This window comes from Paenibacillus curdlanolyticus YK9, from assembly GCF_000179615.1.
Classification (GTDB): domain Bacteria; phylum Bacillota; class Bacilli; order Paenibacillales; family Paenibacillaceae; genus Paenibacillus_T; species Paenibacillus_T curdlanolyticus.
This window is the reverse complement of sequence record NZ_AEDD01000002.1, coordinates 57672-115342: the sequence shown is the minus strand read 5'-3', so window position 1 is coordinate 115342 and position 57671 is coordinate 57672. Positions and strand designations below refer to the sequence as shown.

The 57671-nt window shown below is 52.2% G+C and carries 51 protein-coding genes and 1 pseudogene (2 of these 52 cut by a window edge); 5 read left to right on the top strand and 47 right to left on the bottom strand.

Annotation, left to right across the window (positions count from 1 at the left end; translation table 11 throughout):
* Both PAECUDRAFT_RS03905 and pdhA read right to left on the bottom strand, forming a co-directional pair.
* Window positions 1-435: the 5' end (the start) of an alpha-ketoacid dehydrogenase subunit beta gene (locus PAECUDRAFT_RS03905; protein ID WP_006036802.1), read on the bottom strand. The gene continues 543 nt to the left of window position 1, outside the view; the window shows 435 of its 978 coding nt (coding positions 1-435); the start codon lies at window positions 433-435; its stop codon lies off the left edge, out of view.
* A gap of 34 nt (window positions 436-469) precedes the next feature.
* Window positions 470-1552 carry a pyruvate dehydrogenase (acetyl-transferring) E1 component subunit alpha gene (gene pdhA, locus PAECUDRAFT_RS03900; RefSeq protein WP_006036801.1) on the bottom strand — a complete coding sequence of 361 codons (1083 nt, stop codon included), beginning with the start codon at window positions 1550-1552 and terminating at the stop codon, window positions 470-472.
* A 279-nt stretch (window positions 1553-1831) separates the two neighbouring features.
* Here pdhA and PAECUDRAFT_RS03895 point away from each other — a divergent pair, with 279 nt between their 5' ends.
* Complete coding sequence (locus PAECUDRAFT_RS03895; protein WP_040711481.1) at window positions 1832-2566, top strand: alpha/beta hydrolase; 735 nt, start codon at window positions 1832-1834, stop codon at window positions 2564-2566.
* 63 nt (window positions 2567-2629) lie between these two features.
* Here the strand turns inward: PAECUDRAFT_RS03895 and PAECUDRAFT_RS03890 are convergent, their stop codons facing one another.
* Window positions 2630-3106: a low molecular weight protein-tyrosine-phosphatase gene (locus tag PAECUDRAFT_RS03890; RefSeq protein WP_006036799.1), complete on the bottom strand. Its 477-nt coding sequence runs from the start codon at window positions 3104-3106 to the stop codon at window positions 2630-2632.
* 215 nt (window positions 3107-3321) lie between these two features.
* Window positions 3322-3933, bottom strand: a pseudogene (locus PAECUDRAFT_RS03885) (trimeric intracellular cation channel family protein); the annotation flags it as partial.
* 189 nt (window positions 3934-4122) lie between these two features.
* Here PAECUDRAFT_RS03885 and PAECUDRAFT_RS03880 point away from each other — a divergent pair.
* On the top strand, window positions 4123-4770 hold the full coding sequence (locus tag PAECUDRAFT_RS03880) for a thiamine diphosphokinase (RefSeq protein WP_006036797.1): 648 nt from the start codon (window positions 4123-4125) through the stop codon (window positions 4768-4770).
* A 90-nt stretch (window positions 4771-4860) separates the two neighbouring features.
* Here the strand turns inward: PAECUDRAFT_RS03880 and PAECUDRAFT_RS03875 are convergent, their stop codons facing one another.
* Window positions 4861-5637 (bottom strand): MBL fold metallo-hydrolase, encoded by a 777-nt coding sequence (locus tag PAECUDRAFT_RS03875; protein WP_006036796.1) that lies wholly within the window; start codon window positions 5635-5637, stop codon window positions 4861-4863.
* Between the two features lie 185 nt (window positions 5638-5822).
* On the opposite strand from PAECUDRAFT_RS03875, the gene PAECUDRAFT_RS03870 reads away from it, so the two are divergent.
* On the top strand, window positions 5823-6314 hold the full coding sequence (locus PAECUDRAFT_RS03870) for a C40 family peptidase (RefSeq protein WP_006036795.1): 492 nt from the start codon (window positions 5823-5825) through the stop codon (window positions 6312-6314).
* Window positions 6315-6442: 128 nt separating this feature from the next.
* Here the strand turns inward: PAECUDRAFT_RS03870 and PAECUDRAFT_RS03865 are convergent, their stop codons facing one another.
* From PAECUDRAFT_RS03865 to metH, 16 genes are all read right to left on the bottom strand, one after another.
* Entirely contained in the window at window positions 6443-7801 is a 1359-nt protein-coding gene (locus PAECUDRAFT_RS03865; RefSeq protein ID WP_006036794.1) for a HAMP domain-containing sensor histidine kinase, read from the bottom strand.
* On the bottom strand, window positions 7798-8496 hold the full coding sequence (locus PAECUDRAFT_RS03860; RefSeq protein WP_006036793.1) for a response regulator transcription factor: 699 nt from the start codon (window positions 8494-8496) through the stop codon (window positions 7798-7800). Before PAECUDRAFT_RS03860 ends, PAECUDRAFT_RS03865 begins: the two co-directional genes overlap by 4 nt.
* 137 nt (window positions 8497-8633) lie before the next feature.
* Complete coding sequence (locus tag PAECUDRAFT_RS03855; RefSeq protein WP_006036792.1) at window positions 8634-10187, bottom strand: ABC-F family ATP-binding cassette domain-containing protein; 1554 nt, start codon at window positions 10185-10187, stop codon at window positions 8634-8636.
* A 116-nt stretch (window positions 10188-10303) separates the two neighbouring features.
* Complete coding sequence (locus PAECUDRAFT_RS24410) at window positions 10304-11875, bottom strand: serine/threonine-protein kinase (RefSeq protein ID WP_006036791.1); 1572 nt, start codon at window positions 11873-11875, stop codon at window positions 10304-10306.
* 160 nt (window positions 11876-12035) lie between these two features.
* Entirely contained in the window at window positions 12036-13085 is a 1050-nt protein-coding gene (locus tag PAECUDRAFT_RS03845) for an SAM-dependent methyltransferase (protein ID WP_006036790.1), read from the bottom strand.
* Window positions 13082-13870, bottom strand: a complete 789-nt coding sequence (locus PAECUDRAFT_RS03840; RefSeq protein WP_006036789.1) for an ABC transporter ATP-binding protein — start codon at window positions 13868-13870, stop codon at window positions 13082-13084. Before PAECUDRAFT_RS03840 ends, PAECUDRAFT_RS03845 begins: the two co-directional genes overlap by 4 nt.
* A 53-nt stretch (window positions 13871-13923) precedes the next feature.
* Window positions 13924-14271 carry a cyclic-phosphate processing receiver domain-containing protein gene (locus tag PAECUDRAFT_RS03835; RefSeq protein ID WP_006036788.1) on the bottom strand — a complete coding sequence of 116 codons (348 nt, stop codon included), beginning with the start codon at window positions 14269-14271 and terminating at the stop codon, window positions 13924-13926.
* Window positions 14268-15104 carry a deoxyribonuclease IV gene (locus PAECUDRAFT_RS03830; RefSeq protein WP_006036787.1) on the bottom strand — a complete coding sequence of 279 codons (837 nt, stop codon included), beginning with the start codon at window positions 15102-15104 and terminating at the stop codon, window positions 14268-14270. Before PAECUDRAFT_RS03830 ends, PAECUDRAFT_RS03835 begins: the two co-directional genes overlap by 4 nt.
* Window positions 15105-15108: 4 nt before the next feature.
* Window positions 15109-15924, bottom strand: coding sequence for an Fpg/Nei family DNA glycosylase (locus tag PAECUDRAFT_RS03825; RefSeq protein WP_006036786.1), 816 nt, complete (start codon window positions 15922-15924; stop codon window positions 15109-15111).
* A gap of 36 nt (window positions 15925-15960) precedes the next feature.
* Window positions 15961-16770 (bottom strand): HAD-IIA family hydrolase, encoded by an 810-nt coding sequence (locus tag PAECUDRAFT_RS03820; protein ID WP_006036785.1) that lies wholly within the window; start codon window positions 16768-16770, stop codon window positions 15961-15963.
* Window positions 16767-17861: a Gfo/Idh/MocA family protein gene (locus tag PAECUDRAFT_RS03815; RefSeq protein ID WP_006036784.1), complete on the bottom strand. Its 1095-nt coding sequence runs from the start codon at window positions 17859-17861 to the stop codon at window positions 16767-16769. The genes PAECUDRAFT_RS03820 and PAECUDRAFT_RS03815 overlap by 4 nt, the downstream gene beginning before the upstream one ends.
* A 153-nt stretch (window positions 17862-18014) precedes the next feature.
* Complete coding sequence (locus tag PAECUDRAFT_RS03810; protein ID WP_006036783.1) at window positions 18015-19409, bottom strand: ribonuclease H-like domain-containing protein; 1395 nt, start codon at window positions 19407-19409, stop codon at window positions 18015-18017.
* Complete coding sequence (locus tag PAECUDRAFT_RS03805; protein ID WP_006036782.1) at window positions 19406-21691, bottom strand: DEAD/DEAH box helicase; 2286 nt, start codon at window positions 21689-21691, stop codon at window positions 19406-19408. Before PAECUDRAFT_RS03805 ends, PAECUDRAFT_RS03810 begins: the two co-directional genes overlap by 4 nt.
* Before the next feature lie 163 nt (window positions 21692-21854).
* Window positions 21855-22829 (bottom strand): metal-dependent hydrolase, encoded by a 975-nt coding sequence (locus PAECUDRAFT_RS03800; RefSeq protein ID WP_006036781.1) that lies wholly within the window; start codon window positions 22827-22829, stop codon window positions 21855-21857.
* Window positions 22830-22976: 147 nt separating this feature from the next.
* A complete protein-coding gene (gene rnz / locus PAECUDRAFT_RS03795; protein ID WP_006036780.1) occupies window positions 22977-23903 on the bottom strand; it encodes a ribonuclease Z in 927 nt (308 codons plus the stop codon).
* 93 nt (window positions 23904-23996) lie between these two features.
* Window positions 23997-27437 carry a methionine synthase gene (metH, locus tag PAECUDRAFT_RS03790; protein ID WP_040711476.1) on the bottom strand — a complete coding sequence of 1147 codons (3441 nt, stop codon included), beginning with the start codon at window positions 27435-27437 and terminating at the stop codon, window positions 23997-23999.
* Between the two features lie 161 nt (window positions 27438-27598).
* Here metH and PAECUDRAFT_RS03785 point away from each other — a divergent pair, with 161 nt between their 5' ends.
* Window positions 27599-28141: a 1,2-dihydroxy-3-keto-5-methylthiopentene dioxygenase gene (locus PAECUDRAFT_RS03785; RefSeq protein ID WP_006036778.1), complete on the top strand. Its 543-nt coding sequence runs from the start codon at window positions 27599-27601 to the stop codon at window positions 28139-28141.
* A 64-nt stretch (window positions 28142-28205) separates the two neighbouring features.
* Here the strand turns inward: PAECUDRAFT_RS03785 and PAECUDRAFT_RS03780 are convergent, their stop codons facing one another.
* The 5 genes from PAECUDRAFT_RS03780 to PAECUDRAFT_RS03760 form a co-directional block, all read right to left on the bottom strand.
* Complete coding sequence (locus PAECUDRAFT_RS03780; RefSeq protein WP_006036777.1) at window positions 28206-28991, bottom strand: HAD family hydrolase; 786 nt, start codon at window positions 28989-28991, stop codon at window positions 28206-28208.
* A 70-nt stretch (window positions 28992-29061) separates the two neighbouring features.
* Entirely contained in the window at window positions 29062-29565 is a 504-nt protein-coding gene (locus PAECUDRAFT_RS03775; protein ID WP_006036776.1) for a hypothetical protein, read from the bottom strand.
* Between the two features lie 26 nt (window positions 29566-29591).
* Window positions 29592-30584, bottom strand: a complete 993-nt coding sequence (locus PAECUDRAFT_RS03770) for an aldo/keto reductase (protein ID WP_006036775.1) — start codon at window positions 30582-30584, stop codon at window positions 29592-29594.
* A gap of 84 nt (window positions 30585-30668) precedes the next feature.
* Window positions 30669-30866 (bottom strand): DUF896 domain-containing protein, encoded by a 198-nt coding sequence (locus tag PAECUDRAFT_RS03765; protein WP_006036774.1) that lies wholly within the window; start codon window positions 30864-30866, stop codon window positions 30669-30671.
* A gap of 152 nt (window positions 30867-31018) precedes the next feature.
* On the bottom strand, window positions 31019-31297 hold the full coding sequence (locus tag PAECUDRAFT_RS03760; RefSeq protein ID WP_006036773.1) for a LysM peptidoglycan-binding domain-containing protein: 279 nt from the start codon (window positions 31295-31297) through the stop codon (window positions 31019-31021).
* 273 nt (window positions 31298-31570) lie between these two features.
* On the opposite strand from PAECUDRAFT_RS03760, the gene lexA reads away from it, so the two are divergent.
* Entirely contained in the window at window positions 31571-32194 is a 624-nt protein-coding gene (gene lexA, locus PAECUDRAFT_RS03755; protein ID WP_040711592.1) for a transcriptional repressor LexA, read from the top strand.
* A 146-nt stretch (window positions 32195-32340) separates the two neighbouring features.
* Here lexA and glnA read toward each other — a convergent pair whose 3' ends face one another.
* From glnA to PAECUDRAFT_RS03650, 21 genes are all read right to left on the bottom strand, one after another.
* A complete protein-coding gene (gene glnA / locus PAECUDRAFT_RS03750) occupies window positions 32341-33669 on the bottom strand; it encodes a type I glutamate--ammonia ligase (protein ID WP_006036771.1) in 1329 nt (442 codons plus the stop codon).
* An 88-nt stretch (window positions 33670-33757) separates the two neighbouring features.
* Window positions 33758-34168: a MerR family transcriptional regulator gene (locus PAECUDRAFT_RS03745; RefSeq protein ID WP_006036770.1), complete on the bottom strand. Its 411-nt coding sequence runs from the start codon at window positions 34166-34168 to the stop codon at window positions 33758-33760.
* 62 nt (window positions 34169-34230) lie between these two features.
* Window positions 34231-35514, bottom strand: coding sequence for a methionine gamma-lyase family protein (locus PAECUDRAFT_RS03740; RefSeq protein WP_006036769.1), 1284 nt, complete (start codon window positions 35512-35514; stop codon window positions 34231-34233).
* A gap of 18 nt (window positions 35515-35532) precedes the next feature.
* Entirely contained in the window at window positions 35533-36822 is a 1290-nt protein-coding gene (gene hflX / locus PAECUDRAFT_RS03735; protein WP_006036768.1) for a GTPase HflX, read from the bottom strand.
* Window positions 36823-36858: 36 nt separating this feature from the next.
* Window positions 36859-37935, bottom strand: a complete 1077-nt coding sequence (locus PAECUDRAFT_RS03730; protein WP_006036767.1) for an AAA family ATPase — start codon at window positions 37933-37935, stop codon at window positions 36859-36861.
* A gap of 77 nt (window positions 37936-38012) precedes the next feature.
* Complete coding sequence (locus tag PAECUDRAFT_RS03725; RefSeq protein ID WP_006036766.1) at window positions 38013-38705, bottom strand: YdcF family protein; 693 nt, start codon at window positions 38703-38705, stop codon at window positions 38013-38015.
* An 11-nt stretch (window positions 38706-38716) separates the two neighbouring features.
* A complete protein-coding gene (locus PAECUDRAFT_RS03720) occupies window positions 38717-39274 on the bottom strand; it encodes a DUF402 domain-containing protein (RefSeq protein ID WP_006036765.1) in 558 nt (185 codons plus the stop codon).
* Between the two features lie 213 nt (window positions 39275-39487).
* The gene (locus PAECUDRAFT_RS03715) at window positions 39488-40129 is read right to left on the bottom strand and encodes a peptidylprolyl isomerase (RefSeq protein ID WP_006036764.1); all 642 of its coding nucleotides are present in this window, start codon (window positions 40127-40129) and stop codon (window positions 39488-39490) included.
* A 74-nt stretch (window positions 40130-40203) separates the two neighbouring features.
* The gene (locus tag PAECUDRAFT_RS03710; protein WP_006036763.1) at window positions 40204-42882 is read right to left on the bottom strand and encodes a transglycosylase domain-containing protein; all 2679 of its coding nucleotides are present in this window, start codon (window positions 42880-42882) and stop codon (window positions 40204-40206) included.
* Window positions 42883-43039: 157 nt separating this feature from the next.
* Window positions 43040-43279: an RNA chaperone Hfq gene (hfq, locus tag PAECUDRAFT_RS03705; RefSeq protein WP_006036762.1), complete on the bottom strand. Its 240-nt coding sequence runs from the start codon at window positions 43277-43279 to the stop codon at window positions 43040-43042.
* Window positions 43276-44292 (bottom strand): tRNA (adenosine(37)-N6)-dimethylallyltransferase MiaA, encoded by a 1017-nt coding sequence (miaA, locus tag PAECUDRAFT_RS03700; RefSeq protein ID WP_050794277.1) that lies wholly within the window; start codon window positions 44290-44292, stop codon window positions 43276-43278. Before miaA ends, hfq begins: the two co-directional genes overlap by 4 nt.
* A 16-nt stretch (window positions 44293-44308) precedes the next feature.
* Window positions 44309-45103, bottom strand: a complete 795-nt coding sequence (locus PAECUDRAFT_RS03695; RefSeq protein ID WP_006036760.1) for a class I SAM-dependent methyltransferase — start codon at window positions 45101-45103, stop codon at window positions 44309-44311.
* On the bottom strand, window positions 45100-47154 hold the full coding sequence (gene mutL, locus PAECUDRAFT_RS03690; protein ID WP_006036759.1) for a DNA mismatch repair endonuclease MutL: 2055 nt from the start codon (window positions 47152-47154) through the stop codon (window positions 45100-45102). The genes PAECUDRAFT_RS03695 and mutL overlap by 4 nt, the downstream gene beginning before the upstream one ends.
* Before the next feature lie 56 nt (window positions 47155-47210).
* Complete coding sequence (gene mutS, locus PAECUDRAFT_RS03685; protein ID WP_006036758.1) at window positions 47211-49940, bottom strand: DNA mismatch repair protein MutS; 2730 nt, start codon at window positions 49938-49940, stop codon at window positions 47211-47213.
* Between the two features lie 109 nt (window positions 49941-50049).
* Complete coding sequence (locus tag PAECUDRAFT_RS03680) at window positions 50050-51582, bottom strand: putative amidoligase domain-containing protein (RefSeq protein WP_006036757.1); 1533 nt, start codon at window positions 51580-51582, stop codon at window positions 50050-50052.
* 127 nt (window positions 51583-51709) lie between these two features.
* The gene (locus tag PAECUDRAFT_RS03675; RefSeq protein WP_006036756.1) at window positions 51710-52276 is read right to left on the bottom strand and encodes an outer spore coat protein CotE; all 567 of its coding nucleotides are present in this window, start codon (window positions 52274-52276) and stop codon (window positions 51710-51712) included.
* Window positions 52277-52379: 103 nt separating this feature from the next.
* Window positions 52380-53354 carry an aromatic acid exporter family protein gene (locus tag PAECUDRAFT_RS03670; protein WP_006036755.1) on the bottom strand — a complete coding sequence of 325 codons (975 nt, stop codon included), beginning with the start codon at window positions 53352-53354 and terminating at the stop codon, window positions 52380-52382.
* 42 nt (window positions 53355-53396) lie between these two features.
* Window positions 53397-54251: an ABC transporter permease gene (locus PAECUDRAFT_RS03665; protein WP_040711580.1), complete on the bottom strand. Its 855-nt coding sequence runs from the start codon at window positions 54249-54251 to the stop codon at window positions 53397-53399.
* Window positions 54244-55059 (bottom strand): ABC transporter ATP-binding protein, encoded by an 816-nt coding sequence (locus PAECUDRAFT_RS03660; RefSeq protein WP_006036753.1) that lies wholly within the window; start codon window positions 55057-55059, stop codon window positions 54244-54246. The genes PAECUDRAFT_RS03665 and PAECUDRAFT_RS03660 overlap by 8 nt, the downstream gene beginning before the upstream one ends.
* 35 nt (window positions 55060-55094) lie before the next feature.
* A complete protein-coding gene (locus tag PAECUDRAFT_RS03655) occupies window positions 55095-56111 on the bottom strand; it encodes an ABC transporter substrate-binding protein (RefSeq protein ID WP_006036752.1) in 1017 nt (338 codons plus the stop codon).
* A gap of 626 nt (window positions 56112-56737) precedes the next feature.
* Window positions 56738-57671, bottom strand: partial view of a carboxypeptidase M32 gene (locus PAECUDRAFT_RS03650; RefSeq protein ID WP_006036751.1) — the 3' portion only. Its footprint extends 584 nt past the window's final position; the window shows 934 of its 1518 coding nt (coding positions 585-1518); its start codon lies beyond the right edge, outside the window; it ends in the stop codon at window positions 56738-56740.

Sequence of the window (57671 nt, the reverse complement as noted above, 5' to 3'; positions counted from 1 at the left end):
AACTTTGATGCCTGGTGTTTGTACTGCCAAGCCTTCGAGCGAGTCCGTATGAAGCTCTGCCGCTTTAACGCCGCCGCCGAAAGGCGTACGGAATACGATTGGCGAGTTGTAACGGCCGCCGGAGCGGTAACGCATACGAGCAGCTTGTACAAACATTTGGTCGAGCGCTTCATAGATGAAGCCTACGAACTGGATTTCAGCGATTGGACGGAAACCTTGCGTTCCCATACCAACTGCCATGCCTGCGATTGCGGATTCGGCGAGCGGCGTATCGAATACGCGCTCCTCGCCGAATTCCTCTTGCAATCCTTCCGTTACACGGAATACACCGCCGACCTTACCGACGTCCTCACCAAAAATAAGAACGTTCGGGTCCTGTTTCAATTCCACGCGCATCGCATCGCGGAGCGCCTCTAACATATTCATTTGAGCCATGATCGTTGGGATCCTCCTTCAGCGCAATTTGAAATTATTGAAAATCAGCCTTCTGTTCTTCCAGATGCTGTGGCGTTTTCTCGAACATCGTATCGATCAGACCGGAAACGGTCATTTTTTCGGTTTGTTCTGCTTTTTTGATATGCTCGTTTACCGTTGCTTTAGCCTCTTCTTTGACACGGTTCGTGTCTTCTTCCGTCCAAAGGCCTTTCGCTTCCAGGTACTTGCCGAAGCGTACGAGCGGATCGCGAGGAGCCCAATCGTTCTCCTCATCTTTCGTACGGTATTTCGTCGTGTCATCAGCCAACGAGTGCGGACGGTAGCGATAAGTGATCAGCTCGATCAGCGTTGCGCCTTCGCCATTGCGGCCGCGTTCTGCTGCTTCAGATACTGCTTTGTAGACCGCGAGCGGGTCCATGCCGTCAACTTGAACGCCTTTGATGCCAGCAGCTACAGCTTTATGCGCAACCGACAGCGCTGCCGTTTGCTTCGCGTAAGGAGTTGTAATTGCATAGCCATTATTTTGAACAACGAAAATCGCTGGGAGCTTGAATGCGCCCGCAAAGTTCAATGCTTCATAGAAGTCGCCCTCGGAGGAGCCGCCGTCACCTGTATAAGTGATTGCAACGTTCTTCTGGCCTTTCTTCTTGAATGCCATTGCGACGCCCATTGCGTGAAGCACTTGTGCGCCGATGATGATTTGTGGCATCAGAACGTTAACGTCCTGCGGAATTTGACCGCCATGCTGATGGCCGCGGGAGTACAGGAACGCTTGGTACAGCGGAAGGCCGTGCCATACGAGCTGCGGCATATCGCGGTAGCCAGGGCAGATGAAGTCTTCTTTATTCAGCGCATATTCGCTGCATACCATCGATGCTTCTTGGCCGGATACCGGCGCGTAGAAGCCCAGACGTCCTTGACGTCCGAGGTTAACAGCACGCTCATCCCATGTGCGGGTAAATACCATACGATACATGATTTCTTTCAGTTGGTCATCGGACAGGTTTGGTACCAGCTCCGGGTTGACGATCTCGCCTTCCGGCGACAAAATGGTCAACGGTTGAACAGGTTCGGACTGAACTTCATAAGACGGTTGTTTAGTCACCACTTTGCTCATCGTGAACGCTCACCTCGTAATAATATTTGAATATCGGTTGCCTCTGTTATAGAATTATTATAAACCTGTTTAAAGAAAATGGTCAAAGCAAAAAACATAAAACCCGCGGTTTTTTCATGTTTTGGGCGGATTTTTAAAGTTATTGTATATGTAACAGGGGATCGATCCTAGTAATACAGAATAGTACAACATTCCGTTTCTAGGTATACACAGCCTGTTCTTCCTCCCTATTGTTTACCCACGTTCAGAGGTTCTCATGCAATTCGAAAGGAGAAAGAAATGATGGAAGAGAAATATTTGAAGCGCACGATTAATAAAGAAGTCGTTTCAAGCCGGTATCTGCCCGAGGGAGAACGCAAACTTCGCGTATTCCTGCCGCCAGGCTACAATGAAGTGCTTAGCTACCCTGTCGTTTACTGCCAGGACGGCGAAGATTTTTTCAATTTCGGCCGCGTCGCTACCATCTCCAATCAATTGATTATTGATGAAGGGATCGAGCCTTTCATCGTCGTTGGCGTCGATGTCGACAAGAAAGTGCGTTCCGCCGAATATTCGCCCGATGGTGAACTGCATGCCAATTATGTGCGTTTTTTCGCGGAAGAGTTGATCCCATTCGTGGAATCCAAATATCCCGTTCGCCGCACCCCTGACGACCGGTTGTTAGCGGGCGATTCGCTTGGCGGCACCGTATCGGTCCATATCGCCTTAACATACCCGCATTTATTCAATCGCGTGCTATCGTTATCCGGCGCCTTCTATCCCGCTTCTCGCAACATCATCGCTTCGCAGGCTGATCTTGCATGGCTGGATCTGTACATGACGATCGGCTTGCAAGAAAATGCATTCGAGACCGATCGCGGAATCTATGACTTCGTCGCGTTGAATCGCAATGCGCGCAAGCTGTTCGAGGAACGCGGCGCTAAGGTCGTTTATCAGGAACGCGACGGTAAACATACTTGGGGCTTCTGGCAGAAGGATCTGCCTGCTTCGCTCGCTTATTTTCTTGATCGGTAATACCTTCAGCAGCAAAAAAGAGCTCGCCAGAGACTTGGTCTCCAGCGAGCTCTAATTATTTGCTTACGACTCTTGGCGAATGCGCTCCAGCAGCCGGTCGCAGCCAGTCGAAACAAGCTCGTACACCTCTTCGAAATTGCCGGTGTAGTACGGGTCCGGCACATCTAGCATGCCTGCTTCAGGCACTAAATCTAGCAGCTTAAACAGCTTCGCTTCCCCCGCCGTCTCGCCAATCGAACGGCGAATCTCGTCTACGTTCCGTTCATTGCTGGAATCCATGCAGACGATGTAGTCAAAGTCCGAGAAATCATCGTTGCGAACTTGTCGAGCACGCATTCCCTCGAACGAGATGCCGCGCTCAGTCAGCAGTTTGCGTGTTCCCTCATGCGGCGGCTTGCCGATATGCCAATCGCCCGTGCCCGCTGAGTCAATCGAGATGCTCGAAGCTAGCCCTGCTTCTTCTACCTTGCGCCGAAAGACAGCCTCTGCCATCGGCGAACGGCAAATGTTGCCTAAACAAACGAATAGAACGCGTTTCATCGATTCCACCAGCCTCTCTTTCTAGAACTGCCGGCTGACTCGCCAGCAGCTGCCGCCATTGTCGATACTCGCGCTTCCGGTACGCGAATTCTCGCTGCTTGATTTTGTACGGCTGAAGCGTGATATTCAGCTTCATCTTGGTCTTGGTCCTGCTGCTGCGCTTGCGCCATCGCATGCGCTTCCGGCAGCTCGTACACGGACTGCGAGAATGCATGCTTCAAGGAGCGTCTCGGCAACCGCCAGCGATAATGAACAGACAGCATACGCAGTACGATAATGATGACGAAGAGCAGCAACAGCTCGATTGTCGACTCAGACCATTTCCATGCGATACATAACCCAGCGGCCATTGCCCATACCGCATAAATCTCGTCCTGCAGCACGAGCGGCTTACGGCCTGCCAACACGTCGCGGATGATGCCGCCGCCGATTCCAGTCAGCATGGCTGCAACCAATACTGCGCTAAGCGGATGTCCCATATGAGTTGCATACAACGCGCCCTGGATGGCGAATGCCGATAAGCCGATCGCATCAAAAAACGCTTCGCTTCTCCGCCATCTTTTCAGCCATGAAACCGGTAAGAGGAATGCGATCGTCATTGCGATGAGTGCGATTTTGAGCAGCGTGCCCTGATTCCATAACGTAGTAACCGGCATGCCGATCAATAAGTTACGAATGACACCTCCTCCGAAAGCTGTCACAAGCCCAAGCACGAACACGCCTAAAATATCGTACTCCTCTTCCATTGCCACTATCGCGCCGCTGACTGCGAATGCAATGGTTCCAATAATGCTGAATACGCCAAAAATATCCACTCGCCTTCTCATTGCCTCCGATTCTGTTCGACCGACCCATCTGGCCGGTGTCGTCCAAAATTCATTGTAATGCCGACGACGCATATGCGCAAGACGACAAATTTCGCAAAAAAACGGGTCAGGTCTGGAGATTCAGCATCGTGCAAGGTATACTGTCCAGAGATCAATGTAATGGAAACGGGTAACTCGGGGGTTTTCTCTATGAAATCATCTTGCATCGCGATTGTAACCGGCGGATCGATCGGCGATTGGGCACATCCTTACTTAGCTGAAGCAGACTTTCGCATCGGAGCGGACAAAGGCGCCCAGTACATTTTGGAGCACGGCTTTAAGCTGGATCAGGCGCTTGGCGATTTTGACTCCATCGATTCCGATGTCATGCAGGATATCTCTTCCAGCGGCGCAATCGTTCAAACGTTCGATGCCATCGATAAAGACTATACGGACACTGAGCTTGCCGTTCGTTATGCGCTCCAACGCCAGCCAAAGCGAATCATCCTATTAGGCGCGCTCGGTACGCGGTTTGATCATATGCTTGCCAATGTCCACCTGCTGAAGCTGGCGATGGATGCCGGCGTCGAGGCTGTTATCGAGGATCGCTACAATACGATTCGGTTGCATCAGCCGGGAGCGCCGATGACGGTCAAGCGTAGCAGGCATAAGCAAGTATCTCTGCTGCCCCTGACGTCAGAGGTTCACGGAATTACGCTGAACGGGTTCCAATATCCGCTGACGAATGCTACGTTAACCATCGGCCAATCGCTTGGCATTAGCAACGTTCTCGATTCAAGCGAAGGAACCGTTCAGATCACACAAGGGCTGCTCCTTATTATTGAGAGCCATGACTAGCCACTCGCGAAACTCTCAAAACAGCAGCACGAATAATCGCCAATCGAAACGAGCAAATTGCTCTTACTTCGATTGGCGATTATTTTTGCGTCAAACCTCAATTTGCATGCCCGTTCTCGCGAACCTGATTTGACTTGGAAGCCCATAGCTGCGCCGAAGATCTATATCGTGCGACAGATGGGTAAAGCAGGTTTGAACTGGCCGCAGATCCTCTACGAGCGTCAACGCTTCCTTCACATCATATAGCGAGCGAGTCGAAAACTCGAAGGGCTCCTCGTAAAAGCTCGTGCCTAAAATAAGCAAGTCTAACCCTCGCAATGGCTTTATCTGATCTTCCGTCAAAGCAATTGCATCCGAGCAATAGGCCCACGCTTTACCTGTGCATTGCTGATCAAACCGAAAAGCATAGGAGTAGCCGTTTTTGCCATGGCATACTTTCCAAGCGAATACGGACCAATCGCCAATCGTTATTCCGTCATCTAAGGGATGAAAATCGATTTGATTGCCTAGCCAAGGGAACCGGTTCAAAATTTCAGCGATGACTTCATTCGGCGCATACGCCATCCCCCTTCGTCCAAGCCAGCGACAGGCATCCGCCCACTCCACCATACCGCCGATGTGATCAAAGTGAGCATGGGTGATGAGTATACGGTCAGGAAATCGCTGCCCTGCCGCTTCCATTTGTTTACCCCAATCTGGTCCGCAATCGATCCATGTACAGCCGAACGTCTGATCTTCTATTCGAAGCGATGAACGATACCGCCGATTCTCGCCGCTTTCACGCGCTTCTTGGCATACTTCGCAGTCACAATAGACACGCGGAACCCCCATGGAATCGCCTGTACCGGCGAAGGTTAATAAAGTCATTTAGGATTCCCCCTAGGTGTTCTCATTATTGTCATGTTACCATGAGAATTTTCTCACGCAACTCTCATAAAGCCGCGCGAGCCGTTGCACCGCCCAAGGTTACGCTTTCCGTGGGAAACTTTAGGAAATTTTTGCTGTGTTATAGTTATCCCATAAGATGCTGAAGATAACATTGGAGGGACATCATGAACATACAGACGAAACGATGGATGAAAAAAATAGTCGGCACGACGCTGTGCGCAGTGATCGGCCTTTCGGCGCTTACCTTCGGATCTGCCGGTCAAGCGTCAGCAGCAACTCCTGAAGCAGAAGAAATACTTTCGACTGGCAAGACATACTTAGGCGTTCCATATCGATTCGGCGCTCCTAGCGGCGTAACCTACGCATTCGATTGCTCATCCTTTACCCAATACATATTCAAGGAAAATGGCATTGCAATCCCGCGTACGACAACCGAGCAAGCTGAAGAAGGCACGAAAGTCGGCAAAGCCTATTTGAGCAAAGGCGATCTTATCTTCTTCGCCACCTCTGGCACCTCAAAAATCTCGCATGTCGCCATTTATGCAGGAAACCGTAAAATTTTGCACGCTTCAAGCAGCGCAGGCGTCACATTGTCGAACATCGATTCTTCGTATTGGAAGAAAAGCTACATTACTGCACGCCGTGTCATTAAGTAATCCTATCGGAACAGCACCATAACGGATCACCTCATGCGAGGTGTTCTTTTTTTTTGCCTTTAAAGAAAAGCTCATTCGTTCGTCATAGATCGTATGAAGGATCTAAGAACGTCGAATGAGCTTTTGCGCTATAACCGTCTAAAAGGGAACTGCAGCATAATGGTCGTACCGCGCTCCGGCTTGCTGATCACTTCAATCTGGCCGTCATGCAGATCGACGATTCGTTTCGCAATGGACAACCCTAAGCCCACGCCGCCAGTGGAACGGGCTCTCGCCCCATCTACACGGTAAAAACGTTCAAACAGGTAAGGGATCTCGTTTTCGGGTATCCCGATTCCTTTATCCGTCACATACAGCCGTACCGTTTGCTTAACGGAGCTAACTGTAACATCGATGGATTCCTTGCTGTACTTGATTGCATTATCGATCAAAATCACAAGCAGCTGGCGAATTTTATCACGGTCTCCATTCATCCTCACGCTGCCGCTAACCGCATTGACGCGAATGGTCCGTCCGAATGTGACATGCATCATCTCCGCAAGCTCGTCCACAATGGGAACAAGATCAAACGACTCGACTCTGAGCCAATCCTCTTGCTCGGCGTCCGCTAGGGTGAGCATTGATTTGGTCAGGTTTTGCAGTCGCTCCACTTCACGGGCAATCGATTCAATCGCTTCATCACGGACAGCCGCATCGTCGCGTCCCCACCGTTTTAGCATACCTGCGTAGCTGCCTATTACGGTCAAAGGCGTCTTCAGCTCATGGGAAGCATCCGCCACGAATTGCTTTTGGCGAGCGAAGGTGCGATCCAGGCGCTCGATCATTTGGTTAAACGCTCGCACCAACTGCTGCATTTCTGCCGAATCGTCCTCAGGCTTGGATTCGATTTTGCGCAGCTTGCCGCTGCGATCGATCTCCCTCATCGTCGAAACCATCTGCTGGATCGGCGAGGTAAGCCGCGAGGTGAACCAATACGTACCGAAGATCGCGAACAATATTGCGCCAGCACTTGTGACAGCGAGAGCAACGACGAGAATTTGCAAATACGTATCCAGCGAATTAAGTCTTCGCATAATTTCCAGGCTTCCGACAAGCTCTGGCCCATCATATAACGGGACACGCATATACAACACGCGTTTGCCCGCGATCGTCATCAGACCCGAGTCATGCGTACGGTAAAAGACAGGCTGCTGCGCTTTTAATTCCTCATCTGAGCCTTCCTCATTCAGGATTGCGCCAGAAGGCGCAACAATTCGAATCAGCTCGTTGACATTATAAAAATCATCTAGCAAGCTCGGGTTATCGTAAGATTCCACCTTCTGTGGATGCGTGTTCTCCAGCAGCAGCTTCACTTTATCCGTCAGCGACTGCTCTTCGCTGCGCGTCGTAATGTTGATGACGAACAGGTAGACGAAAATATTGAACAGCAAAAGGATGAAAATGATCCAAAATATCGTAAATAGCGTATACCTTTTACGAAGCGTCATCCGTTCGGCTCCTTCAGCATGTAGCCTACGCCGCGAACGGTATGAATCAGCTTATAACGGAACCCTTTGTCCAGCTTTTGGCGCAAGTAACGAATATACACATCGACCAAATTCGTTTCGCCGATGAAGTCATATCCCCATACTTCCGATAAAATATCTTCGCGCGACTTCTCCTCGTTCTTATGCTCTGCCAAATAAACGAGAAGCTCGAACTCGCGCGGCGTCAGATCGACAGCCAGCTCTTTGCGAAATACTTTACGCGTACGCAGCTCGACTGTCAGATCGCCGACTTTAATCAGGTCGGCGCCTTCGACTTCCTTCGTATGCTGTGCAAAAATACGCAGGATGTTTCGCACGCGGGCCAGCAATTCCTCCATCGCAAATGGTTTCGTGACATAGTCGCTTGCCCCATGCTCGAAGCCGCTCACTTTATCTGGAACCGTATCCCTTGCAGTCAATAAAATAACCGGGACGGTATTTCCGCCTTGCCGCAATCGTCGGAGCACCTCAATGCCGTTCAAACCAGGGAGCATGACATCGAGCAGCACCAAATCCCATTCACCCGATTGTGCCATTTCCAACCCTTTGCGCCCATCCTCGGCCACGCCTACCGTATAGCTTTCGTGCTCCAGCTCAAGCTGCAATACGCGAGAGATACCTTCCTCGTCTTCGATGACTAGAATTCGTTCGTTCAATGAAGTTTCACCTGCTTTCTGCTAGAAGAACGTTGCAACCCGCGGCCGCTGCGTTCACCGGATAACATTGCTTTTGCACCAATCGAATTACGCTCAGCAGAGCACCTTCCAATTAGTATGGGTATTTATTGCTGTAATTAGTTCATCTGCATGGACCAGGACTCAACATCCCATGTTTTCGTTACCCAGTCCTCATAGAAATCAGGTTCATGGGATACAAGAATAACAGTCCCTTTGAACTCTTTCAGCGCTCGTTTCAATTCTGCCTTCGCAACAACGTCCAAGTGGTTCGTCGGTTCGTCAAACAGAATCCAGTTGCTTTCGCGCATCATTAATTTACATAGACGAACTTTAGCCTGCTCGCCGCCGCTAAGCTGGTTCAAGGCACGCGTAATATGCTCGTTTTTCAGGCCGCAGCGGGCAAGCGCCGCACGAACCTCGTGCTGATTGAGGCTGGAGAACTCGTTCCAAACATCATCAAGCGGCGTCATCGTAGGGGCTTTCATTTCTTGGGCAAAATACGCTGGGTGAAGGAAATCTCCACGATACGTCTTGCCTTCCAGCGGCTCAATGACGCCAAGAATGGTCTTCAGCAGCGTCGATTTGCCGACGCCGTTGCAGCCGACAATTGCAACCTTGTCGCCACGTTCGATCAGAACGTCCATCTTCGGAAGAAGCGGACGATCATAGCCGATGCTGAGACCTTTTGCCTCAAACACCGTCTTGCCGCTCGTGCGAGCTTCTTTGAACTGGAAGGTAGGCTTCTGCGCTTCCTCAGGACGATCGATTCGCTCGATCCGATCAAGCTGTTTCTCGCGACTCTTCGCCCGGCCCGATGTCGAGTAACGTGCTTTATTGCGCTGGATGAAGTCTTCCTGCTTCTTAATAAACTCCTGCTGCTTTTCGTACGCATCAATATGCTGATTTTTATTAATGTCAGCCATTTGCAGAAATTTCTCATAGTTGCCCGTATAACGCGTCAGACGCGCGAACTCCAGATGGTAGACAACATCTACGACCTGATTCATGAAGCTCGTTTCATGGGAAATCAGAATAAAGGCGTACGGATACGATTTCAGGTATTCCGTCAGCCATGTAATATGCTCTTCGTCCAAATAGTTGGTAGGCTCGTCAAGGAGCAGTACCGTTGGCTTTTCAAGCAGCAGCTTGGCAAGCAATACTTTGGTCCGTTGTCCGCCGCTAAGCGCCGCAACGTCGCGATCCAGCCCGATTGCATTCAAGCCGAGACCATTCGCCATCTCTTCGACCTTCACGTCGAGCATGTAGAAGTCGCCGATCTCCAGCTCTTCTTGAATTTCGCCCATGCGCTCCAGCAGCTTCTCCAGCGTATCGGGATCAGCTTCTGCCATCTGGTTCGCAATATCGTTAAGCTCCTTCTCTGCTTCCAGCAAAGGCAGGTAAGCGTCCTTCAACACGTCACGAATCGTTTTGCCTGGCGTCAGCTTCGTGTGCTGATCCAAGTATCCGTAACGAACGCGAGGCGTCCACTCTACCTTGCCGCTATCCTTCAGGAGCGAGCCGGTTAAAATATTCATTAATGTCGATTTGCCCGTGCCATTCGCGCCAACAAGGCCAACATGCTCGCCGGCCAACAGGCGGAACGAGACGTTTTTGAACAGCGTGCGATCACCAAATGTATGCGATAACTCTTCAACAGTCAATAAACTCATGAAAATACTCCGTTCTGCTATTTAAGTGTAAGGCGGCGAATCCGATGTTCGCGCCGGAATTATTGTACCATAACCGAACAACGTTGTGGATAACCAAATGCCGCAACGTCCGACGTTTACCGTCGTTTTACGACAGAAATAACGTTCTTCAGCGCTTTTGCAAGTCCTCGGCCGTAAGCATGCACCTCCATTGGCCAGCTTCCATCCCATATCATTTGCAGCCATTCGCTTTGCGGAATTATGGGCACATATGCAGCAGGCGGCTCGGGAAACAAGGAAAGCCACTGATTTCGCCGCGAGAATGCAGCATCCTTATTCGCAATCCACAGCACTTCTGCGCCGCCCGATTTCGCTTCCTCCAGCAGCTTTTGCAGCTTACGCAATCGTACGGAAGACCATTTGGCTGGAATCGGATCTGTTACGACAATGATCGTTGAAGCTCTAGCCACCCAGCTTCGGCCATGACTTCCCATCCATCCGCATGATAAATCCAATAGCGTATTCCGTCCCGCGCCTTGCTCAACAAGCAATCGGAAGCCTTCGTCGCCATCAGCTCTCGGTTGCGCTTGCTCCGCATTTAAGCCGTACCAAGCGATTTGCTGCTGCTCCAGCCGAAAATATCGTCCATCCACAGCTTCACTCACTCGACCGCCGCGCCTCCCTCCATATTGCAGCCATGCGTGCCATTCCGGTTCTTGTTCTGCAAACTCGATAGCCGAAACGGTGCTTTCTGTGCTCCCGATTAAACTCGCCAGCGTCAGGGTGACAAACGTCGATCCTGCCCCTGGCGCGACAGACAACACCGTGGTAAGTCCGGTTATGCGCCCTCCTGACAATAAATCGCCCATCATCCGAATTACGGATCGCCCAACAGCAAAACCGTTTGAAATTGCATCCTCCACTTGACGCATATTCGCATACCGCATCGACGGATTTTCGTGCAGCATCCGGCCAATTATGGTCAAGAAGGACAATGGCACATCATAGTGAAGCCTGGTCGAATCGAGCGCGTGCAGATCTGACGACGCATAAGGCTTGCCTCCGCTAATAATGAAATACAAAAGTGCTCCAAGCCCATAAATATCGGTTCGTTCATCGCTCTGCAGCCCGCCTTCCTGCTCTGGCGCAGCAAAACCCGGCGTGCCCAGCTGGAGCGTATCTTGCTGCCGTCCTTCTTTATATAACCGCGCAATTCCAAAATCAATTAATCGCACATGCCCGCTCTCATCAATCATGACATTAGTCGGCTTTAAATCCCGATGAATGATCTGGGGCGATTGCTCATGCAAATAGCTAAGCGCATCGCATAGCTGAATGCCGATCGACAAAGCTTGTTCGAATGGCAAACGTCCCCCGCTTCGTTTCATACGGTCTGCTACCGTCATGCCTTGTACATAATCCATAATGACGATTTCAAGACCATCCTCATCAGGCGGAAAATAATCGATGATTTGCGGCAGGTTGGGGTGGCTTAACCGCATGAGAAGCCGCGCCTCCTCCGCACATTGCGCATAATCCTCATTCAGCCTCCAAGCTGCTTTCACCGCACGCAGCTTTCCCTGAAGCCGCATATCTTCCGCTGCATACACGGTTCCCATGCCCCCTTTGCCAATTTCGCCAGCGATCCGATACCTTCGGCCTACCATCATGCCCGACATCAATCGCTGTTCAGGCTGTTGCTCAGACATTTGAGATGTATACCTAATCAATGTGCTTTCCCCCTTGTGATGAAAACAAAAAATCCCGGCCGAAGACGCTTACGCGCCTCCAACCGGGATGCTTTCCCTGTCGATGCTTAATCATTACTTGCCTATAGTATAGCTGCTGTCCGCCCAATTGAAAAGAAGCTTATCGTTTGGTCATGAACAATGTGATTTCTTCTCGATTATGGAACAGCTGCTTCGCACGATGTACGATAAAGTCCGAGCTTAGCTTGGCCATGACGTCACGAATCGTTTGCAAAGGCTTCTTGTGCATAAGCTTGATCGTTACGATTGCAGTTGCTCCATGGCATAAGGTATCGGTCAAATCCATCACAAGCTTCACCATCTGCATCGGACTCCAGCTCATGTCGCATACGAGCAAATCAAATGAATTCGGCTTGAACTTCACTTCTGAAGCGTTGCGCTTCAAATAAGTGAGCTTGGGATGACGTACAATCGAAGGATGCAGCGCGGCAGGATCAATTGCCGTAACCGACACGCCACGCTCGAGCAGCAGCGAAGTCCATCCGCCCGGTGCAGCCCCGATATCCAAAGCGTCGCGATACTGCGTGTAATCGAGGCCAAAAGCACGCTCTGCCTCAACCAATTTGAATTTGGCACGCGAGATTTGTCCATCTTCCCGTTGGAACCGGATCGCTCCGCCAGGCCAATCGGACATCAGCTCATCAGGCGTTCCCATGCCAACGTATACGCGGTCCTTCACTGCGTATATCGAAACGATATACTGCGGCTCGCGCTGTTCCGGCTCTGCACCAACATCACGCAATACTGCATCTACAGCATGCTTCGTGTCGCTAATTGAGGAAACGAATGCGCAACCGTCCGTGCGGCGAACATGAACAGCAATGCGACGGCCACGAAGCCGCGATTCAGCTTGCAATACTTGCTCGGAAAGCCAAGCAAGCGCATCGACGGGCTGCTCTTCAGTAAGTACCAACATGCCGTCAACCGGTTGAATATGCCTCAGAAAAATAGGCGGGTTCGCCGAAATGAACTGAAGCGTCTCTTCGTGGGACAAAGGACTTTCAATCAGAAAGGTCTCGCCTGGGGCGAGCACCCTTACGACAGCTCCTTCAATCGTGCGACGAACTTCCTCCATCGCCAATGGCGCATAGCCTTGATTGGATGTTCCGATCCACTGCGTAAACGCAGGCAATTGTGTTTCTGCGCTCACAAGGATGCTCCTCTCTCCAACGGTTGAACTCGAATCCAAGGTCTTCCGTCATGCCAGTCTACCAGAATTGGCAAATCATAAGCTTGGCTCAGCACTTCTGGCTTCAGCACTTCTTCCTTCGTGCCTGCCGCAGCTATCGTTCCATTGTGAACTAGCGCAACATGCGTAAACAACGGTACGATTTCTTCAATGTGATGCGTAACGTAAATAACGGTTATATCGCGTTTGCGAAGCTGATCAAGGTCAACAAGCAGCTTCTCCCGCTCGAATAAATCAAGCCCTGCACAGGGCTCGTCCATAATTAAGAGCTTCGGGTCTTGCATTAATGCCCTCGCCAGCATGACCTTCTTGCGTTCGCCTTGCGAAAGCGTGGAAAGCGCCTGATTGGCTGTATGTAGCAGACCTACCTCGTCTAGCAAGCCAAGTGCTTTCGTCTTCACCTCAGCTGGAATGTCCTGATAAAAACGAAGGAACGCATACTCTCCCGTAGCGACCACTTCCCAAACCGGGTCACGCATTGTCAGCTTCTCAATAAGCGACTGCGAAATGTAGCCGATTTGTTTTCGAACCTCTCGGACATCAACGGTGCCATACCGATTTCCCAGTACATCAACCGTGCCTGAGGATGGGAATTGATAAGCAGTAATGAATTCCAGCAGCGTCGTCTTGCCCGAGCCGTTGCGCCCAAGAACAACCCACTGCTCGCCTTTTTGAATGTCTAAATTAACGCCGCTAAGTATGGTGCGCTCTTCGCGCTTAAATGTAATATCGCGTAAATGTATCAAACGAACTCCCCCATCTATAACCTGTGCGTTCTCGAAAATGATCGTTTCGAACGCTATCCACCTAGCTTCGCTTGTCTAGCCGCTTCCTCACGCACTTCATCCGGCATTGCTCCATAATGAAGCTGGACATGAGATGGCGCGTGCTGAGACAGCAAGCGATACATTTGCATACGACCCGCTTCGCTGGACGTGTGCAAATACACCTCTTGCGGAAAAACGCCATGTTCTGTCATATAGCGAACAATTTCCAATCCCGTTGGCTGATCATACCCCAGATCGTAATCCAAGGACAGGATGCCGATTTCCATATTTGCAATCAGCAGAATCGCTTCCTCCACATTGCGCGCCAGGAGAAAGCCCGATGGGCATGCGCGATAATCGTCAACGTATACGTGCCTCACTGTTGCTTCCCCCAATCCATCATAAGCTGCAGCTGTGGTTGATGCGAACCGACGCCGTCCGTAGGCGTCTCCAGGACAAAAGGCTTGTCTTCCAACTCTGGCACCTGCAATAGCCAGCGCAAGCCTTCAGTACTAATCATCCCTTTGCCGATCGCGGCATGGCGGTCTTTACGCGAGCCGGAAGGGTACAAGCAATCATTGTAATGCACGGCTGCAATATGGGGAAGCACGTCAGTAGCTCTGGCCGTTTCTAGCCATTGCGCGTCAGCTTCGCCCTTCCATACGCCGCTTGCGAAGAGATGGCATGAATCTAAGCAATAAGCGATGGATTCCGGCTTCTGGCATAGGGAACGAATCGTCGCCAGCTCCTCGAAGGTCGTCCCCATCGGAGCATGATCGCCTGCTTGGTTTTCAATCAGCAGCTTGGCTTGACCATTCCAACGTGCTGTAACCTCATCCAGACTAGCAATAATGTTGCGGTAGCCCACTAACGGATCAACGCCTTTATAAACGCCAAAATGGACAACAACGCCTATTGATCCACAGCTTTCCGCAATGTCGAGATCGTTCAGCAAAGATTCGACCGTCCGGCTCCGCTGCGCCAAATCGGCCGCAGCCAGGTTCGTCGGATAAGGCGTATGGGCAATGGATTGGAGATCATTCGCCGCGCAAAAAGCGGCACAACGCTCAGCGTCTGCATGATCGAACGGCTTGACTGACAATGACCGAGGATTTTTCGGAAAATATTGATAAGACCTTGCACCCATTGCCGCCGCTTTGGCAGCTGCCGCCCGATAACCGCCCCGCGTGCTCACATGACAGCCATGGCGCATCGTTTTATAGCTCCGGTTGGCAAGAAGGGCAGTAGAATACTTTCTTCGAAGATACTTCAGCTTGAACGATGGCAGTCCCGCATTGGGTACACGGCTCGCCTCCGCGATCGTAGACACGGCAAAGCGAGTTAAACCCGCCCGTCAGCGTATCGCCCTTGTAGAACGGATCTTCCATATAGCCGCCATTTGCTGTCGCTTCGCGAAGCACCGACTGCATCGCACGAAATAGTCGTTCCCACTCTTCATCCTTCAGCGCAGGAATCCGAGTGCTTGGGCGTATCGATGCAACAAAGCAGATTTCATCCGCGTAGCAGTTGCCGATTCCAGCGATCGTGTGCTGATCGACCAATGATGATTTCAGCGCGCCGCGCTTCCCTTTGAACAATAGCTTGAACTTATCGACAGTCAGTCGTGGATCTAGCGGCTCGGGTCCCAGTTCTTCAAAGCGCTCAATCGCTTCCTTGGCCGTCAGCAAATGGACATAGCCGAGGCGCAGTCCGATACCGAACAGCTTATGCGCGCCGAACGAAAGCTCCACTTGCACCGTACGATCCGGCCGGTCCTCTTCATCTCCATAATAAAGAGAACCGCCAAGCATCAGATGGATGACTATCCGGCGGCCATCATCGAGATGCAGCAGCAAATGCTTGCCCCGGCGCTCCACGAACCATACGACTCTGCCAATCAATGCTTGCACAAATTCATCTGGGTTCAAATTAACCGTTTTTTCGCGTGTTACGGAAGCTGCGGTAATCGTTCTACCGGCAATTCGTTCCGACAGCATGTTACGATAGGTTTCCATTTCCGGCAATTCCGGCATCCGTCCTCTTCCTTTCTGTCCATGCATTTCCTTCTCTTATTGCCCGTTTCGTTCCGATATATACGAGCTTAAAGCATCCAAATCCGCGCAGATGACATCCGGCCTGCAGCCCGTTTTTGCCGCATAGGATTCGAAGTTATCCGCCGTTGTAAGTCCCGTTAATACGAGTGCCGTGCCGCACCCGACCGCCTTGCCCGCTGCAATATCTGTAGCCAAACTATCGCCGACCATCCATGTCTGGGATGCACTGACTCCTAAGCTGTTCAACGCAAAATTCATCAGAATCGATGACGGCTTTCCAATTACGGTCGGCGTCTTGCCGCTCGCTGCTTGAATCATCGCGCCGATTGATCCGGCTCCCGGCTGAAGTCCATGTTCTGTGGGAATCAGAAGGTCCGGATTCGTCATGATCGATTCGGCGCCAGACAACAGTTGATCGACTGCTCTCGCGATTTTGTTGTAGGATAGGTCCCGATCTAGTCCCTGTACAACGAAGTCGGCACCTTCCTCGACGATCGTTAGTCCGGCTTCTTCCACGGCCTGCCGCAAGCCGCTCTCGCCTATAACGAATACGCGCGCGCGCGGTTTTACTTGCGCAATGTATGCAGCAGCCGCTTCCGCCGATGTACATACTTCCTTAGCCGTAGCAGCAATGCCCATCCCTTGCAAGCGATCGGCGAATGCACTTGGCGTCAATGAAGAATTATTCGTCACATATCGAAAAGGGATATTCGTTCGGATAAGCTGCTCGATCAATCGATCAGCTCCCGCGATCATGCGGGAACCGTGATAAAGCGTCCCGTCTAAATCCAACAGCAATCCTTTTATTGGCTGCGTATGTATCATAGCCGCCCCTCGCGAGATTGCGCGATTACGCGGTCAATCCACTTCTCCACGATAATGCCATCGCGCAGCGTCGGCACCAGCTCAGGCCACCGATCTTCTCCCGCAAGACGCAAAATAAAGTGATGCAGCGCACCAAAATGATTGTCGACAGAAAACCCCATCGTCGTTTTTTCATCCGGGATAAGCGCTAATGAAGACGGCTCTGGTAACGCTCCTGCTCGGCCTTGGACAAATTGAACAGCAGGGAAAGCGTCGCGTTCCAAGTCGCAGGTAATCGCCCCGCGAGCGCCTACGATCTGGATCTCGAATGCCTCTGCTCCCAGCGCAACCCTCGAAACCTCTGCTACGCCATTAACCCCTGATGCCGTGGTCAGCTGAATCATCGCCCAATCATCAACGTCGACATCTACGAGCTCTGCGCTCCCCGCTGATGCCGGACGGCGTTTCACGTGCGTATGTACGCGGCCGTTAGCCTCATCAATCTCACCAAACCAATAGCGGAACAGATCCAGCGCATGCACGCCCAAGTCACTGATCGCCCCGCCTCCGGACATGCTGCCCGACAGCCGCCAGCTAATCGGACGGTCCGCGTTCAAATAGCCCGAGCGCCGATACGAAATTTTGCATTGCAGGATTTCGCCGATAACCTCTTGACGTACAAGCTCACGGATACGCATCGACGCCGGATGGTAACGGAACGTAAAAGCTAATTGCTCTGTAAGGCCGGAAGCTTGCACTGCCTGCTGCAGCTTCTCCGAGGATTCGTATTGGTCTGTAACCGGCTTCTCGCAATAGATCGCTTTGCCGCCAGCGATAGCAGCTCTTGCATCGCTATCATGAAGATGGTTCGGCGTGCAAATATCGATCACATCCACCCGCTCATCCGATGCTGCTTCTGATACCGTCGACACGACGCTGCGGAAACCGATCGCCTCTGCTTGCGCGCGGTTTCGCTCTGGATCACGCGTAATTAATGTGTCTAATACAGGCAGCACGGGAACTCGCTTGACGATCGGAAGCGCCCGCAATGCCGTCATATGTGTTTTTGCTATATTTCCGAACCCGCTAAAAGCAAATCGGATCGTTTTCATAGGTTTTCCTCCACTTTAGCAGCCTGATTCGAGCCTCAAATGCAGGCTGGAGTAGACGTTCGCTTCTTTTGCTCATTCGCTTAGCCTTCTGCCACAATAACACAGCTTTAACCAAGTTGCCACCCTGATTGTCTATCATTCGACAAAGTCGCGTCACGATTTTGCAGCCTTACGTACAAGTCGGTCTATACGATGCCGCAGGGCGTCAATCTCCTTGCGGCGCTTGCTGTTCGCCCGACCGGACAATGGATGCTGCAAGGCAAGCTCCAATGCCGCACGCGCATATGCCAGCGCGAAGCTTATCTCTTTGGTACGATGCTCGAAGTACATCGATAGCTCGATATGCGCTTCCGTGCTCGGTATGCCTGTTTGCTCTGCAGCCGCTGCCGATTTTCGCCAAAGACTGACCGCTTCTTCCCATAGCCCCAACCTTTTATCACGTTCCGCTAGCCGGTTCCATACGGACGGAGGAGCGTGGTCAAGTCCCCGCACCGAATGAAGCAGTGGCTCCGCCGAAGCGACAGCGCCCATCTTCTCCAGCCACAATCCAGTACGGACAAGCTCCTCAGGCTCAGTCGGAACAGGTACTTCTTGGCCAATATGGCCCGCCAATAAATGGCCAAATCGAATCGCGAGCGCTGCAAGAGACAGCATATCGATTTCATTATGACGGAACACATCCGCTAGTGGCTCGGGATTCCCATCCGCCAAATAGGCAAAATATCGGCCCGGCGCTTCAGAGCCCGGAAGATCATCCTGCCGGAAAACGCCCAGCCGCTCTTCTTCGACACGACTTAGCTTGCAGGATACAAGCGTATTGCGCCAAATCGTCCTCGACGGATGAAGAAAATCCAAATGCAGCGGCTCCCATACTCGGCTGCCAAATCCATTCAAAATAAACCGGCTTTGAACGAGCGGCCAGTCGAAGGTACGTCCGTTGTAGGTCACCAAGTAACGGAATTGCGGCAATCGGTCCTTCAAATCCGCCAGCATTGCACGTTCCTCAGCCGGATGCCGAATGAGCGATTGGCGCACGACGTATTCATTTCCTTCAAAATAAGAGATCCCCAGCATAAACGGCACATTGCCTGCGCCAACGCCCAAGCCCGTCGTCTCCAGATCGAGAAACAGCACGTCGTGAGGCACTGGCGGGTTTTCCTGCATCTCATCAGCGCTGCATGGATCTGGTCCTATGACAAGCTCATCGCCATGAAATGCAGCCAGCGAAGGCGCTGCAGCTGTCCATTCCGTAAACGCATGAATGCCATGGCGATGCGTAATCGGAAATCGCGTTTCCTTTAGGAGAAACTCGCCAGCTTCATGACGAACGAGACGCACGCCGTAAGGCTCCCATTCCGGCAGCGCCGTTTGCTCAGGGACAGCGTGGTCTGACGTTGGCGGAGCTGCAGCTTCGGGCGCTTCCCCTGCAGGCGCTCCATCCAATATCTGCTCTGGCGTATGAATCTCGACCGCAGCCGGCACTGCTCCTTCCGCTTCCGCACCTACGCTGCCTCTAAGCCGGTTAAAACGATCGCGAAATGCGCTCATCGGCCAGCCCCCGCTTCTTCCAACAGCTTCAGCGCCTGCGTTTTGCCGAGCAGCCCTACTTCCTCGATCGGTCCGACGCATGCCGGGCATCCGCTTAAGCATGTACAATGTTGAATTAGCCGTTTTGCCCTGGTTAGCAGCTCGTCGTGCACCTCAAACAATCGTTCGCTTAACCCGATGCCTCCCGGATATCGATCATAAAAGTAAATCGTCGGCCGCTGCGTGTGAACGGCCTTCACTTGAGGCACGACGCGAATATCCAGTGGATCGCACATAAGATAGATTGGAGCGATGTGCACGAGTACGTTGGCAATGCCCAGCAGCGCGCATTGCATTTCGTTCGTCCCTTTGCCCGCCGCTGCTTCCTCGCTGAAAGCGAACCAATAGCCGCTCGTGTGCAGCTCTTCCTCTGGCAAATGAATGGGGCCTGAGCCAATGTTTTCGTGAGTACGAAGTCGAATTTTCTTAAAGATCGTCGCCTTAGCGTTGACGGTCACTTCGCCATACGTCCGAACGATCTCTCCGCTCACGCGCTCTTTATCCGCATGAAGCACCTTCAGCTCCACGGCAAGGTTCGCATCGGTGTAATAATCAACGTCGACTTCCCTTACGTATGCCTTTTTCTCGGCATAATCCAGCTTTTCTACTTGATACTGAACGCCCTCGTGAATATAGATCGCTTCCTCATGGATAAGCGTTGGCGCGCTGAATCGATCAACCTCGCCCAATACGCGGCTGCCTTCGGACAGATCAATGATAATAAAGTTCTCTTGCGCAGCGGAACGTAACGAAATGCCGTGAGCCGGGAACGATTGCTCCATCCAATACCAACGGCTGCCCGAGCGATGCAGCACCTTCTCCTCGACCAGAAACTCCAGCATGTCCTCTAGCGTCTCCGAACCGAACTGCTCGCCTGCTTGGAATGGCAGCTCATAGGCTGCGCATTTGACATGGTCAATAAGGATCAACAAATTATCGGGATGAATAAGCGCCCGCTCTGGCGGCCTGTTAAAGAAAAAGTCCGGATTCTGAATAATATATTGATCCAACGGATTGCTGCTGGCGACCATGAAGGTTACGGAGCTGGTCTGACGCCGCCCTGCACGACCGGACTGCTGCCATGTGCTGGCGACCGTTCCCGGGTAGCCATTCAGCACACATGCCTGCAATTGGCCGATATCGATGCCAAGCTCCAGCGCGTTCGTGCTGACTACGCCGCGAATTTCGCCATTGCGGAGTCCTCTTTCGATCTCACGGCGAAGCTTCGGCAAATAACCGCCGCGATAGCCGCGAATCGTTCGGTCGCCGATTTTATCCTTCACGAGTTCTTGCAAATAGGTTAAAAGCAGCTCCACGCGTACGCGGCTGCGCGCGAACACGATCGTCTGCACGCCCTGCTTCAGCAGCATGCCGGCCAGCTTCCTCGTCTCAAGCACGCTGCTCCGGCGAATGCCTAGCTGCTCGTTGACTACTGGCGGATTATAAAATACGAAATGCTTCTCGCCCATTGGCGCGCCATTATCGTTAACGAGCGCAACGGATTCGCCGATGAGACGCTCCGCATGCTCCTGCGGATTGTCGATCGTTGCAGACGCGCAAATAAATTGCGGCGAAGAGCCGTAAAATTTGCAAATCCGCTTCAGTCGGCGAATGACATTCGCCACATGGCTGCCGAAGACGCCGCGATAAGCATGAAGCTCGTCAATTACGATATAGCGGATGTTTTCGAACAGCTTCACCCATTTCGTATGATGCGGTAAAATAGCCGAATGCAGCATATCCGGATTCGTAACCACGATATGGCCTGCATTTCGGATCGCTTGCCGCACAGTAGGCGGCGTGTCGCCGTCGTAGGTATGCGTCTTTATCGGCGCGCCCATCAGATCGGCCAGCTTTTGCAGCTCGGCTACCTGATCCTGTGCCAATGCCTTCGTCGGAAACATGTAAAGCGCCCTGCCGTCATCGTTCTCCAACAGGGATTGCAATACCGGCAAGTTGTAGCACATCGTCTTGCCCGATGCGGTCGGCGTAACCGCAACCACATGCTTTCCTTCACGTACCGCACGGTATGCAAGGGATTGATGCACATACAATTCGTCCACGCCTCTCGAACGAAGGGCATCCGCAAGCTGCGGATCCAAATCCTCTGGAAGCGGCGCAGTGCGTGCCTCTCGAGGCGGAATCGTATGCCAGTGGGTGACATTGTCCATTAATTCCGGTTCTTGCTTCAATTCTTCCAGCCATTCGTCCAAATCAGATGCTCTGCCCGTCCATCGGTTCATGCTGTACCCTCCACTTCACCGTCGCCATTCTATCCATCCATTGTACAGAATGCATGTTCGGCTGGCAATGGTAACGATGGACATCTCGCATGCTCAAACAGCCCGCCAAGCGGGCAAATATCGCTGTGGCAGGCTGCTATATCAAGCGTATTACTCCGCTTCGCTAGACGTGGGGCGGCTCCCATGTTTTTTTGTCCCAACCGAGCTTGCTTTCGCGTACATTCATCTGTCGATCCAACGTCACCGCTGCATGGAAAGGCATCTTATGGTTATACCAGAACCTTACATCGCTCCACGTTACCTCATAACCATCAAGACGCTCCTGCACGCTGACATGCACCTTTTCCGCAAAATCCAAAAATGCCCGGACGCCGTCCGTAGCCATCGAGGCAAGCGCCGCATCCGGCAATTGGCCCGAAGGAGACTTGCGAAGCGTCGCTTCCACATGAACGCCCTTGCTGTTGACGGTGCCTGTCAAGTAAGCGTCTGTGCTTTCCGCTACGAATTGCCATGATCCCCCTCGCATGCTCGGCAGCAGCGTTATGCGCTTGCCTTCGCCCAGCTCAGACTTGACTTGTTTGAACCGCCTTCGATGCTCGAAGGAACGCCACCCGATATAGGCAAACGTCGCAGCGTATAGCATCGTAAATATAAGCCCCGGCTGCGGCAGCAGACCGCACAACCATAACAATGCACTGATGAAATGCGCTGCGAACATATACGGGTCAAATAAACATAACGTATCCAAATGCAGCCACCGGTTCGTAAATGGCCGCAAGCATTGTACGCCGTATCCGTTAAACAGGTCTAACGTAATGTGAAAAACGACCGCAAGCAGCGTCCACAAAAGCACGATCCAAACATGCTGCATCACCCCAAAACATGCTGCGCATGGCAGTCCGATCAGCAAGCTCCATACGAAAGGAGCAGGTAAGGAATGCGTAATCCCTCGGTGGTATCGCAGATAAGCCGCTTCGCTCTTCAGCCTGACAACCGCATCAAAATCTGGCGCATGGCTGCCGATCATCGACACCGCAACCATTGCATGTGCCAGCGATGGATGGTCAGCTACCCCCGGCATAACGAAAGCCGCCCCAGCAAGCGTTAAACCGAACAGCAAGTGACTTCCTGTATCCATAACGTTCTCACCTCATCAGACTAGGATCGCAATGACGCTTGCGTTGGCAATATCCTACCTGATGTCCGTTATCGGATTGTTCACGGATCGTAATGTTATTGTAAGGGCTGGAGCATGTTCAGCTTGGCAGGCTTATTCATTTACGCATCAGCATTGGCACGGGATATCAAAGACAGCGCCGTCGAAAGCCGCCTCTGTTTGCGGGAAAATCGCCCTTGCTTCATCCACTAGCTGAACTGCATCCTCCAACTCGTATCGCGAGCTGAAATGCGTCATAACGAGCTTGCGGGCGCCCGCTCGCTTGGCCGCTTCAGCGGCCTGTACCGTTGTAGAATGGCCATATAGCTCCGCCTTCTCTTCTAGTCCTGCTGCGAATGTTGCTTCGTGCACAAGCAAATCCGCATGTTCTGCAAGTCGAACCGCATTGGCACAAGGCTTCGTATCGCCCAATATCGTCACGATTCGGCCCGGGATACATGCCCCTGTAACATCCGACGATTTGATTTCCCTGCCGTCAGGCAATGTAATATCTTCGCCTGCCTTGAGCTTTCCATATAGAGGGCCAAATGGAACGCCAGCCTCCTTCAGCTTGCCAGCGTCCAGTCGTCCTGGACGAGGCGACTCGATCACCCTATAGCCAAAGCACGGAATCCGATGCTCCAATGCAGCAGCCTCAACGCGATAATTTCCATCGTCAAAAATAACGCCTTCGACTGCTTCCACATACTGAATGTCATAGCCAATGTAAGTCCCGCTAAGTTGGAACAAGCACTCAACCATCTGCTGCAGGCCAGCGGGTCCATAGATGGTAACCGGCCCAACGCCGCCATCATACGCCCGTGTGCTCAGCAACCCTGGCAGCCCAAATACATGATCACCATGAAGATGCGTAATGAAAATTCGATCGATTCGATTTAGCTTAATCGGTGTTTGAAGCAGCCGATGCTGCGTGCCCTCACCTGCGTCGAACAACCAAACGGACAGCGATGGCGCTGGCAACTTTAACGCGGCTGAGGTTACGTTTCGCAACCGGCTTGGCCTTCCGGCGCCGGTGCCTAGAAATGTAAGCTCCACTCCTGCAACATCCTTTCCTTGGGAAAAAACCTCCGGTCAGGCCGTCGATTGAGCGGCATACCGGAGGTTATTAGTCATATGAGATACACGTTATTAGGCTTTATCGACATTGAAATAGCGAGCCTCTGGATGCGAGAACACCATAGCGGATACGGAAGCTTCCGGCTCCATCATGAATTCCTCTGTCAGCTCGACGCCAATATCCTCTGGCTTCATGAGCTCGAACAACGGGCCTTGATCTTCCAAATTCGGGCAAGCCGGATAGCCGAACGATACCCGAATGCCTCTGTAGCGAGCGCCATGGCGCTGTGCCATTGTCATGTCGACAGGATCTGAGATGCCCCAAATGTCGCGCATGATGTGATGGACACGCTCTGCAAGTCCTTCAGCCAATTCTATCGCTGTCGCTTGGATAGCATGGGAGAGCAAGTAATCGCCATTGTCTTTATACGATTCCGCCCGCTCCCTTATGCCGTGCCCTGCCGTTACGACAAGGAACCCGACATAGTCCATCTCGCCGCTTTCAACCGAACGCAAGAAATCAGCAAGACAGAGGAAAGGCTCCACGTTTTGGCGAGGGAACGAGAAACGCTTCAGCACTTTCGTATGATCTGCCGGATCATACACGATAATATCGTTTCCTTCCGATTGCGCCGGGAAGAAGCGATACATCCCGTGCGCCTTAATCGAACCGTTCGCTGCTGCATCTTGGAAAATACCATCCACCGTATCCTTCAATTGCTGCGCTTTAGCATCACCATCTACAATGAGCTTGTCAAAATTGCCGCGAAGCCCGAGGTGGTGGCCAATCAGCGTTTGCATATTCACATATGGCACGACATGAGGGATAGGAATGTTGCGCATCACATGGCGTTCCAAATCCGGTGGAACTTGTACCGGAACATCGGTTGCCACATTCGAGCGAACCGCACGCGACAGCTCCGGCATCGGCTTTGCAGTTTCCGTAATGCCAAAGCCTGCTGCACGCAGCTCCTCATGCTCACTCTCGAGTCGCTCACGATGCACAGGATTAACAAGCTTGTTGGCAATATCCAGCCCATCCATCGCGTCCTTCGCGTAGAGAACGAGTCCGTCATACTCCGGCGAAATCCGCGTCTTCGTGAACTTGCGCGTAAGCGCAGCGCCGCCGACAAGAATTGGCGCATCGATGCCTGCGCTCCGCAAATCCTGCGCTGTAACAACCATCTGCTGCGCCGATTTGACCAGCAAGCCGGACAGGCCGATTGCGTCGGCTTTTTCTTTGCGATACGCTTCGATCAGCTGCTCTGGCGGTACTTTAATGCCGAGATTGATAATTTTGTAGCCGTTGTTCGACAAAATGATCTCAACCAGGTTTTTACCGATATCATGCACGTCGCCTTTTACGGTCGCGAGAATGATTTTCCCTTTAACCGACGACTCTTCTTTCTCCATAAACTGCTCAAGATGCGCCACAGAAGCTTTCATTACCTCGGCGCTTTGCAGCACCTCGGCTACGATCAGCTCGTTGCCGTTAAACAGTCGACCGACCTCTTCCATACCCGCCATCAACGGTCCGTTAATGATCGCGAGCGGCGCATAGGTTTTGAGCGCTTCGTCGAGATCCGGGATGAGTCCTTCCTTCGTGCCTTCGACAATATAGGAAGCAAGCCGCTCTTCCAATGTCAGCGTGGATGTCTTCTCTTTCTTCACAACCTTCTTCTCGCGGAAGGCTGCAACGAACAGCGCCAGCGTCTCGTCGTTCGTGTTGAAAATAAGGTCTTCTGCCAGCTTGCGCTCTTCAGCAGAAATCGATGCATACCGTTCCAGTTTTTCCGAGTTTACGATTGCGTAATCCAGACCCGCTTTCGTACATTCATACAAATATACGGAGTTCAACACTTCGCGGCCCGCTGGCGGCAAGCCGAACGAGATGTTGCTAAGGCCGAGAATCGTTTTGACGCGCGGATATTTTTGTTTAATGAGGCGAATGCCTTCAATCGTTTCAACGGCGGAGCCGATGTATTGCGGGTCACCTGAGCCGACCGGGAACATATTCGGATCAAAAATAATATCGTCCGGCGTTACGCCGTATTTATTGACTAGCAAATCATACGCTCTGTCCGCAACCTCAACCTTCGCTTCACGCGAGACCGCTTGGCCGCGCTCATCGATCAGAATACATACAACAGAAGCGCCGTATTGATGGATGAGCGGAATGATCTTCTCAAACTTCGACTCGCCGTCTTCCAGGTTGATCGAGTTAATGATCGCTTTGCCTTGCGAATATTTAAGCCCTAGCTCGATAATGTGGTCATAAGTCGAGTCCAGCATCAGCGGGGCTTTGATTTTTTTCACAACCTGAGGAATGAACTGATGAACGGCATACTCTTCATCCACATCCGTATCCTGCAAGTTAATATCGATGACCTGCGCGCCGTTCTTCACTTGCGACCGCGCGATTTCAGAAGCTTCATCGAATGAGCCTTCCTTGATCAGGCGTTTAAACTTTAGGGAACCCGAGATGTTTGTCCGTTCGCCAACCATTATCGGACGGTTTGCATCCTCAATATAAACGGTGTCGATGCCCGTTACCGCTGGCAAATGCTCGCCCATTTTGCGGCGCGGCTCAAAGCGTGCCATCACATCCGCCATCGCGCGGATATGGGCAGGCGTAGTTCCGCAGCAACCGCCAGCTACGTTCAGCCAGCCGCTCTCGGCAAATCCAGCCATTTTGGCAGCGAGGGAGTCCGGCGTTTCATGATATTGCCCGTTTTCATCCGGCAAGCCTGCATTCGGATAGCAGCTAATAGCCGATGCTGCGATTTCGCTCAACGTCCGAATATGGTCACGCATGAACTCTGGTCCAGTCGCGCAGTTCAATCCGATCGATACAGGCTTCAGGTGCTCCAGCGATAGATAGAACGATTCAATCGTCTGTCCCGCCAGCGTCGTTCCCATCGGCTCAATCGTACCGGAGATCATGATCGGTAGCTCTACGCCCGTCGTCTCGAATGCACGCTTGATCCCGATGCTGCCTGCTTTTACGTTCAGCGTGTCTTGGCTCGTCTCCAACAGAAGCGCATCGACCTTTCCTTCGATCAGCGCAACAGCCTGCTCATAATAGCTGTCAACCAGCTCGTCGAAGGTCACGCCGCCCGTAACCGACAGCGTCTTCGTCGTCGGTCCCATCGCGCCTGCAACGTAACGAGGCTTCTCGGGCGTCGAATATTTGATCGCGGCATCAACCGCCAGCTTCGCTGCTGCTAAATTCAGCTCGCGCGCTTTCTCTGGAATGTCATATTCCTGCAAAACCACGCTCGTCGATCCGAACGTATTGGTTTCGAGGATATCTGCACCCGCTTCAAGATATTGTTCATGTATGGATTGAATGACGTCAGGCCGTGTCAGCACAAGAATTTCGTTACAGCCGTCGAGATCATCGCCGCCAAAATCTGCCGCAGTCAAATCCGCTTGCTGAATCATTGTACCCATAGCGCCGTCCATAATTAGAATGCGTTCTTGCATTAGTTCCTTCAAGTTAGGTTTCGTCATGCGTTCACCACACCACTTTCGACAAAAATCATTAACATTTAGTCTAACAGAAAGGTTCTATTGTGAAAAGGACAATTGGTCGACAGGCACTTTTTTTTGTTCTATAATATAGGATATTACGCACTGAAAATTAATTCCTATTGGAAAAGAGGGAATGCCGCATGGCAGAAATACGCATTCGCAATACGAACGAGCGCATTCAAGGTGACGCTAACGTTAGTGAGTTCCTTAATAACCAGAACGTCATTTACGAAAAATGGGACATGGCTAAACTCCCTGCTAATCTGAAAGAAAAATTCACGCTTTCGGACGAGGAGAAAGCTGAAATCCTATCCGTCTATGATCCGGAAATTCGCGATCTTGCTGCTCGCCGCGGCTATCAGACATGGGATATCATCACGCTTTCCGAAGCAACGCCGAACCTCGATGAGCTGTTGAAAAAGTTCGAGGACGTGCATACGCACACGGAAGATGAAATCCGCGCAATCGTTGGCGGACGAGGCATTTTCATCATTAAAGGCTCCGACGATGTTGGCTATTTCGACGTTGAGCTCGAGCCAGGCGACATCATCTCGGTTCCAGAAAACGTTGCCCATTTCTTCACCCTGATGGACAATCGCCAAATCGTTGCGGTTCGCCTCTTTATCGAAAAAGACGGCTGGATTGCCTACCCTTACGCCGATCCATCCTTCCAAAAATCCTAATAGGCCAAAAGCCCGCAACCGATGGTTGCGGGCTTTGTTTATTCGCATTGAAAGCTTCTCTGCGCTATTCGATGATTGGCAGCAGCTGCTCCAAATGCGAAATTTCATACGATGGCACAATTTCATCCGTCCGCGTCGCGCCATGGCGGTTAATCCACACAGACGTCATTCCGATCGTATTTGCTCCAAGGATATCTGTCGTCAGCTTGTCGCCGACCATCACGCCATCTTCCGGCTCAATTCCCAGCTTGTCCAATGCAAAGCGGAAAAGCGATGCAGCCGGCTTTCCTTCACCGAATTGGCCTGAGATGACAATATGATCAAAATAAGGAATCAAGTCGGGTACGCCGTCCAGCTTCTCTTGCTGCAAATCAGGCGAACCATTCGTTAGAAGCAGCAGTTTATATTTCCCTTTCAAACGGTCAAGCAGACGGAACGTCTCTTCATAGACATGCGAGCGCGAACGGCGCTCAGCAGGGAACATTTCGCCAAGCTTTGCACCGAGCGCTTCGTCCTCTACGCCAAGAGCACGAAGTCCGCGCGTCCACGCTTCCTTACGATAGCTTGGAACGATTGCTTGCAGCTTGCGGAACGATTCCAGCTCGCCGCCTGTGAAATTGCCCCAGAGTCCTTCGAATGGGTTAATGCCGATCATTTTGGTGAATTCAAACGTTTCGTAGGTTGCATACAATTCGCGAGCTTCACGGCGGACAGCCTCTTCAAGCGCAGCTGCGTCTACGCCAGTCGCTTCTGCTGCATAAAGGCAAGTAGCGTCGAACGCCTCTTGCACGCTCCGGTCATCCCACAATAACGTATCATCCAAATCAAATAGTACGGCTTTCTTCGTCATAATCCACTGTCTCTCCCTGATTGTGTAATAAGTAGTGCGTTGATTGCTATCAAAAAAGGTACAGCAACGCTTACTTCACGTTGTACGGCACCTGATTTTGTTGTGCAAAAGATTTGAGTCGTTCGGCCATAAGTGTTGTCGGATAACGATTCGTGATGCGAGCAAACACCCAATTTCCGCCGCGGTGGCGCTCAATGACGATATAGCCATCTTGCACATTAATAGCTTTCATCTCGTCAGCCCTCAACCGCCTGTCGCCCGTAAACTTCCGCGTCTGGACATAGTCCTGCCCTACCTTCAGATATGGCCGGCGAATGAGCATAACAACGGCAAGCAAAATATAGCAGCCAATCGTCACCCAGTACAGATTGCTTTGCGAAGCTTGCGCAGTTCCGTCCAGCAAGGCATAGGCCGCGACGATGAGCAGAAGCAAAATCGGCCCGATAAAGCTTCTGCCTTTATAAATATCTGAGCGCTCTGCATTTGGCACGACCGCTTGTATCCCTTGTTTTTTACGTTGTTTGTTCAGTTGGTTCATGTTGTTTCGAACCTTGCGTTCCCATGAGCGTGACACGAGTGGTGTCCTCCTTCAGATGCGTGCTACTTCAGACCCCGACTAAATTTGTGAATGAATCGATTCGGATACTCAGAAGGCAGCGCGCTTACTTCATCAAGCTTATTCCACGACTCAGCCGACATCTCCCAGCCAATCGCTCCCATGTTGTCTTCGAACTGTTCCAATGTACGCGCCCCGAATATGGGAGAAATGATGCCTTCGCGTTGTATCAGCCAACGCAATGCCACTTGTGCTGTCGTGCGCTCCAATTCCTTGGCTGTTTGTCGCACAGCATCACGAATGGCCAAATTGCGTTCTGTTCCGCGAACAGCCCAAGAGCTCTCTCCGCCGTTCGGATTAGCCAATCGACCTTCCGTCGGCAGCTCATAACCATAACGATCGGTCAAGAAGCCCCCGCCGATTGGTGCCCATGGAATGACGCCGACATTTTCTTCAACACAAAGCTCAAGCAGCTCACGGTCCATCTCGCGGCTGACTAAGCTGTATTGCTGTTGTATTGCGACAAAGCGGACATAACGCTTCGCTTCACTTACCGCCAGCGACTTCATCAGATGCCATGCAAAAAAATTCGAGCAGCCGATATAACGGACCTTGCCGGACGTAACAAGATCATCGAGCGCTCGCAGCGTCTCTTCAATAGGCGTTGCTTTGTCCCATGTATGTACTTGATACAGGTCTATATAATCTGTACCGAGGCGCTTAAGGCTTGCTTCAACGCCATCCAGTATATGCTTACGGGATAAGCCTGCACCGTTCACATGGGATGCAGTAGGGAATCGGACTTTCGTAGCAAGGATGACTTCGGATCGTTTCGCTTGAATCGCTTTACCAACGATCTCTTCCGATCGTCCGCTCACATAAACGTCTGCTGTATCCAGAAAATTGCCGCCCGCATCGAGAAACTGGTCAATCATTCGATTGGATTGCTGCTCATCCGTCGTATTGCCGAATGTCATCGTGCCTAAGCACAGTTCTGATACAGCTAGTCCGCTTTGTCCGAGTAATCGATATTGCATAAATTCCCCTCCTCAAGGTATCCATGATCTCTCATCATCATACCTTATTTAGCCAATCCCGTTAAGCATAATATTCAGATCGGATTAATGTTTAATTGGAGGCGCGCCATCGTCGCCTTCGCCTTCCCATTTAATGCTGTCCAGCTGGTTTTTAAAGTTTCCTTTGAATACTTCCAAATATTTGCGGCGAAGCTGTGCGCGTTCTTCTGTCTCCGCTTCCGTCAAACCAACCGTTTTATGTTTACGAGACAATTCGTTAATCCTCGCAATTAGCTCTTCCATCTCCGTATTCTCCTCTCTATATACACCTCATGCGATATCCCTTCCTACTTTGACATTATCAACATTAGGTTGTCAAGGAGGACGAGACGAGAAAGAGGCCATCCCCCTCTACGGGACAGCCTCTTCTCACACTTCAATATATGCAATCATAATCAATTCGGAATGATGAGCATTTGCCCTGACTGCAGCTGTTCCGAATCCAAGCCGTTCCTAACCTTAATCTCATATACCATTTCACGAATGTCGCCATCATGTCCAGTCGCTGCAGAGGCGATCTGCCACAGCGTATCGCCAGGAGCTACGTAAACGACAGATTCGCCCTCCATTGGCGCAACAGGCTGTTCGCTTGACGCTTCCGTCATAACAAGAAGCGCGCCACAGAACAGAATAATAGCAAAGGCTAGTGCAAATCCCCATTTCAAAATGGACATCCAAGTCCCTTTCTGATCAACGGTACGCTCCTGAACCCGGCTCGACCTATTATAAGAAGTTGAAGAAATTCCGCTACTAATGTACATTTATCAGCACCCCAAACGTTTGTTCTTGTATGACCATAATATACCACGAACATCTGTTTGGGTCAAGCGTAATTCGGAACGTTTGTTCCTATTAATTTACGAACGAGTGTGCCCTCGAACTTATGTTTGTACGAACTCCGGTTCTGTGCTATAATTTGCTATAATCTTATCTTTGGAGTGATGATGGTGTCGAAGCTTTCCAACCGCCAACAGGCGATTCTTGAATTTATCAAGAACGAAGTTCGGGATAAAGGATATCCGCCTTCCGTACGCGAGATCGGTGAAGCGGTCGGACTAGCCTCCAGCTCTACTGTACACGGTCACTTAGACCGGCTGGAGAAGAAAGGCTTTATTCGTCGAGATCCTACGAAACCAAGAGCAATTGAAATATTAGACGACGATGCGGATACGGATTCCTCGTTCGCAATGTCATTTGCTAAAGTGCCGATTGTCGGCAAAGTAACAGCAGGCGTGCCGATCACTGCCACCGAGAATATTGAAGACTTCTTCCCGCTTCCTTCCCATATGGTTGGCGATCATGACGTATTCATCCTTAGCGTCATGGGTGAAAGTATGATTGAAGCAGGCATCCATGACGGCGACTATGTCATCGTTCGTCAACAACCAACGGCTTCGAACGGAGATATCGTCGTAGCGATGACCGAGGAAGACGAAGCAACCGTCAAAACCTTCTATAAAGAAAAGGACCATGTTCGTTTACAGCCTCAGAACCCAACAATGGAACCGATTCTTCTTAAGAACGTGACCATTCTAGGAAAAGTGATTGGATTATTCCGCGACATTCACTGATCCTCGTCATCTAATAGCTTAAACGACTTGCAGCCCCAGATCGGCAATGTGCCGATCTGGGGCTATTTCATGAATCAGCAGCTGCAATTAGTTCCCAACGAAACAACCCCCTCGACGTCTAGTCGAGGGGGTTGCCATCTTACATTTTAGTACAGCGTCAAATATTGATCGCGTTCCCATTGGTGAACTTGCGTGCGATACATATCCCACTCAATTTCTTTCAGTTCATAGAAGTGAGCCAGCGCATGCTCGCCGAGTGCATCGCATACAACGTCGCTGCGCAGCATTTCTTGCAGTGCTTCTGCAAGGTCGACTGGCAAGCTAGGAATGCCTTCCTCAACGCGCTCTTCTTCACTCATGATGTAGATGTTGCGGTCAACCGGAGCCGGCAGCGTCATTTTGTTTTTGATGCCATCCAAACCTGCCTTCAACATCACAGCGAGTGCAAGGTATGGGTTCGCTGCTGGATCCGGATTCCGAGCTTCAATGCGTGTGCTTAGGCCACGGGAAGCTGGAATACGAATCATTGGGCTGCGGTTGCTCGCCGACCATGCAACGTAGCACGGTGCTTCATAACCCGGAACAAGACGCTTGTACGAATTGACCGTAGGGTTTGTAATCGCAGCGAACGCACGTGCATGACGCAGGATGCCTGCCATATAATAACGAGCTGTTTGGCTCAAGCCGAGCTTATCACTCTCGTCATAGAACGCGTTCACGTCGCCTTGGAACAACGATTGGTGACAGTGCATGCCGGAACCGTTTACGCCGAACAAAGGCTTAGGCATGAACGATGCATGAAGGCCATGCTGTCTAGCAACGGTTTTCACGACGAGCTTAAACGTTTGAATTTGGTCAGCGGCTTTAATCGCATCCGCATATTTGAAGTCAATTTCATGCTGGCCAGGTGCAACCTCGTGGTGAGAAGCTTCGATTTCGAAGCCCATCTCTTCGAGCGTCAGAACGATTTCGCGACGGCAGTTCTCGCCAAGGTCCATCGGGGCAAGGTCAAAATATCCGCCTTGGTCATTCAACTCCGTTGTCGGATTGCCCTTCTCGTCCGTCTTGAACAAGAAAAATTCAGGCTCTGGACCAACGTTCATCGCTGTATAGCCCATTTCCTCCGCTTCTTGCAACGCGCGTTTCAAAATACCGCGCGGGTCGCCAGCGAACGGCGTGCCATCCGGCATATAGATATCGCAAATGAGACGTGCGACGCGATCTTCCGTTACCCATGGGAATACGACCCACGTGTCGAGATCAGGGTACAGGTACATATCGGATTCTTCAATCCGAACATAACCTTCGATCGACGATCCGTCGAACATCATTTTGTTATCGAGTGCTTTCTCCAGCTGGCTAACCGGGATTTCGACGTTCTTAATCGTGCCGAGCAGATCGGTGAACTGCAAACGGATAAATCTGACGTTCTCTTCTTTCGTAATACGCAGGATGTCCTCTTTTGTGTAGCTCACGAGATCATCTCCTTCAACGAATAATAATGGTTATAGGTAAGTCAGTGGTACGCATATGCAGTAGGCTTTTCCCAAAATGAGAGCGCTTTTAATGCTTGTTGTAGAATCGGGATAGCTGGCCTTGAATCATTGAAGCTTTGCCTGGACGCTTTTCCAGCAGCTGCTGCTTCAACAAACGATGTAGCTGAGCATCTGATAATTCGCGTCGTTTGACTTCTGATTGTTCGCTCATGACCGTCGCTTCTTCAGATTCCATGTTCAGTGGGTTCATAACTTGCTTGATACCGGCAATGTTGACGCCCTTCTCGATTAACGATTTGATCTCCAGCAGACGTTCTACGTCGTTAAACGAGAACAATCGCTGATTGCCCGCGGTACGAGCTGGCACGATCAACTCATGTTGCTCATAATAGCGAATTTGACGTGCGGTCAAGTCCGTGAGCTTCATGACGATCCCAATCGGGAACAGCGCCATATTTCTCCGTATTTCGTCACCCATTTTCGCATCAACCTTCCAGTAGCCGTGTTATGTTTTTATTGTAACGTTGCTAACATGACACGTCAAGTTGTGGAAGGGTTTATGTGCAATATTCCGCGCTCCGCCATCTGGCTTAACGCTGTGAGTATACCATATTTCACATGCGCATACGTGAGCCCGCCCTGCATATAAGCAATGTACGGTTCTCGTATCGGGGCATCGGCCGACAGCTCGAGGCTTCCCCCTTGAATGAACGTGCCAGCAGCCATAATAACGGGATGCTCATAGCCTGGCATATCCCATGGCTCGGGTACGACATGCGCATCGACAGCGGAAGATTTCTGGATACCCTGCACGAATGCGATCAGATGCTCCCTACTTCCGAATCGAATCGCTTGAATCAAGTCTGTTCGCGGCTCATGCCAAGCAGGTTTCGTTTCGAATCCGAGCATTTCAAACAGCGCAGCAGCCAACACAGACCCGCGCAATGCTTGTCCTACGATATGCGGCGCCAAATATAGCCCTTGGTACATGCCGCGCAATGTACCAAGCATCGCTCCGACTTCTCCCCCAATCCCTGGCGCTGTCAGACGATATGCAGCAGACTCAACAAGCGAGGCTTTGCCAGCAATATAACCGCCGGTCGCCGCAATGCCGCCGCCCGGGTTTTTGATAAGCGAACCTGCCATTAGATCCACGCCCACTTGCGTCGGTTCGGTTAGCTCTGTAAATTCGCCATAGCAGTTATCAACAAATACAATGACATCCGGTTTAATTGCCTTTAGCCGTTGGACCATCTCTTCAATCTGTGCGACCGTAAAGGACGAACGCCAATCATATCCCCGTGAGCGTTGAATGCCGACCACTTTGGTGCTGGCAGTCATGCGTTGTGCTACAGTATTCCAATCCACTGTTCCGTCCTGCAGCAGCTCTACCTCGCCATAGCCGATTCCCCAATCTTGCAAGGAGCCTGTTCCGTCCCCAGGTTTGCCGATTACTTTATGTAAGGTATCGTACGGTCTGCCCGTGACGTACAGAAGCTCATCGCCAGGCCGAAGCACGCCAAATAAAGCGGTTCCGATCGTATGCGTGCCCGAGACAAAATGCGGGCGTACGAGTGCAGCCTCCGCTCCGAAAACGTCTGCATATACGAGATCCAGCACTTCGCGTCCGCGATCGTTATAGCCGTAGCCCGTCGAACCATTAAAGTGAAAATCGCTTACCTTATGTTTCTGAAACGCTTGAATGACTTTCCATTGATTGCGCTCCGCCGTCTTGTCCAGCAGCGCAAAAGAAGCGGAAACGCGCCGTTCGGCCGCCTCCGCCCAACTCTCCAAGTTTGCCCACACGTTTGACTCTTGATGCATGATAACGCCAACTCTCCCTTATTCCGTAACCATATATGGTTCTAACGTTTTGATATGCTTTTCAAAATCGGCTTTATTTAGTTCAACCGTTAACAGCAGCTGCTCTTCCTCTACTTCTTGGGACTGTACCTCTCCCGTTCGATACACAAGCGCAATCAAATCTCCGCGATCCGCCGGCACGGCAAAGGTGCGCGTATCGCCTGTCAAATGATCCTGAATCGCCTGGCGAAGCCGGTCCAGATCAGAACGATCATATGCGCTGATGACCATCGAACCGCCGCCGTTAGGCAGCAGCTCCCGCTCCTCGGATGGACACAAATCTCTCTTGTTATAAACCGTAAGCGTCGGCTTCCCAGCAGCACCGAGCTGATCCAGCACTTCATCCACTACACGCATCTGATCCGCCCTCGTTGGCGAAGAGCTGTCCACGACATGCAGCACCAAATCCGCCTCACACACTTCTTCAAGCGTTGCACGAAAAGCAGCAACCAAATCATGCGGCAAGTTTTGAATAAACCCAACCGTATCGGTCAATACAATTTCTTTGCCGCTTGGCAGCTCCAGCAGACGGGAGGTTGGATCAAGTGTGGCAAATAACTGATTTTCTACGTACACTTCGGCATCGGTCATCTCGCGAAGCAGCGTCGATTTGCCAGCGTTCGTATAGCCAACCAATGCAACCTGCACGACGCCAGCCTTCTTACGGCGTTCGCGGTGAAGCTTGCGGTGGCGTACCACTTCTTCCAGCACACCCTTCAAATCCGATATTCGATCCCGGATATGGCGTCTGTCGGTTTCAAGCTTCGACTCACCCGGGCCACGCGTACCGATACCGCCACCCAACCGTGATAAGTTTTTGCCATGTCCAGACAACCGAGGCAGCAAGTAGCTCAACTGCGCCAATTCGACTTGGATAATCCCCTCTCGCGTCTTGGCACGCTGCGCGAAAATATCAAGAATAAGCTGCGTCCGATCGATAATTTTGAGATCCAGCGCCTCTTCCAGGTTACGCACCTGGGCGCCCGACAGCTCTTGATCAAATATCGCCGTAGTCGCTCCTAATTCCTCTGCAATAACGCGAAGCTCCTCGACCTTCCCTTTGCCAATAAACCATCGGCTATCTTTCGCTTCCTTGTTTTGCGTCATTGTAGCCAGTACTTCAACGCCAGCAGTTTCCGCGAGGTTTGCTAGCTCATCAAGCGAATGCTCGGGATTCATGCCGCCCCGTTTATCATCAGGCGTCACCAAACTAACCAGGATTGCACATTCAGCCAAGCCATGTTCTACATCGTGAGTAATGTTCCGCATCGTATGACGGTGCACTCCTTCCAAACCTGTTTACGCTTAAGTATATCCATTCTCGCGCCTGCCACCGCTGGTCGATTGCATTTCCAGCTTGACATCCTCTGGTCGGATTGCCATTAGCTCCTGCTTGCCGGGCGAGCTGTTCGCATACTGCGACAGCAATCGGACGGCTTGATGGCGAATCGACTTCTCGATCATATTACGTACATAGCGGGCGTTGCTGAACGAGAATACCGACATATGCTTTTCTTGCATCAGATGCTGGCGCATTTTGAATACGGTTTGCGGCAGCAAGGAATAATCCCGATCTCTGGCCATTAGTTCCGCAATTTGAATCAATTGATCGACCGTATAGTCCGGGAAATCAATCTGAATCGGAAAGCGAGACGGAAGCCCCGGGTTCGTCATGAGAAAATGCTCAATCTCCGCCGGATAGCCCGCTAAGATGAGCACGAATTGATTACGCATGTCTTCCATCGCTTTAACAAGCGTGTCGATCGCTTCCTTGCCGAAATCCTTCTCGCCGCCGCGCGCGAGGCTATACGCTTCATCGACGAACAGCACGCCTCCGACCGCTTTTCGCACGAGATCACGCGTTTTTTGCGCGGTATGGCCGATATATTCACCGACCAGATCAGCCCGCTCAACTTCGATAAGATGTCCTTTAGACAATACGCCCATCTTCTGAAGCAGCTTAGCAACGATCCGCGCAATCGTCGTTTTCCCCGTCCCAGGATTGCCTTTAAAAATCATGTGATACACATGAGCGCCGCCATTAAGCCCCGCTTCTGAGCGCATCTGGGCGATTTGCAGCATTGCATATATTTCATATACAAGCGATTTGACATTATCCAAGCCGACCATAACATCGAGTTCCTTCTGGATGTCGGCATAATGGTCCCCTGGAGGCAGCGGTTTGACGGCTGCAAGCGGCTCTTGATCAGCTATATGCGCAGCAGCGCCGCTCGAGCTCGAATCATGACTGCGAAGCACTACGTTGATTTGGCGGGATGGCCGAGTGCCGCTCTTCGCCCCAGACGCGATTTGGTCGTTCATTCGCTCGATCACCTGTCCCTTCGATCCCGTCGCTGCTAACAGCTGGCCTTGCATGGACATGCGCGGGCCTGCTATCGCTATATACAGCTTATTCCGGCATTCGGGCAAAAAGTATGGTTTTGATCGAGCACCTTGCTCTAATGATTAAAATACGCAATCTCCGGCACTTTCAATTTCCAGCCGAATCGCAGCGCAATCGCATCCGCTTTCCATTTGGTATACGCTAGCACTTCTCGCGATTGATTATATTTGATCTTCAGCACTTTGGACTTGAATGACGCCATAATAGGCTTATTGAATCCCACATACCGGGCTATTTCAGCTGCACGGGACGAGTGATAATCATGAGTGACGATGAGGACCTGCTTCATGCCGCCACGATCCGTTATTTGCTTGCTGAATAATAGATTCTCATAAGTGCTGGTCGCTTTATTCTCGATTAGCAATTTGTCATTCGGGATTCCACGCGCAGTCAAATAACGACGCATCCCTTCCGCTTCGGTTATCGTCGATCCGTTACCGTCTAAGCCGCCGGTTAGAATCAGCTTGTCCGCCTTGCCAAGCTTGTATAGACCAAACGCGTAATCCAGACGCTCCTTCAGCCCTGGGCTAGGCTTGTCGCTCCATAATGCTGCACCAAGCACGATTATTACATCCGCCTTAGGCAGCGAGCGCGGCAGGGGCCTCTTCACATCATTGATAAGCCAAAGTAAATAGCCGCACCAAAGGACGCCCAGTACGATCATCCAGGCGACGATTCGAAACAGCAAGAGCAGCGGCGAACGCTTTCGGCGTCGTCGAGCACCGCTGCCCATCTTTGATTTGTTCATCACAGCGCTCCTCATGATTCGCTAAGTTCTCCAGAACGCTCGGTTAAGCTTTTCCGATGCTTAAGGCTGAGCGTAAAGTAACGGAAGCGGCCATTGCGGATAGCAGATAACAGCCTTCCAGCTGTCTTGCGAGCCATTGCAGCATCCTTGCCCGTTACATCTCCTTGCCTGATTGCATCCTCCAGCTCGTCTTCATCGAGCAGGAATACTTCGCCGGTTGGCAAAACGACGATATCCAAATACAAATCGTCAAACCACGGGACCTGCTGGTCCGTCATCCCTTGCGTTTTACAAATATCGATGTACCATTGAACAACGCGCCCTTTGTCATCAAACATCGTCGTCACAACAAAATGCTCGCCGCGCGGAAAATGCTGCATCCACAAGTATCCGCGGTCTGCGAGGCAGTGCCGCCTTCCGTTATACTCTTTCCATAGCGGCTCCCGAAGCTCATGAATCCGATAAAAAGTGACGAGTCCTCGGAACTCGTCTCCGTCCATGGCAAGACACATATAGCTCTTACGCAAAATACGCCGCCAGTTAGCCCGGTCCGAAAATTTTCGTTTCATGCGGAACGTACCTTTCCGTTAAGATGCGAAAAAAGCCGCCAACCTTATGGCAAGCCCTTCCATTCCAACACGTCGCTTCCAACATTTTACCTTAAAAAAAGCTTACCACAATCTAGGTTCCATCACCAGCGTACGCTCAAAATAAACCAAGCTTTGTTGTCCATATGCAAAAGGAGGAGCGCATGAACGCCCCTCCCCTCACCTGTATGCCTATTATTTCTCTTTAATATCAATGCTGTCGATCGTAATTTTATCTTTCGGCTTGGAGTTTTCATAACCGTCTTCGATTACAGGCGACTTCGCGATTGCCGTTACCGTATCCATGCCTGCTGTCACTTGTCCAAATATGGTGTAGTTAGGCTGCAGATTCAAGTTTGCGCATTCCGGGCCTGTACAAATAAAGAACTGGCTTCCGCCCGAATCCGGCGATCCCGTATTGGCCATCGCTACAGTGCCTACATCATATTTGTGATCCGAACCGAGTTCATCGGGAATATTGTACCCTGGACCTCCGGATCCGCTACCGGTAGGATCACCGGTCTGGATCATGAAGCTTTCGATAATCCGATGGAAGATGACTCCGTCGTAAAACTTCTGCTTTGCCAAATAAATAAAATTGTTAACCGTAGTCGGCGCATCGCTCGCATACAGATCAATCGTAAAGTCGCCTTTGCTCGTATGAAACTCGGCGCTGTACGTCTTGTTCGGATCGATCTCCATCTCAGGCATCTTGTTCAGCTGCTTTACGCCCGCATTGGCATTCTTGCTGCCGCAGCCCGCTATGGCTAATGCCAACAGCAGAATCGACAGCAGCAGAACGCCCTTGTGTAAATGCTTGCCAGATAGCTTCTTCATTCGGTATACCTCGCCTCTCCAGTCATTCAGACTTGTATAATCAGCCGGAACCGGAACAGTCGAGCGCATTGCAGTTAAGGAGTTGTAACGACCGTATCCGGCACGAGCGGCGTAACAGCATCATCGTTGCTATTCGTCACTGGCGTATTGCCCCCGGATGTGCCGCCATTGCCTGCGTCAGTACCAGTACCCGCCGAACCTTCGTTTATTTCGCCGTTGGTTTCGCCCGCGGTTCCTCCTTGCTCGCTGTTAGTGCCGTTTCCTGCATTGTTACCATTGGTGCCTGAATTGCTGTTATTGCCATTGCTGCCTTGCCCATTGCCGCCACTGCTTCCGTTTCCTTGCCCATTGTTACCGTTGTTGTTGCCATTGTTATTTCCATTGCCGTTACCGTTGTTGCCGCCATTGTCCGGGTTCTGCGAACCGTCTGTATCTGTTCCACCGTTTTCTTCGCCCGGGTTCGGTTCGATTGGCGTAACAGGCAATTCAGGCTCCGTCGGTTCCAATTCTTCTGGCGGTACGACAAGGGCAACCGCTGCCGATGGCGTGCTCTCCGTGTCTGTAGTCGCATCATAAGCAGTCACATAATACTGGTACGACAACCCCGGCGATACGCCCATATCCTCAGCGGAAGTACCGGATGCTACATCCAGCAGGCGTGTAAAATCAGCTTCGCTTGCCTCTTTCCGATAAAGGCGATACACGATGTTCTCGCCCGCAACAGGCTGCCAGATCAATTTTGCCGTATGCGTGTTGGCATCATATTGCGCAGAAAAGCCGGATACTTGATTGAGCTCCTCTTTTGGCGGTTCAGGCTGTTCCTGCTCTACTTTGTGGAAGCTATCCCGAGGTACATCCTTCATCGCTTCGGACATGATTTTGCCGAATAAGGCTGCCGCTTGCCCACTGCTCTTCTTAAGCAAATGATCCTTATCCGTCTTATCGTAACCCATCCAGACGGCTGCTGTCCATTCAGGCGTATAGCCAACGAACCAAACATCGCGATTGGCGCTTGATTTGAGCCCTTTGACGCCATGCTGCGTCGTCCCTGTCTTGCCTGCAACCGGACGATCAAGCCGCGCTTTAGTTCCGGTGCCGCCCTGTTCCGTAACGCCTGACATAATTTCAGTGAGACCGGAAGCTGTCGACTCTTTAATGAGCTGCTTCGCCTTCGGAGCGCGATACGTGTAGACAGGATCATCATTTTTGTTGTCGATGCTCGTGACGGAATGCGGATCTACGCTCTTCCCTTCATTTGCAAAAACGCTATACGCGGTTGCCATTTGTTTCGGCGATACCCCATTGGTCAATCCGCCCAATGCAATGGCTAGATTGCGGTCCTGATCGCTCAGCTCGAACCCGAGCTTCTTCGCAAAATCGAGACCTTTGCTCACGCCAATCTGATTCAACAGCCATACAGCTGGCAGGTTGCGAGATTCCTTGATCGCTTGCTTCATGCTGACAGCGCCAATATATTTCACTTTATTGGAATCCGTCGGACAATAGTTGCCGAAGCACTGCTTATCGTCGCGCAACGTCGAACTTGGCGTAAACTCTCCTGATTCAAGCGCCGGACCATAAGAGGAGATCGGCTTGAAGGACGACCCTGGCTGCCTTGCTTTCGTGACGCGGTTCCACGTATTGTTCTCGTAATCCCGGCCGCCGGCGATCGCTTGGATCTCGCCATTGCGGTGATCCAGAATCATCATGGAGCCCTGTACTTTTATATCGTCAACGCTCGCTTCAAAGTTATCATCATCTGCAAATTCTTTTTCAACCACTTTCTGGGCTACCGGATTCAGCGTCGTATGAATTTTATATCCGCCGATCCGAAGCTCTTCCTCGCTGATTCCGCTCTTATCGACCGCTTCGTCGATAATATAATCTACGAATGCAGGATACAGCTGCGGGTTCGCCTGCTTGTTCATCATCGATGGCTTATAGTCCACTGCAGCCGCTTCGTCCTTCTCGGCCTGCGTAATATATCCTTGATCGAACATTAGCTTAAGCACAACGCCGCGGCGAGTTTTCGAAGCTTCCGGGTCATTAACCGGATTGTACCGGTTAGGCGCCTTCGGCATCCCTGCCAACGTCGCCATTTGCCAAATTTTCAAATCCTTCGGCTCGACCCCAAAATAATATTCAGAAGCCTGCTTAATGCCGTACATGCCTTTACCGAAATAAATACGGTTCAAATACATCTCAAGGATTTCGTCCTTGGTCTTATTGTTTTCAAGCGCAATCGCAATTGATGCTTCTGTCGCTTTGCGGAAGAATGTCTTGTCTGCTGACAAGAATATATTTTTCGCCAATTGCTGCGTAATCGTACTGCCGCCCTCAACCTTGCTTCTTGCGACGACGTCTTTTACAACCGCGCGGCCGATCGAGAAGAAATCGATACCCGAATGCTGATAAAACCGTTGGTCCTCCGTCGCAATAAACGCATTTTGCAGCGTCTTCGGAATATCGGTAAGGCTGATGTTCTCGCGCGCTTCATTCACGTTGTATAACGATGCAATCTCGTTATTATTCTTATCGTAAACATGCGACGCTTCGGGAAGAATCAGCTTTTCTTGATTTGCAGTCAGGATGCGCTCGCCGTTCAGAATAATAAATAAATAACCGATTATTCCGCATACGACAGCTAGTGCAGCTGTAAAGAACAAAATCAAAAACACTTTCTTCGATGATAGCCGCCGTTTTTTCCCTGGCTTCTTGGTTTTGCTTTGCCTACTTCGTGGTTGTTCCGTCATGGTGACGACTCCCTCCTATACAAATCTTTATCTATGCGTATCATTACCCGCAAATGAAAAGAACAACCCACTCTAAGAGCGGGTTGTTCATTCATGCCGCTATTCAGATAGACGAATTGGTCCGGATGAAGGTTTCATCTTGCGTGAACAGCTTCTATTAATGATCGTTGGAGTGATCCTGCATTAGTGAAACATTACGTTGTGGGGTAAACGTCGAGATCGCATGCTTGTAGACCATTTGTTGACGGCCTTCGCTATCGATGACGATCGTGAAATTATCGAACGCTTTGATGACGCCGCGAATCTGAAAGCCGTTCGTTAAATAGACCGTTACCGGGACGCTGTCCTTGCGCAGCTGGTTCAAAAACGTATCCTGAATGTTAATGGTTTTGTTCATTGGCCGTTACCCCCGTCTAAAAAAGATTGATTAGAAATATATTCAATTCGTACCCCGAACTTTCCTGCTATTATATCATGAACTGCCGTTATTTTGTTGTGAAAATTTTCATCCGACTCTACCCATACGATATCCTTCATATGACGGAACCACGACAGCTGGCGCTTGGCAAACCGCCTCGTATCGCGTTTCAGCAGTTCGACCGATTCCGACAGCGAGCATTCCCCTGCCAGATAAGGCAAAAACTCTTTATAGCCGAGGCCTTGCATCGAAACGGCGTCATGGGCGATGCCCGTTTCAATAATACGCGTTGCTTCAGCTTCAAGCCCCTGCTCCATCATCAAGTCGATACGAGCGTTAATGCGCTCATAAAGCTTTTGGCGATCCATATGCAACCCGATGATGCAAAGGTCATAAGGGGAGGTTTTGGTCTGACGCCCTAGCTGTTCGGACATTTTCTCGCCCGTCAGCCGAAAAATCTCCATCGCGCGAATAATTCGTCTGCGATCGTTCGGATGCAGCCGTTCAGCGGATACGGGATCGACCTCATCTAGCTTCGCATGGAGCGCTTCAGCGCCATAGTCGTCAGCGAATTGTTCAAGTTCGGCACGATAGGCAGGATCTGAGCCGCTCTCCGCAAACTCGAATCCATAACAGACCGACTCTACGTACAATCCTGTTCCGCCTACGATGAAAGGAAGCTTGCCGCGCGCCGTAATTTCCAAAATGAGCCGCTGGCATTCCGCCTGAAAATCAGCAGTGGAATACGGCTCGTCCGGCTCGCGAATGTCGATCAAATGATGGACGATCCCTTGCCGCTCATCGGGCATGATCTTTGCTGTTCCGATATCCATGCCGCGATACACCTGCATGGAGTCACCGGATATGATTTCGCAATTATAAGCCTTCGCGATATCAAGGCTTAATTGCGTTTTGCCAACCGCAGTAGGACCAATCAGCACAAGCAGCTTGGGCTTGCCCGCGCTTTTAACATCATGATTGTCCTGTTCGATGCGTGATGCGGCGGCGTTATTGTCCTGCGTCAACTCGAATCACTCCGTACGTAATTTTCGATGTTTTCTTTGTCTTGCAGCGCGTAAAGCCAAGCCGCTCGAACTCCGTGCAATCCTTCTGCTCCTTCAGCATGACGCATTTGCGTGCAACTCGTTTGGCTTGCTCCACAGCTTCACAAGATAAGGGATTGTAGTTCGCTAGAGCGCGAAGCGGACCAATCGCGCTCGATTCTTCGATCGCTTCTTGAAACATCGGATCAAAGTAGACGATATCTACGCTGTTATCCGGCAATGAAGACAAATATTCCGTGTGATTCGCGAGCTTCATCGCAATGCGCCGCATGGCCTCATTCGCTTCGGGAACGCCAGATTCGTAGCTCTGCAAACCTTCTCGAATGACGGTATACAGAACGGGCTCGCTCTCGAGCGCAGTGACAGAGCCCTGCGAGCCGACAGCAACCGAGAAAACAAGCGAATCCGCGCACATCCCCGCCGTACAATCCACAACGGAATCTCCTGGCTCGCAGCCGGACAGTTCAATTAAAGGGTCCGGCTCTCCGCGCAGCAATCGCTTTACGCGCACGAATGCCATGCTCGGATGGTAGTAAAGCGGCTGTTCGGACGTTGCCCCTTCGTAGAAACGAACCTCATTCTCCAATACGACTAACAGACGGCTTTCCTTGTTATCATCGATTAGCTGGCTCAACGTACGCCCCCGGCGAAGCAAAAACCGACCCGACAGCTCCTCTGCCAGCGCCCTCGCCTTCGCCAAAGACGTCTCTGATGGCTTGGCAGCCGTCGTAACGATCATGACATCACCCGTTTGAACATTTTTTCCAATTGGTAGGACGAAATATGCACGACGATCGGCCGTCCGTGCGGACAGGTGTAAGGCTGCCCGCATGCGCCAAGCCGATCCAGCAAAGCTTCGCCTTCTTCTCGCGTTAGACGCTGATTAGCTTTAATGGACGCTTTGCAAGAGCACATGATCGCCGTTTTTTCACGCAGCTTCTGGATATCGACGTTTCGCTTCTCTTGCAGCACCCATTCAATCATCTCTTCGATGATCGATTGCTCATCACCGGCTGGAAGCCATTCGGGATGCGCGCGCACGAGGAACGTGTTCGCGCCGAACGATTCGAGCTCCAAGCCGACCTCTGCGAGTAACTCGAGTTTATCATGAAGCTGTGCCGCTTCTCCAGCGGTCAGCTCCAGCGTAATAGGCACGAGCAGCTGCTGCGAGGCTTGCTGCGGCCTGCCAAACTTTTCTACGTAATATTCATAATGAATCCGTTCATGGGCAGCATGCTGATCGATCATATACAGCCCATCCTCGCTCTGCGCAATCAGGTAAGTCCCATGCAGCTGCCCAATCCATGAAAGCTCTGGAAACGGCGGCGTCTCCGGGTCACGCTCAACAGCAATCCTTGGCGGCAGCCCCGTTGATGCTCGCTGCTCCGATGCTGGCTGCGCCTGTTGTTCGGCTGGCGCTGGCGCATAAAAATCCGCGTCATCCATAGATGGTTCGCGCACAGCGTTCACTCGCTCATCAGCAGCTGGCGGTATGGCATAAAGCCGCTCTGTTGCATCCGGAGGAATACTCTCTCGCACGACATTCCTGCCTGGCACGCCAGTCGGCCAAGCCGAAGCATAGCTGCCTGATCCTGTACGCGGAGCAGCGCCAACGCTCGAACTGCTGCCGCTTGAGGCTGCCTTGCTTTGGGCTCCAAATCCGGCAAAGCTGCTTGCTGTTTCCCCTCCTCGAGCGGATGCAGGAAAGCTCGGCTCCGGGCGATGGAATGCAATTCGCTCCTGCACATACACAGGCTTCGAGCGCTCCTGGTCACCGCTTGCCGCCGGTTCCGGTATATATCGGTCGCGTCCCAACGTCTTTTTCACCGATTGCTCGATCAGTTCTCGGAGCTCCGTCTCTTTGCTGAACCGGACTTCCATCTTGGATGGATGAACATTCACGTCCAGCAAGGAGGGATGCATCGCAATCTCAAGCGTTACGAGCGGGAAGCGGTTAATCGGGAGCAAGGTATGATACCCCTGCAGCAGCGCTTGATTGACCAAAAAGCTGCGAATATATCGACCGTTCACGATAACCGTTATTGCATTGCGATTCGCGCGGGTCAGCTCAGGCTTCGAGACATATCCGGTCAAAACGTAATCCGGCGTTTCGCCCTCGACCGGCAGCATTGCCTTAGCCGTACTAGTGCCATATACAGCGGCAATTACCTGCAAGCGATCGCCTGTACCAGGCGTCCGCAGCAATTCGTTGCCGTTATGCTTCAACGAGAATGCAATGCCCGGATGCGCGAGCGCGATCCGATTCACATAATCGCTTATATGGCCAAGCTCCGTCTGAATCGACTTCATATACTTTAAACGCGCGGGCGTGTTGTAAAACAGGTCCCTAACGCTCATTTCCGTGCCTTGAGGAGCGCTGACTGGTCCTGATTGCTGGACGGTGCCGCCCTCAATGACCAACTGCTTGCCAAGTCCATCCTTCGTCGGGGAAGAAATGCATGTCACGCGCGATACAGCCGCAATACTCGGCAGCGCTTCGCCGCGAAAACCGAGGCTGGCTATGCGAAATAAATCCGCGCTGGACAGCAGCTTGCTCGTCGCATGCCGCTGGAATGCCGTTTCGATCTCGTCAGGCTCGATGCCTGCGCCGTTGTCGATGACTCGGATTAAGTTCAGCCCGCCTTCCTCAATCGTGAGGTCAATCGTCGTCGCCCCTGCATCCACTGCATTTTCGACTAGCTCCTTAACGACTGAAGCGGGACGCTCGACAACTTCGCCGGCTGCAATTTGGTTAGCCAGCTGTTCATCCAACACACGTATGTTTCCCATTACCGGACTCCTCCTCGCCCTGCCTACGGTTCAATCAAATGCGCTATCCGTTTTCCCTATACGTCAGTAAGCTTCATCTTCATCTCATTCAGCCATTGCAGCGCCTGCATCGGCGTCATATTCAACACGTCGAGCTTACGCAATCGCTCAGAGACAAGTTCAGCCTTCGGCGAAAGCTTCCGCTTTTGCGATTCCTGCTGCTCGACAAGCGCAGCCTTCACTGCAGGCGGTTCATCGCCGAATATCGAAAGCTGCACGATTGGGCCGTTGATCGGCTGTGCGACATCAGCCTCGACAGCTTTAGCGGATGAAATGCCCCCATCTTCTGCTGCTGGCGAACCGTCGTAAGCTGCGGCTGTTTCCTGCAGCGCAGCTTGTCCTGCCTGCGTTTCTGCACTTGCATCTTCCTCCAGCAACGAATAGGCTCTGCCAATGATGGAATCCGGCAGACCTGCAAGCCTTGCGCAATAGACGCCGTAGCTCGAGCTTGCTGCCCCAGGCACCAATTTCCGCAGGAACGTTACATTATCGCCGTCCTCGCGGACAGCCATGCATGCATTGGACAAGGAAGAGAGCGACTGCTCCAAATGCGATAATTCGTGAAAATGGGTGGAAACGAGCGCTTTGCAGCCGATTTCATCATGGACATATTCGATAACAGCTTGCGCGATTGCCATCCCTTCGTTCGTCGAGGTTCCCCGTCCCAGTTCATCAATGATGACCAGGCTTCGGTTGGACGCTTTCTCCGTCATGACTTGAATATCTTTCATCTCAACCATGAACGTGCTTTGCCCGCCGACAAGATCGTCCGCCGCGCCAATTCGGGTGAAAATCCGGTCTACAAGCGGCAGCGTTGCCGACTTCGCCGGTACGAAGCTGCCGATTTGCGCCATGACGCATAGTAAGGCAGCTTGTCTCATGTACGTGCTCTTCCCTGCCATGTTAGGTCCCGTAATGAGCAGCATGGATTGGCTTTCTTTCGAAAGCTCCGTCCCGTTGGCCATGTACGGAGCGCCGTCCATCACCGCTTCGACGACAGGGTGACGGCCATCCTCAACGAGCATATCGAACCCATCGGTTACTGTCGGACGAACAAACCGTCTCTCAGCGCTAATGGTTGCCAGCGATTGCAGCGCATCGAGCGAAGCAATCCGTTCCGCCAGCTTTTGCAGACGGCTCAGTTGGCCCGCAATCCGGTCACGAAGCTGAACAAACTGCTCGTACTCCAAATCAACCATCTTCTCTTCCGCTTCGAGAATGAGACGTTCCTTCTCCTTCAGCTCCGGCGTTACATAACGTTCGGCATTGGCAAGCGTCTGTTTACGCTCGTACCGGCCTTCAGGCAATCCGGCGATGTTCGCTTTGGACACTTCAAGATAGTAGCCAAACACCTTGTTGTATCCGATCTTCAGCGATTTGATGCCGGTCGCTTCGCGCTCCGACCGCTCGAGCTCTGCAAGCCAGCGTTTGCCATCTGTGCTCGCCTCGCGCAGCCGGTCCAAATAATCGTCCGTTCCAGACCGGATAAGACCGCCCTCGCGTACGGAAACAGGCGGTTCGTCGACGATTACGCGCTCAATCGCATCTGCGAGATCTGTACAATCATCGATTGCTTCAAATAAAGCTTGCAGCGTCCGATCGCCAGAGTCGGCGCATAACGCGACGAGTGCCGGCACGCGGCGAAGCGAAGACTTCAGCGCGTTCAAATCCCGGCCGTTCGCGCTGCCGAAGGCGACGCGGCCTACAAGCCGCTCCAGATCATAAATCTCGCCTAACTCTCGCCGCACATCGTCCCGAAGGATCAAATCGCGGAACAAGGCTTCGACCGCGGAGAGCCGCTCCTCAATCGCTGCAACGCTGAGCAAGGGCTTGTCGATCCAGCGTCGCAGCAGCCTTGCGCCCATTGAGGTTTGCGTGCGGTCAAGCAGCCATAGGAGCGAGCCCTTCTTGCTCCGGTCGCGAACCGTTTCCGTCAGCTCAAGGTTGCGGCGCGTGAACGGGTCCAAAATCATATATTGATTCGGCTCATATCGGCGAATCGTCCGCACATGGCCGAACGATCGTTTTTGCGTATCGGCAAGATAGCCGGTAAGCGTCGCGATAACAAGCAGCCGCTCTTGATCAAGCCCTTGCAGCGGCTGCTCGCCAAACTGCTCGACTACGCCAGCAAGCGCCATCGGCTCGCGCGGCGTCAATAGAACCGGGCGCGGCCAGCTTGAAGAATAAGCTTTCAACTGCTCCAGCAGCGCTTCATTGCCAACAATCTCCGCTGGATGATACACATTAATTTCATCGAGCACAGCCTCTACGCCGCCCATCGCGAACGATGTCACATAAAGCTCGCCTGTCGACAGGTCGCAGGCAGCAAAGCCGATGCGTCCTTCTTGCTCTGCAACGCCTACAATGAAGTTGTTAGCTTTGTCAGCGAGCGACTTGGACTCCATTACCGTACCTGGCGTCACGACGCGTACGATTTCGCGGCGCACGACGCCTTTGGCAGCTGAAGGGTCCTCCACTTGCTCGCAGATCGCGACCTTGTAGCCTTTTTCAATCAGACGGGCGATATAGTTCTCAGCAGAATGGTACGGGACGCCGCACATCGGAATCCGTTCCGCTCCGCCGGCTTCCCGCCCGGTTAACGTAATTTCAAGCTCGCGCGATGCGAGCACGGCATCTTCAAAAAACATTTCATAAAAATCGCCGAGACGGAACAGAAGGAACGCATCCTTCGCTTGCTCCTTGATGGACAAATATTGCTGCATCATCGGGGTATAAGTCGGTGCCATGAAGCCCCTCCGTACGAATGAATGAATTTAAACACTATCCTTCATTATAGCACGAAGTAGGAAGGGTCGCATGGCTTGTTGTGAACAGCAGCTATGCCAAGCAACCGAGTCAGTTGGGCGAGCCGACTCGCCATTGGTGCCGGATATCCGCATCCTCGTTCCAAATTGCGCCTCGACGCGCAGCATGCAATAACGGCTCGATCCAGCGCTCATACGTGCCGAATGACGAGCTCGCAGCCAGATCAGCCGCAATCTGGTCTAGCCCGCGGGCAAGGCTTGAACGATCCCCCGCATAAAAGGCGGCTTCGGCTTCTTCATCAAGCACCGGCCGATAAGGCAGCCGCCATGTTTCATGCGCGCACAGCAGCAGCAAGGCGAATGACGCTTTCGCAGCCGCGGGGGATGCGAGCCAACTGGGAAGCGTCCGATATTCGAATCCGCCATGCGGTTGCTGGCGAAAGTCGCCTAATTGGCCATAGCGCGGCCGCCTTGCACGCCCGCGTTCAGGCTCCACCATTGCCATGGGCAGCGCCAGATAATAGTCCAGTTGGCGCAAGAGTCGGCTGGTGAGCGGCACTCCGCTCAAATGGACATGGCCGCCGAGCGCAACGCCAGGCACTGGCATAGCGCCGGCAGCCCATCGAAGCGACCTATCCTTTACTCTCGCGTCAGCTCTCGCCAACTGGCGGCGAATCGAATGGGCCAGCCCGTCTGGCGATGGCGACGGATCTGGCCGCAGTTCGCCGATCGGATACATCAGCCGATTGCGGACCAACAGCGCGTCGGCGCCTGCGCCGCCTGTACGACCCAAGTAGCGGTCAGCCGAAACGATTCGCCCATTCGCGCGCAGCAGAACAAATTCTGGATCTGCGCCGATGAGCAGCTCTCGTGCATGGTCCCGCATCGCAGCATACCCCGCATCAAACGAACGAATAGCAGCCTGCCATTGTCCCGCCAGCACACCATCTCTTCGGCTCGGCTGGCTAATCGCCAGCGCAGCGGTTCGTCCTTCGCCGCTCAGCGCGATGAAAACATCCGCTATATCCAGACCTGCAGCGTACACCGCTCGCACTGCCGTGCGCGCAACCCGGCGCAGCATAGGGTCAGCGGCAAGCAGCTCCTTGATTGGCGAAGCCACTAGTGGCTGTTGGGTGCTGAGCTCGTACGTTCCGCTGCGCTGCATAGCAATCGCTTCGAGATGAAATACCGATACGCGGTATATGCGCCACCCAAGCGCAAGTGCAGCTTGCATCCGCTCTTCGCGCGACATCTCGCGAGCTACTCCATCGACGGAGCCCACCCGCTCGCCAGCTCGATCCGACGGTGGCTCCCACAATAGGCCAGCTCTTCGCCATCGCCGCAGGATGCCGCTCCGTTCCGGCAGCGCGGCTCCACCCGCTCCTAAAGCGTACAGTCTCCATACGCTGCTTGGATGAATCGCATCCTCGGCTGCGGTTGCACCTCCGCCAAGCACAATAATCGCATCCTGCTGCGCATGGAAAGAAGCGGCATTCGCATCGCGACTGCCGCTTCCTTGTACACCTGACTTATCGCCGTAATCCTCTGCTCGAACCAAGGAGCTGCTCCCTGCTCGTTCGTCTTGTATCCAGACATGCGCTGACATCGTGACGCCTTCATGCATGCGGCAACCCTCCCTCGCGCTTCCCATGCCAGAAAGCCCAAAAAACAAAAAGAGGGCTGGCGCCCTCGTATTCGCCGCATGCGGCGCATATCCTATTGTAAACCGCCCCCTGAAGGCGGCTTACGGCTTACACCTCGTCGTCGAGCAGATCCGGGTCCAGATCCTCGTAGTCTCCGTCGTCGCCGAGTCCATACTCGATATCCTTGCCCTCGAGATCATCCACACCGCCAGGAACGCAAGCGACGAACACTTTCGTCTCGGCGACCATCTCTACGGCAAATTCCCGCTCCACCCGAATGACAACGCTCGAACCGCTCGACGAGATGTTAGCCTCGATGCAGTTCGGTTCTTGCGTTGCATCAGCCGACACTTCTTCAGTCGTCGCCCGATGCTTCGGGTCTACATACGAAAGCGGTATGTTCTCCACATAGGATACCGTTTCTTTCGCCACCTCGGTTTGCGAGTTTTTGCTGTAAGAATACCAGATGTTAATATCGTAAGTACCAATGACCTCGATGCCGTCGCCCGAACGAACCGCTTCATACTGGTGGTTGATAATCCACGCGCCGAGGATGCTCGTGGGATTATGAGGCGGTGTTACGGTATGGGTCACTGTGGAAAACTTACGACCTTTGCCGCAGACAGCTTTCGTGATAATCTCTCTGTACTGAAGCTGTTTATCTGCAAATGCCATCGATTATAACCTCCTCCATACAATCATTCATTTAAAGTGTATGCAGGACATTCGTCTAGGGTGACTGAATCTTTGTAACGCCTCAACGAATTTTCTTCCCTATCTATTGTATGGCCTTAGAATCGCGAACATGACTCTTCTTTCGTTTGCTTCTTTTTGCCGTAGCGAGATACCGTTCAAGCTCTCTGCACAGCTGAAACAGCGAAGCGCGCACCTCGAACTCCTTGCGAGTCTGAGGAAGATCCATCGACCGGAACTCGTTTTCCAGCGCCGTCAGCCGTTCTTCCACTTTTCCTTCATAAACATCCGATTTCACGTCATCCATCAGCGATTCCAGCAGCTCCGCGATTTGCTCGCCCTGAGGCACGCTCTCATAGACGAATGCAAGCAGGACAAGCATTTGCTGAATGGAATCCAATTGATACTTCCGCATGAGAAAATACACTTCCCAATACCGTTCGCCTCGACCGAACCGATTTTCCCGGCTAACCGCCGCTCGAATTATGCCATGGTCAATCGCCTTATGCGCCTCCAGCAGCTCGTTGCCATCCCATACATGAGCCGGATCGCGAAGCGTATGTGCCATCTGCCGGAAAATTTCGCCGAACAGCCGCTCCGTTTCCGATCGCATCGCAGCCAAACGCTTCTCCTCCGTCGGCATATAGATGAGGTTTATGATCGTCGCCCAGCCTAAGCCAGCCAGCAACAGCATAATTTCATTCCGGATAAGCGCTGTTGTCACTTCGCCATGATCGAAGATATGAAAGACGATGACGGAGGACGTGACGATCCCGTCCTTCAGTTGGAATCGCGCAAGCAGCGGGAACGTCACGAGAATGAACAACGAGACGGCCCAAATATGGAACCCTAATGTCACAAATAGAATCGATGCAAGGAATAGTCCGAGCACGGCTGCGACGAAACGCACGAGGGAGCTTTTCAGCCCCTTCATTCGCGTGACCTCAACGCCGAGAATCGCCAAAATGCCCGCCGATAACGGCGGGCTCAGATCGAAATAAGCAGCAGTATAAATCGCCGCTAAAGCGGCTAACGCAGTTTTTATAACGCGAATTCCCATCACAGCATCCCTCATCCGCACAACCAAATTTGTTCTTTTATCCTACCGCTCGCGCCGTCTGCCAGTCAACCTATGCTCCAGTATCGACACAAGCTGATACATGATCGTCGCCACGATCGCGATAACGAATAAGCTGGCCAGCACGAGCGTGAAGTTGAACACTTGGAAGCCGTAAATAATGAGGTACCCGAGTCCGAGCTTTGCCACTAGAAATTCGCCGACGATCACGCCGACCCAGGATAAGCCGACATTCACCTTCAACGTCGATATGATAACGGGGAACGAGGCAGGTACGATGACGTACCAGAACGTTCGCAGCCGGGAAGCGCCGAACAGCCGGACAACCTTGATATACCCTTCTTCCACTTCGCGAAACTGATTGTATATGTTAAGGGTAGTGATGATGACCGTCACGGACAATGTTGTCACAACGATGGACAGGAAGCCCGGTCCGAGCACGACGATGAAGATTGGCCCGAGGGCAACCTTCGGCATGCTGTTCAACACGACCAAGTAAGGGTCCAATACGCGCGATACAAAAGGAAACAGCCAAAGCAATGCCGCGATCAGCGTGCCCAGCGCCGTGCCGAGAATAAAACCGCCAATCGTCTCTCCGACCGTCATCCCGACATGCGACCATATCGTGCCATCGCGCACCATATCACCGAGCAGATTCATAATGCGTGACGGGAAGCTGAACAGAAGCGGGTCGATCCATTTGTTCCGGCCCGCAGCTTCCCACAGTCCAATAAACAGGATCAACAGCACAGTCCGCACAACGAATACGGCCGTCGTACGGCGGCGCGTTCGCTTCTGATGCTCCGTATATAACGGCTTGATCCAGTCACTGGAGGCACTCGTATGGACGGATCGCTGTTCGTTCGAATCGTCAAGCATGCTGTCCACCCCTTTCCTCCAGCTCGCTCGTCAGCTGCTCTTCATGATCAAGCTCCGACCACAGCCGTTCGAATACCGCTTGAAAATCCGCATGGCGACGCGTCTCCATTGGCGGGATCGATCGCAATTGCTCCGGCGATTCGACCGTTAGCCGGATATGACCAGGATTCCGTCCGAGAACGATCACCCTGTCGCTCATGGCCGCGGCTTCAGCCAAATCATGCGTTACAAGGATGGCCGTCTGGCCGCGCCTTCGAATCGTTTGCCACACAAGATCCTCGAGCTGCAGCTTGATATGCATATCCAGTGCGGAAAAAGGTTCATCCAGCAGCATCATCTCCGGCTCTGTTGCCAGCGTCCGGGCAAGCGCGACTCGCTGGCGCATGCCGCCGGACAGCTCATGCGGGTAACGATCCTCTGTGCCGCCAAGCTCCAGCTCTTCCAGCAGACCATGCACGCGAGCCGCTCCCTCCTTGGTCAGCCTGCCGCTGATCTTCAGGCCGAGCTCGGCATTCTCCCGGATCGTGCGCCACGGGAACAAATAATCCTGCTGAAGCATATAGCCAACTGCCGTTGAAGGTTCGCTGACTGGCTTCCCGTCGATGAGCACGCTGCCGCGAGCAGGTTTCAGCAATCCTGCAATGAGATGCAGCAGCGTCGTTTTGCCGCAGCCGCTCGGCCCAACGAAGCTGACGAATTCGCCTGCTCGAATCGTCAGGTCGATGGAATCAACCGCGAGCGATGCGCCGTGGTCATTGACATATACATGCGATACGTTCCGCAGCTGCAGCTTCTCTAGCTCCGGCATTGCTCGCCCTCTCCTTTATCGATCGCAAATCGCAATTATTTAGAAGCTTCGATTGCCGCTTGCGCATATGTGGTATCGACCAATTTCTCGTAAGGAACGCGTTCTTTCAATTCGCCGGCCGTCGTCATGACGTCGAGCAGGTTGTTCCACTCCGCCTCGTCAACGATCGGATCGGATGCATACGAGCCTTGTTTTTTGTAGCGATCAATCGCGCTTACCGCGATGGCGCGGTCTGTATTTTGGAAATAAGGGAGCACAACATCAGCGATTTCCTCAGCTGAATGCTCCGCCACCCACCGCTGTGCTTGATGGATCGCGTTCGTGAACGACTGCACTGTATCTTTATGCTTGCTGATGAAGCTTTGCTTCGCCATGAATACCGTATAAGGCAGATGCCCGCTCTCTACCCCGAACGAAGCGACAACGTGGCCCTTGCCTTCCTTCTCGATGATCGACGCTTGCGGCTCGAACAGCTGCACGTATGCGCCTGTGCCGGACAAGAATGCTGCTGGAATATTGGCAAAATCAATGTTTTGAATCAGATTCAAATCCTTCTTCGGATCAATGCCATGCTTCTTCAGCGTGAATTCGCCTGCCATCTGCGGCATTCCGCCCTTACGCTGCCCGAGAAAATCTACGCCCTTCAGCGAAGACCAATCGAACGCGTCCACGGGCTTGCGCGCTACGAGGAACGTGCCATCCGTCTGCGTCAGCTGCGCAAAGTTTATGACCGGGTCATCCGCGCCTTGCTGCGCCACGTATATCGACGTTTCCGATCCTACCAGCGCAACGTCAATCGTATTCGAGAGCAGCGCCGTCATTGTTTTATCGCCGCCCGGCGTCGTCGTCAGCTCGACATCGAGCCCTTCTGCTTCAAAATAGCCTTTGGCAACCGCTACGTACTCCGGCGCATAAAACAGCGACCGTGTAACCTCGCCAATCGTTACTTTCGTTTTGCCGTCCCCTGATTTGCCGCATGAAGCCAGCAGCGATGCAATCATTACGATTGCCAGCGCCGCTGCGATCCAGCCCTTGCGCGCATTCCTTGTCATCGAGATCCCTCCATTATCCGTGCATTCGTTATTACGCTAACGAACCGGTATGCCTGTAGTTGAGTACTACAGCGTATGCATGGGCGGATGCGGAGGTGCATGCGAACTGAATGGTATAGGCCGAACTGCTGCGACACCAAACAAGGGATCTCCCACAAGCCGTTCCGGCTGGGGGCACCCCTGTTTTAACGCCTCAGCGAGCGGTTCGCGTTACGGTTGCAATTGCGGTTGCGTGCGAACTACGGTGTACATCCTATTGAAGGTGGAGTGGGTGGGCGTGCAGCAGCCTGCTCATTGCAGTTCGTACAACGGAACCAACGGTAGCACGGAAGTAAGGAGGCATCATTGCATTCTGGGCAACGGGAAAGCAGACTTTCCGGGCTTTAAGCACATCACGGCTCTTCTGGAATTTATCTCGTTGCATGAACTGCAATGGAAACCTTCGGGACGGGCCACTCCTGCCCTTCCCGTTGTACTAAATGCAACGACATGGCGGTGGCGGGCTGAGAGCAAAGCTCTGTCTCGCTAAGGCCGCATCATGTAGGACATCTACCATATGAGCAAATGAAAAAAGGCTGTCCCGAATGCCGATTCACAACGGCTTTCGGGACAGCCCCTACTTGGGCTTACAATTTATAAATATCTTTATATTTCCGTTCCAGATACGTCACTAGATGCGATGGATCCAGCGGTTTGCCCGTTGCGCCCACGATAATCTCGGACGGCGTCCGCGCCTTGCCCCACTTGTACACGCGCTCGGTCAGCCATTGCTTAATGGGCAGCAAATCGCCGCTTCCGACCAACTGCCAGAAGCTTGGCAGCTCGCGCTCCAGCGTATCCGCGATTTGCGCAGCGTACATATTGCCAAGCGAGTACGAAGGGAAATACCCGAACGCGCCGCCTGACCAATGCACGTCCTGGAGCACGCCATTCGCATTGCTGTCAGGAACGATGCCAAGATACTCGCGGTACTTGTCATTCCAGATTTGCGGCAGATCCGCTGCTTTCGCCCCTTCATTAAAGATCAGCTTCTCGATCTCATAACGGATGATGATGTGAAGGTTATATGTCAGCTCATCAGCCTCGATCCGGATGAGCGAAGGCGCTACGACGTTCGTCGCGCGATAGAAGTCGTCCACTGGCACATGATCCAACTGCCCTGGGAAGCGACTCGTCAGATCGCCGTAGTAGCGCTCCCAGAACGGACGGCTGCGTCCGATCACATTTTCCCAGAAACGGGACTGCGATTCGTGAATCCCCATCGACGTTCCCGTCGCAAGCGTCGTGCCGATCAAATCTTCGCCGATATTTTGCTCATACAGCGCATGACCGCCCTCATGGATCGTGCCGAACAAAGCGCTCGTAACATCATCTTGCAGGTAGCGCGTCGTAATCCGCACATCGCCCGGGTTCAAGCCTGTCGCGAATGGATGCACGCTCTCATCGAGTCTTCCGGCCTGGAAGTCAAAGCCCATCTGTTCGAGCACGAACAGGCTGAACGATTTTTGCGCATCCTTCGCATATTGCTGCTTCAAGAACGAGGTATTCGGCTGATGCGGC

Coding starts and splice junctions, on each gene's coding strand:
- PAECUDRAFT_RS03720 (WP_006036765.1), bottom strand. CDS start 39,274: ATGAAACGAAAATTTTCGGACCGGGCTAACTGGCGGCGTATTTTGCGT.
- PAECUDRAFT_RS03725 (WP_006036766.1), bottom strand. CDS start 38,705: ATGAACAAATCAAAGATGGGCAGCGGTGCTCGACGACGCCGAAAGCGT.
- PAECUDRAFT_RS03870 (WP_006036795.1), top strand. CDS start 5,823: ATGAACATACAGACGAAACGATGGATGAAAAAAATAGTCGGCACGACG.
- PAECUDRAFT_RS03805 (WP_006036782.1), bottom strand. CDS start 21,691: ATGAACCGATGGACGGGCAGAGCATCTGATTTGGACGAATGGCTGGAA.
- PAECUDRAFT_RS03880 (WP_006036797.1), top strand. CDS start 4,123: ATGAAATCATCTTGCATCGCGATTGTAACCGGCGGATCGATCGGCGAT.
- PAECUDRAFT_RS03810 (WP_006036783.1), bottom strand. CDS start 19,409: ATGAGCGCATTTCGCGATCGTTTTAACCGGCTTAGAGGCAGCGTAGGT.
- PAECUDRAFT_RS03800 (WP_006036781.1), bottom strand. CDS start 22,829: ATGGATACAGGAAGTCACTTGCTGTTCGGTTTAACGCTTGCTGGGGCG.
- hflX (WP_006036768.1), bottom strand. CDS start 36,822: ATGCGGAACATTACTCACGATGTAGAACATGGCTTGGCTGAATGTGCA.
- PAECUDRAFT_RS03770 (WP_006036775.1), bottom strand. CDS start 30,584: ATGCAATATCGATTACTCGGACAAAGCGGACTAGCTGTATCAGAACTG.
- PAECUDRAFT_RS24410 (WP_006036791.1), bottom strand. CDS start 11,875: ATGTCTGAGCAACAGCCTGAACAGCGATTGATGTCGGGCATGATGGTA.
- PAECUDRAFT_RS03740 (WP_006036769.1), bottom strand. CDS start 35,514: ATGCATCAAGAGTCAAACGTGTGGGCAAACTTGGAGAGTTGGGCGGAG.
- pdhA (WP_006036801.1), bottom strand. CDS start 1,552: ATGAGCAAAGTGGTGACTAAACAACCGTCTTATGAAGTTCAGTCCGAA.
- PAECUDRAFT_RS03730 (WP_006036767.1), bottom strand. CDS start 37,935: ATGTCCATGCAAGGCCAGCTGTTAGCAGCGACGGGATCGAAGGGACAG.
- PAECUDRAFT_RS03785 (WP_006036778.1), top strand. CDS start 27,599: ATGGCAGAAATACGCATTCGCAATACGAACGAGCGCATTCAAGGTGAC.
- PAECUDRAFT_RS03675 (WP_006036756.1), bottom strand. CDS start 52,276: ATGGCATTTGCAGATAAACAGCTTCAGTACAGAGAGATTATCACGAAA.
- PAECUDRAFT_RS03695 (WP_006036760.1), bottom strand. CDS start 45,103: ATGATCGTTACGACGGCTGCCAAGCCATCAGAGACGTCTTTGGCGAAG.
- PAECUDRAFT_RS03715 (WP_006036764.1), bottom strand. CDS start 40,129: ATGAAGAAGCTATCTGGCAAGCATTTACACAAGGGCGTTCTGCTGCTG.
- PAECUDRAFT_RS03890 (WP_006036799.1), bottom strand. CDS start 3,106: ATGAAACGCGTTCTATTCGTTTGTTTAGGCAACATTTGCCGTTCGCCG.
- PAECUDRAFT_RS03655 (WP_006036752.1), bottom strand. CDS start 56,111: ATGACAAGGAATGCGCGCAAGGGCTGGATCGCAGCGGCGCTGGCAATC.
- mutL (WP_006036759.1), bottom strand. CDS start 47,154: ATGGGAAACATACGTGTGTTGGATGAACAGCTGGCTAACCAAATTGCA.
- mutS (WP_006036758.1), bottom strand. CDS start 49,940: ATGGCACCGACTTATACCCCGATGATGCAGCAATATTTGTCCATCAAG.
- PAECUDRAFT_RS03660 (WP_006036753.1), bottom strand. CDS start 55,059: ATGCCGGAGCTAGAGAAGCTGCAGCTGCGGAACGTATCGCATGTATAT.
- PAECUDRAFT_RS03710 (WP_006036763.1), bottom strand. CDS start 42,882: ATGACGGAACAACCACGAAGTAGGCAAAGCAAAACCAAGAAGCCAGGG.
- PAECUDRAFT_RS03760 (WP_006036773.1), bottom strand. CDS start 31,297: ATGTCCATTTTGAAATGGGGATTTGCACTAGCCTTTGCTATTATTCTG.
- PAECUDRAFT_RS03670 (WP_006036755.1), bottom strand. CDS start 53,354: ATGGGAATTCGCGTTATAAAAACTGCGTTAGCCGCTTTAGCGGCGATT.
- hfq (WP_006036762.1), bottom strand. CDS start 43,279: ATGAACAAAACCATTAACATTCAGGATACGTTTTTGAACCAGCTGCGC.
- PAECUDRAFT_RS03815 (WP_006036784.1), bottom strand. CDS start 17,861: ATGAAAACGATCCGATTTGCTTTTAGCGGGTTCGGAAATATAGCAAAA.
- PAECUDRAFT_RS03765 (WP_006036774.1), bottom strand. CDS start 30,866: ATGGAAGAGCTAATTGCGAGGATTAACGAATTGTCTCGTAAACATAAA.
- PAECUDRAFT_RS03855 (WP_006036792.1), bottom strand. CDS start 10,187: ATGAGTTTATTGACTGTTGAAGAGTTATCGCATACATTTGGTGATCGC.
- PAECUDRAFT_RS03830 (WP_006036787.1), bottom strand. CDS start 15,104: ATGCGCCATGGCTGTCATGTGAGCACGCGGGGCGGTTATCGGGCGGCA.
- PAECUDRAFT_RS03895 (WP_040711481.1), top strand. CDS start 1,832: ATGATGGAAGAGAAATATTTGAAGCGCACGATTAATAAAGAAGTCGTT.
- PAECUDRAFT_RS03825 (WP_006036786.1), bottom strand. CDS start 15,924: ATGCCGGAATTGCCGGAAATGGAAACCTATCGTAACATGCTGTCGGAA.
- PAECUDRAFT_RS03875 (WP_006036796.1), bottom strand. CDS start 5,637: ATGACTTTATTAACCTTCGCCGGTACAGGCGATTCCATGGGGGTTCCG.
- PAECUDRAFT_RS03865 (WP_006036794.1), bottom strand. CDS start 7,801: ATGACGCTTCGTAAAAGGTATACGCTATTTACGATATTTTGGATCATT.
- PAECUDRAFT_RS03665 (WP_040711580.1), bottom strand. CDS start 54,251: ATGCTTGACGATTCGAACGAACAGCGATCCGTCCATACGAGTGCCTCC.
- PAECUDRAFT_RS03820 (WP_006036785.1), bottom strand. CDS start 16,770: ATGATACATACGCAGCCAATAAAAGGATTGCTGTTGGATTTAGACGGG.
- PAECUDRAFT_RS03780 (WP_006036777.1), bottom strand. CDS start 28,991: ATGACGAAGAAAGCCGTACTATTTGATTTGGATGATACGTTATTGTGG.
- metH (WP_040711476.1), bottom strand. CDS start 27,437: ATGACGAAACCTAACTTGAAGGAACTAATGCAAGAACGCATTCTAATT.
- PAECUDRAFT_RS03745 (WP_006036770.1), bottom strand. CDS start 34,168: ATGGGTGACGAAATACGGAGAAATATGGCGCTGTTCCCGATTGGGATC.
- PAECUDRAFT_RS03680 (WP_006036757.1), bottom strand. CDS start 51,582: ATGCATGAAGGCGTCACGATGTCAGCGCATGTCTGGATACAAGACGAA.